The 55,981-nt window shown below is 71.3% G+C and carries 52 protein-coding genes and 3 tRNA genes (2 of these 55 only partly in view); 22 read left to right on the top strand and 33 right to left on the bottom strand.

The features are described from left to right. Positions 1-593, top strand: the final stretch of a protein-coding gene (locus tag AQJ84_RS33370) for an AMP-binding protein (protein ID WP_079022655.1). Its footprint begins 1,063 nt before the window's first position; the window shows 593 of its 1,656 coding nt (coding positions 1,064-1,656); the start codon falls outside the window, past its left edge; it ends in the stop codon at positions 591-593. On the opposite strand, the gene AQJ84_RS33365 is transcribed toward AQJ84_RS33370, so the two are convergent. The 6 genes from AQJ84_RS33365 to ehuB all read right to left on the bottom strand — a co-directional run bounded on the left by AQJ84_RS33365 (position 559) and on the right by ehuB (position 4,741). Then, positions 559-632 (bottom strand) — tRNA-Lys (locus AQJ84_RS33365). The genes AQJ84_RS33370 and AQJ84_RS33365 overlap by 35 nt on opposite strands. Before the next feature lie 79 nt (positions 633-711). After that, positions 712-1,470, bottom strand: a complete 759-nt coding sequence (locus AQJ84_RS33360; protein WP_030040364.1) for an IclR family transcriptional regulator — start codon at positions 1,468-1,470, stop codon at positions 712-714. 218 nt (positions 1,471-1,688) lie between these two features. Further along, positions 1,689-2,474: an ectoine/hydroxyectoine ABC transporter ATP-binding protein EhuA gene (gene ehuA, locus AQJ84_RS33355; RefSeq protein ID WP_053191172.1), complete on the bottom strand. Its 786-nt coding sequence runs from the start codon at positions 2,472-2,474 to the stop codon at positions 1,689-1,691. Next, on the bottom strand, positions 2,464-3,114 hold the full coding sequence (ehuD, locus tag AQJ84_RS33350) for an ectoine/hydroxyectoine ABC transporter permease subunit EhuD (protein WP_030040362.1): 651 nt from the start codon (positions 3,112-3,114) through the stop codon (positions 2,464-2,466). Before ehuD ends, ehuA begins: the two co-directional genes overlap by 11 nt. Further along, positions 3,111-3,839, bottom strand: a complete 729-nt coding sequence (ehuC, locus tag AQJ84_RS33345; RefSeq protein WP_030040361.1) for an ectoine/hydroxyectoine ABC transporter permease subunit EhuC — start codon at positions 3,837-3,839, stop codon at positions 3,111-3,113. Before ehuC ends, ehuD begins: the two co-directional genes overlap by 4 nt. Beyond that, positions 3,836-4,741, bottom strand: a complete 906-nt coding sequence (ehuB, locus tag AQJ84_RS33340; RefSeq protein WP_078631868.1) for an ectoine/hydroxyectoine ABC transporter substrate-binding protein EhuB — start codon at positions 4,739-4,741, stop codon at positions 3,836-3,838. The genes ehuC and ehuB overlap by 4 nt, the downstream gene beginning before the upstream one ends. 97 nt (positions 4,742-4,838) lie before the next feature. Between ehuB and AQJ84_RS33335 the strand changes: the two genes are divergently transcribed. Continuing rightward, the gene (locus tag AQJ84_RS33335; protein ID WP_030040359.1) at positions 4,839-5,333 is read left to right on the top strand and encodes a DUF3830 family protein; all 495 of its coding nucleotides are present in this window, start codon (positions 4,839-4,841) and stop codon (positions 5,331-5,333) included. Here the strand turns inward: AQJ84_RS33335 and AQJ84_RS33330 are convergent. Together AQJ84_RS33330 and AQJ84_RS33325 are read right to left on the bottom strand one after the other, a co-directional pair. Further along, entirely contained in the window at positions 5,314-6,717 is a 1,404-nt protein-coding gene (locus AQJ84_RS33330; RefSeq protein ID WP_030040358.1) for an amidase, read from the bottom strand. The two genes, AQJ84_RS33335 and AQJ84_RS33330, sit on opposite strands and share 20 nt — an antisense overlap. Before the next feature lie 22 nt (positions 6,718-6,739). After that, complete coding sequence (locus AQJ84_RS33325; protein WP_030040357.1) at positions 6,740-7,705, bottom strand: D-2-hydroxyacid dehydrogenase; 966 nt, start codon at positions 7,703-7,705, stop codon at positions 6,740-6,742. A gap of 184 nt (positions 7,706-7,889) precedes the next feature. Between AQJ84_RS33325 and AQJ84_RS33320 the strand changes: the two genes are divergently transcribed. The 3 genes from AQJ84_RS33320 (at position 7,890) to AQJ84_RS33310 (ending at position 10,837) form a co-directional block, all read left to right on the top strand. Continuing rightward, a complete protein-coding gene (locus AQJ84_RS33320; protein WP_030040356.1) occupies positions 7,890-8,699 on the top strand; it encodes a maleate cis-trans isomerase family protein in 810 nt (269 codons plus the stop codon). A 2-nt stretch (positions 8,700-8,701) separates the two neighbouring features. After that, a complete protein-coding gene (locus AQJ84_RS33315; protein ID WP_030040355.1) occupies positions 8,702-9,433 on the top strand; it encodes a maleate cis-trans isomerase family protein in 732 nt (243 codons plus the stop codon). A 273-nt stretch (positions 9,434-9,706) separates the two neighbouring features. Beyond that, positions 9,707-10,837, top strand: coding sequence for an LLM class flavin-dependent oxidoreductase (locus tag AQJ84_RS33310; RefSeq protein ID WP_053191174.1), 1,131 nt, complete (start codon positions 9,707-9,709; stop codon positions 10,835-10,837). A gap of 19 nt (positions 10,838-10,856) precedes the next feature. On the opposite strand, the gene AQJ84_RS33305 is transcribed toward AQJ84_RS33310, so the two are convergent. Continuing rightward, positions 10,857-12,662, bottom strand: coding sequence for a putative bifunctional diguanylate cyclase/phosphodiesterase (locus tag AQJ84_RS33305; RefSeq protein WP_053191178.1), 1,806 nt, complete (start codon positions 12,660-12,662; stop codon positions 10,857-10,859). 312 nt (positions 12,663-12,974) lie between these two features. On the opposite strand from AQJ84_RS33305, the gene AQJ84_RS33300 reads away from it, so the two are divergent. Then, entirely contained in the window at positions 12,975-14,237 is a 1,263-nt protein-coding gene (locus AQJ84_RS33300; RefSeq protein ID WP_030040350.1) for a M6 family metalloprotease domain-containing protein, read from the top strand. 52 nt (positions 14,238-14,289) lie between these two features. Here AQJ84_RS33300 and AQJ84_RS33295 read toward each other — a convergent pair. The 7 genes from AQJ84_RS33295 to AQJ84_RS33265 form a co-directional block, all read right to left on the bottom strand. Then, positions 14,290-14,363, bottom strand: a tRNA-Lys gene (locus AQJ84_RS33295). Next, positions 14,354-14,950 carry a bifunctional DNA primase/polymerase gene (locus AQJ84_RS33290; protein ID WP_059198892.1) on the bottom strand — a complete coding sequence of 199 codons (597 nt, stop codon included), beginning with the start codon at positions 14,948-14,950 and terminating at the stop codon, positions 14,354-14,356. Before AQJ84_RS33290 ends, AQJ84_RS33295 begins: the two co-directional genes overlap by 10 nt. 164 nt (positions 14,951-15,114) lie before the next feature. Beyond that, on the bottom strand, positions 15,115-15,480 hold the full coding sequence (locus AQJ84_RS33285) for a hypothetical protein (protein ID WP_030040348.1): 366 nt from the start codon (positions 15,478-15,480) through the stop codon (positions 15,115-15,117). Between the two features lie 354 nt (positions 15,481-15,834). After that, positions 15,835-17,172: an AAA domain-containing protein gene (locus AQJ84_RS33280; RefSeq protein ID WP_053191180.1), complete on the bottom strand. Its 1,338-nt coding sequence runs from the start codon at positions 17,170-17,172 to the stop codon at positions 15,835-15,837. Further along, the gene (locus AQJ84_RS33275; protein WP_053191181.1) at positions 17,169-18,761 is read right to left on the bottom strand and encodes a hypothetical protein; all 1,593 of its coding nucleotides are present in this window, start codon (positions 18,759-18,761) and stop codon (positions 17,169-17,171) included. The genes AQJ84_RS33280 and AQJ84_RS33275 overlap by 4 nt, the downstream gene beginning before the upstream one ends. Further along, the gene (locus AQJ84_RS33270) at positions 18,752-19,888 is read right to left on the bottom strand and encodes a hypothetical protein (RefSeq protein ID WP_053191184.1); all 1,137 of its coding nucleotides are present in this window, start codon (positions 19,886-19,888) and stop codon (positions 18,752-18,754) included. The genes AQJ84_RS33275 and AQJ84_RS33270 overlap by 10 nt, the downstream gene beginning before the upstream one ends. Continuing rightward, positions 19,839-20,804, bottom strand: coding sequence for a phosphatase PAP2 family protein (locus tag AQJ84_RS33265; protein WP_030040342.1), 966 nt, complete (start codon positions 20,802-20,804; stop codon positions 19,839-19,841). The genes AQJ84_RS33270 and AQJ84_RS33265 overlap by 50 nt, the downstream gene beginning before the upstream one ends. 203 nt (positions 20,805-21,007) lie before the next feature. Between AQJ84_RS33265 and AQJ84_RS33260 the strand changes: the two genes are divergently transcribed. Then, the gene (locus AQJ84_RS33260; RefSeq protein WP_030040341.1) at positions 21,008-21,601 is read left to right on the top strand and encodes a histidine phosphatase family protein; all 594 of its coding nucleotides are present in this window, start codon (positions 21,008-21,010) and stop codon (positions 21,599-21,601) included. A 30-nt stretch (positions 21,602-21,631) separates the two neighbouring features. Here AQJ84_RS33260 and AQJ84_RS33255 read toward each other — a convergent pair whose 3' ends face one another. Next, positions 21,632-23,128, bottom strand: coding sequence for a hypothetical protein (locus AQJ84_RS33255; protein ID WP_030040340.1), 1,497 nt, complete (start codon positions 23,126-23,128; stop codon positions 21,632-21,634). 296 nt (positions 23,129-23,424) lie between these two features. On the opposite strand from AQJ84_RS33255, the gene AQJ84_RS33250 reads away from it, so the two are divergent. Both AQJ84_RS33250 and AQJ84_RS33245 read left to right on the top strand, forming a co-directional pair. Then, on the top strand, positions 23,425-23,838 hold the full coding sequence (locus tag AQJ84_RS33250; RefSeq protein WP_053191221.1) for a hypothetical protein: 414 nt from the start codon (positions 23,425-23,427) through the stop codon (positions 23,836-23,838). A gap of 53 nt (positions 23,839-23,891) precedes the next feature. Next, on the top strand, positions 23,892-24,761 hold the full coding sequence (locus tag AQJ84_RS33245) for a spermidine synthase (RefSeq protein WP_053191186.1): 870 nt from the start codon (positions 23,892-23,894) through the stop codon (positions 24,759-24,761). A 1-nt stretch (position 24,762) separates the two neighbouring features. Here the strand turns inward: AQJ84_RS33245 and AQJ84_RS33240 are convergent, their stop codons facing one another. Then, positions 24,763-25,287, bottom strand: a complete 525-nt coding sequence (locus AQJ84_RS33240) for a hypothetical protein (RefSeq protein WP_030040337.1) — start codon at positions 25,285-25,287, stop codon at positions 24,763-24,765. Between the two features lie 120 nt (positions 25,288-25,407). On the opposite strand from AQJ84_RS33240, the gene AQJ84_RS33235 reads away from it, so the two are divergent. The 8 genes from AQJ84_RS33235 to AQJ84_RS33200 all read left to right on the top strand — a co-directional run bounded on the left by AQJ84_RS33235 (position 25,408) and on the right by AQJ84_RS33200 (position 35,534). Next, positions 25,408-26,112 (top strand): response regulator transcription factor, encoded by a 705-nt coding sequence (locus AQJ84_RS33235; protein ID WP_030040336.1) that lies wholly within the window; start codon positions 25,408-25,410, stop codon positions 26,110-26,112. Beyond that, positions 26,109-27,512: a sensor histidine kinase gene (locus tag AQJ84_RS33230; protein WP_030040335.1), complete on the top strand. Its 1,404-nt coding sequence runs from the start codon at positions 26,109-26,111 to the stop codon at positions 27,510-27,512. The genes AQJ84_RS33235 and AQJ84_RS33230 overlap by 4 nt, the downstream gene beginning before the upstream one ends. A gap of 298 nt (positions 27,513-27,810) precedes the next feature. Then, entirely contained in the window at positions 27,811-29,124 is a 1,314-nt protein-coding gene (locus AQJ84_RS33225; RefSeq protein ID WP_030040334.1) for an ABC transporter substrate-binding protein, read from the top strand. Beyond that, on the top strand, positions 29,121-30,098 hold the full coding sequence (locus tag AQJ84_RS33220) for a carbohydrate ABC transporter permease (RefSeq protein ID WP_053191188.1): 978 nt from the start codon (positions 29,121-29,123) through the stop codon (positions 30,096-30,098). The genes AQJ84_RS33225 and AQJ84_RS33220 overlap by 4 nt, the downstream gene beginning before the upstream one ends. Next, a complete protein-coding gene (locus tag AQJ84_RS33215) occupies positions 30,095-30,979 on the top strand; it encodes a carbohydrate ABC transporter permease (RefSeq protein ID WP_030040332.1) in 885 nt (294 codons plus the stop codon). The genes AQJ84_RS33220 and AQJ84_RS33215 overlap by 4 nt, the downstream gene beginning before the upstream one ends. 26 nt (positions 30,980-31,005) lie before the next feature. Continuing rightward, positions 31,006-32,319: a glycoside hydrolase family 36 protein gene (locus AQJ84_RS33210; protein WP_053191190.1), complete on the top strand. Its 1,314-nt coding sequence runs from the start codon at positions 31,006-31,008 to the stop codon at positions 32,317-32,319. Then, on the top strand, positions 32,316-34,319 hold the full coding sequence (locus AQJ84_RS33205) for a beta-galactosidase (protein WP_053191192.1): 2,004 nt from the start codon (positions 32,316-32,318) through the stop codon (positions 34,317-34,319). Before AQJ84_RS33210 ends, AQJ84_RS33205 begins: the two co-directional genes overlap by 4 nt. A 108-nt stretch (positions 34,320-34,427) precedes the next feature. Next, on the top strand, positions 34,428-35,534 hold the full coding sequence (locus AQJ84_RS33200; RefSeq protein ID WP_051869888.1) for a hypothetical protein: 1,107 nt from the start codon (positions 34,428-34,430) through the stop codon (positions 35,532-35,534). Between the two features lie 62 nt (positions 35,535-35,596). On the opposite strand, the gene AQJ84_RS33195 is transcribed toward AQJ84_RS33200, so the two are convergent. From AQJ84_RS33195 to AQJ84_RS33180, 4 genes are all read right to left on the bottom strand, one after another. Continuing rightward, positions 35,597-37,060, bottom strand: coding sequence for a GH1 family beta-glucosidase (locus AQJ84_RS33195; RefSeq protein WP_053191196.1), 1,464 nt, complete (start codon positions 37,058-37,060; stop codon positions 35,597-35,599). Between the two features lie 186 nt (positions 37,061-37,246). Continuing rightward, the gene (locus AQJ84_RS33190; protein ID WP_030040325.1) at positions 37,247-38,152 is read right to left on the bottom strand and encodes a carbohydrate ABC transporter permease; all 906 of its coding nucleotides are present in this window, start codon (positions 38,150-38,152) and stop codon (positions 37,247-37,249) included. Between the two features lie 12 nt (positions 38,153-38,164). Beyond that, on the bottom strand, positions 38,165-39,178 hold the full coding sequence (locus tag AQJ84_RS33185) for a carbohydrate ABC transporter permease (protein WP_030040324.1): 1,014 nt from the start codon (positions 39,176-39,178) through the stop codon (positions 38,165-38,167). A gap of 5 nt (positions 39,179-39,183) precedes the next feature. Then, positions 39,184-40,512: an ABC transporter substrate-binding protein gene (locus AQJ84_RS33180; protein WP_030040323.1), complete on the bottom strand. Its 1,329-nt coding sequence runs from the start codon at positions 40,510-40,512 to the stop codon at positions 39,184-39,186. Positions 40,513-40,866: 354 nt separating this feature from the next. Here AQJ84_RS33180 and AQJ84_RS33175 point away from each other — a divergent pair, with 354 nt between their 5' ends. Further along, on the top strand, positions 40,867-41,922 hold the full coding sequence (locus tag AQJ84_RS33175; protein WP_030040322.1) for a LacI family DNA-binding transcriptional regulator: 1,056 nt from the start codon (positions 40,867-40,869) through the stop codon (positions 41,920-41,922). 39 nt (positions 41,923-41,961) lie between these two features. Here the strand turns inward: AQJ84_RS33175 and AQJ84_RS33170 are convergent, their stop codons facing one another. From AQJ84_RS33170 to AQJ84_RS33145, 6 genes are all read right to left on the bottom strand, one after another. Then, positions 41,962-42,255, bottom strand: a complete 294-nt coding sequence (locus AQJ84_RS33170; protein ID WP_051869885.1) for a hypothetical protein — start codon at positions 42,253-42,255, stop codon at positions 41,962-41,964. A gap of 27 nt (positions 42,256-42,282) precedes the next feature. Then, on the bottom strand, positions 42,283-42,813 hold the full coding sequence (locus AQJ84_RS33165; protein WP_225889225.1) for a GNAT family N-acetyltransferase: 531 nt from the start codon (positions 42,811-42,813) through the stop codon (positions 42,283-42,285). Positions 42,814-42,877: 64 nt separating this feature from the next. Next, positions 42,878-42,950, bottom strand: a tRNA-His gene (locus AQJ84_RS33160). 86 nt (positions 42,951-43,036) lie between these two features. Further along, positions 43,037-43,639 carry an oligoribonuclease gene (orn, locus tag AQJ84_RS33155; RefSeq protein ID WP_030040319.1) on the bottom strand — a complete coding sequence of 201 codons (603 nt, stop codon included), beginning with the start codon at positions 43,637-43,639 and terminating at the stop codon, positions 43,037-43,039. Between the two features lie 103 nt (positions 43,640-43,742). Beyond that, a complete protein-coding gene (locus AQJ84_RS33150; RefSeq protein WP_053191200.1) occupies positions 43,743-44,972 on the bottom strand; it encodes a GlxA family transcriptional regulator in 1,230 nt (409 codons plus the stop codon). A 378-nt stretch (positions 44,973-45,350) separates the two neighbouring features. Further along, positions 45,351-45,662, bottom strand: coding sequence for a hypothetical protein (locus tag AQJ84_RS33145; RefSeq protein WP_030040316.1), 312 nt, complete (start codon positions 45,660-45,662; stop codon positions 45,351-45,353). A 305-nt stretch (positions 45,663-45,967) separates the two neighbouring features. On the opposite strand from AQJ84_RS33145, the gene AQJ84_RS33140 reads away from it, so the two are divergent. Together AQJ84_RS33140 and AQJ84_RS33135 are read left to right on the top strand one after the other, a co-directional pair. Next, complete coding sequence (locus AQJ84_RS33140) at positions 45,968-46,495, top strand: universal stress protein (protein ID WP_030040315.1); 528 nt, start codon at positions 45,968-45,970, stop codon at positions 46,493-46,495. A 150-nt stretch (positions 46,496-46,645) separates the two neighbouring features. Then, entirely contained in the window at positions 46,646-47,209 is a 564-nt protein-coding gene (locus AQJ84_RS33135; RefSeq protein ID WP_030040314.1) for a GPR1/FUN34/YaaH family transporter, read from the top strand. Positions 47,210-47,385: 176 nt separating this feature from the next. Here the strand turns inward: AQJ84_RS33135 and glmS are convergent, their stop codons facing one another. After that, complete coding sequence (gene glmS / locus AQJ84_RS33130) at positions 47,386-49,203, bottom strand: glutamine--fructose-6-phosphate transaminase (isomerizing) (protein ID WP_030040313.1); 1,818 nt, start codon at positions 49,201-49,203, stop codon at positions 47,386-47,388. Positions 49,204-49,216: 13 nt separating this feature from the next. Next, entirely contained in the window at positions 49,217-49,474 is a 258-nt protein-coding gene (locus AQJ84_RS33125; protein ID WP_030040312.1) for a hypothetical protein, read from the bottom strand. Between the two features lie 186 nt (positions 49,475-49,660). Here AQJ84_RS33125 and AQJ84_RS33120 point away from each other — a divergent pair, with 186 nt between their 5' ends. Next, positions 49,661-51,223, top strand: coding sequence for a purple acid phosphatase family protein (locus AQJ84_RS33120; RefSeq protein WP_198536309.1), 1,563 nt, complete (start codon positions 49,661-49,663; stop codon positions 51,221-51,223). A gap of 65 nt (positions 51,224-51,288) precedes the next feature. Here AQJ84_RS33120 and AQJ84_RS33115 read toward each other — a convergent pair whose 3' ends face one another. Beyond that, positions 51,289-52,170 (bottom strand): DUF4429 domain-containing protein, encoded by an 882-nt coding sequence (locus tag AQJ84_RS33115; RefSeq protein ID WP_053191204.1) that lies wholly within the window; start codon positions 52,168-52,170, stop codon positions 51,289-51,291. 71 nt (positions 52,171-52,241) lie between these two features. On the opposite strand from AQJ84_RS33115, the gene AQJ84_RS33110 reads away from it, so the two are divergent. Next, positions 52,242-53,831 (top strand): beta-N-acetylhexosaminidase, encoded by a 1,590-nt coding sequence (locus tag AQJ84_RS33110; protein ID WP_030040310.1) that lies wholly within the window; start codon positions 52,242-52,244, stop codon positions 53,829-53,831. A gap of 69 nt (positions 53,832-53,900) precedes the next feature. On the opposite strand, the gene AQJ84_RS33105 is transcribed toward AQJ84_RS33110, so the two are convergent. Then, entirely contained in the window at positions 53,901-55,670 is a 1,770-nt protein-coding gene (locus AQJ84_RS33105; RefSeq protein ID WP_053191206.1) for an IucA/IucC family protein, read from the bottom strand. After that, positions 55,667-55,981, bottom strand: partial view of a GNAT family N-acetyltransferase gene (locus AQJ84_RS33100; RefSeq protein ID WP_030040307.1) — the 3' portion only. 213 nt of this gene lie beyond the right edge of the window; only the last 315 of its 528 coding nucleotides appear in the window; its start codon lies off the right edge, out of view — the gene reads right to left on this strand; it ends in the stop codon at positions 55,667-55,669. The genes AQJ84_RS33105 and AQJ84_RS33100 overlap by 4 nt, the downstream gene beginning before the upstream one ends.

Here is a 55,981-nt window from a genome sequence, read left to right as displayed (position 1 = left end):
TCGGCGAGCTGGTGAACCGCGGCGCCAGCCCCTTCGAGGGGTACTGGCGCAACCCGGCGGCCGAGGCGGAGCGGCGGCGCGACGACGGGTACTGGACCGGTGACCTCTTCTACCGTGACGCCGACGGCTACCTCTACTTCGCCGGCCGCACCGACGACCGGCTGCGCGTCGACAGCGAGAACCTGGCCGCCGCGATGATCGAGAACATCCTCGCCCGGTACGAGGGCGCGGACGCCGTCGCCGTGTACGCGGTGCCCGACCCGGTGACCGGCGACCAGGTGATGGCGGCGATCGCCGGTGACTTCCAGCCGCGGGCCTTCGCCGCGTTCCTGCTCGCCCAGCCGGACCTGGGGACGAAGATGGCGCCCCGGTTCGTGCGGGTGGTGGAGCGGATGCCGGTCACGGCCACGAACAAGATCCACCGGGCGCTGCTCAGGAGGGAGGGGGTCCGGTGCGCCGACCCGGTGTGGTGGCGGCCGCCCGGGGAGCAGGCGTACCGGAGGCTGACCACGGCGGACGCCGAAGGGCCCCTCGTGTCCACGAGGAGCCCTTCATCTGTGCGCCGCCAGGGACTCGAACCCCGGACCCGCTGATTAAGAGTCAGCTGCTCTAACCAACTGAGCTAGCGGCGCATGACTCTCGCCGTCCACCTCTCGGCGGCCGACGACAGAGAAAATAGTACCCGGTCTCCGGGGGTGCCTCCGACCACCCTCAGATCGCCAGGGACAGCAGGAGGGGCGCCGCTCCCCGGTTCAGCCGGTCGGCCGCCTGGCGCAGCCGGTGGGCGTGCTCGACCGGGAGCGACAGGGCCAGGCAGCCCACCGAGGATCCGGCGGTGATCGGTACGGCCGCGCAGACCGTGCCGACGGCGTACTCCTGGAGGTCGAGGTGGGGGACCGTGGGCGGCTGGGTCTCCAGACGGGAGAGCAGCAGCTTGTCGCTGGTGATGGTGCGCGAGGTGAGGCGTGCCATCTTGTGGCGGGAGAGGTGGTCGCGCCGGCCGTTGTGGTCGAGCTGACCGAGCAGGCTCTTGCCGAGCGCGGTCGCGTGGGCCGAGTAGCGGAAGTCGACCCACTCGTTGACCGAGGGGGTCCCGGGGCCGTCGGCGTACTGGGCGATGGTGACCTCGCCGTCCACGTACCGGCTGATGTAGACGGCGGCGCCGATCGAGTCGCGCAGCCGGTCCAGCGTGTGCTGGAGCCTCTCGCGCAGGGCCTGGTCGCGCTCCTGTGAGGAGCCCAGGCGGGTGAGGGCGGCGCCGGTGACATAGGCACCGTCGGCGACCTGCTCGACATAGCCCTCCCGACGCAGCATCAGCAGGAGCGTGGTCAGTCGCTCCGGGCTGAGGCCGGTCAGGCGGGCGAGACGGGTGTCGGTGACTCCGGTGGTGTGCCGCGACACGGTCTCCAGGACGCGCAGGGCGTCCTGGGCCGAGTGGTACGGCGCGGCCGGCTCGTGCATCAGCGCCACGGTGTTCCCCCTGCGCTCGCTCGGAAGCTCTACTGGGCCGTAATCCGGACAGCGAATCCCCTCCACGATAGCGGGCAAGAGGCCTGTAATGAGCGGCTGTTGACGAGATTACGTCGGTCCGGCACCCCTCTCAGCAGGGACTCCGGCACGCTGGCATATGCCAGCGTCATGACCCGCCGCCCGGACCTCGGACATTGAACTTCGGTCACTTCCCGCTGTCACAGAACCGCGCTGAGAAATTCTCGCGTCCGGTCCTGCTCCGGCTCGCTGAACATCTGCTCCGGCGGCCCCGACTCGATGACCCGGCCGGAGTCGAACATCAGGACCTGGTCGGAGATGTCGCGGGCGAAGTTCATCTCGTGGGTCACACAGAGCATCGTGATGTCGGTGCTGCGGGCGATGTCCCGCAGCACGTCCAGGACGCCGGCCACCAGCTCCGGGTCGAGCGCGGACGTCACCTCGTCCAGCAGCAGCACCTGCGGCCGCATCGCCAGCGCCCGGGCGATCGCCACCCGCTGCTGCTGGCCGCCGGACAGCTGGGTCGGCCGGGCGTCGCACTTGTCGGCGAGCCCCACCAGGTCCAGCAGGTCGCGGGCCCGCTCCTCGGCCTCGTCCTTGGACATCCCGAGCACGGTGACGGGAGCCTCGGTGATGTTCTTGAGGACCGTCATGTTCGGGAACAGGTTGAACTGCTGGAACACCATCCCGATCTTCTTGCGGATCTCGCGGACCTGCTTCTCCGGCGCCGGGAACAGCTGCTGTCCGTCGACGGTGATCGTGCCCTCGTCGGGCTTGGTCAGCGTCATCAGCAGCCGCAGGATCGTGGTCTTGCCCGATCCGGACGGCCCGATGAGGGTGACGTGCTTGCCCGCCTGGACGGAGAAGTCGAGGTGGTCGAGGACGGTGTTGTCCCCGAACCGCTTGGTGACCTGCTCCAGACGGATCAGCTCGCCGGGGTGCTTCTCGGGGTTGGTCTCGGGGTTCTTGACGGTGTCAGTGGACAAGACGTCGCTCCAGGGCTCGCAGCAGCAGTGAGGCCAGGTAGGAAATGAGGATGAAGGCCACGCCGATCACGGTCAGCGGCTCGGTGAACTGGAAGTGCTGCTGGGAGAAGAGCCGCGCCTGGCCGAGCATCTCCAGCACGGTGATCACCATCAGCATCGGCGTGTCCTTGAGCATCGCGATGACGTAGTTGCCGAGCGCCGGCACGACCCGGCGGATCGCCTGCGGCAGGATCACCACCCGCCAGGTCCGGGCCACCGGCAGGTTGAGCGCGGTGGCCGCCTCCCACTGACCGGCCGGCACGGCCTCGATGCCGGCCCGGTAGACCTGCATCGTGTACGTCGAGTAGTGCAGCCCGATGCCGATCACGCCGGTGGTCAGCGCCGACAGGGTCAGGCCCCACTCCGGCAGCACGTAGAAGAGGAAGAACAGCTGCACCAGCAGCGGGGTGTTGCGCACGAACTCCGTGACCACGCCGACCGGCCAGCGCACCCAGCGCGACGGCGTGCGCATCAGCAGCGCCCATACCAGTCCGAGCGCGAACGAGATCAACGAGCCGAGGACCAGGGCCTGCAGGGTGACGAGCAGGCCGTCCCAGAAGTACGGCATGAAGCCGTCCACGGCATTCCAGTCCCACTTCACGAGGCACCTCCGCCGCCGCCGACACCGGTCCGTTGGGGTCGCGTGAGCTCGTCCTTGACGGACACCCCGCGCGCGGGCGCCTTGCCGACGCCCGCCTTCAGCTTCTTCTCCAGCCCCCGCATCACACGGGTGAGCAGGAAGGCGATCGCGAAGTAGATCAGCAGCAGATACGTGTAGATCTCCGTGCTCTCCTGCAACGCCAGGCGCACCAGGTTGCCGCTGAACGCCAGGTCGCCCATGCCCATCACCGACACCAGCGCGGTGCCCTTGAGCAGCTCGATCAGCAGGTTGGAGAACGGCGGGATCATCTCCGGCACCGCCTGCGGCAGCAGGATCAGCCGCATCCGCTGCCACGGCGTGAAGCTCAGCGCGATCCCGCCCTCCTGCTGGGCCGGGTCGACGGCCTTGAGGGCGCCGCGCACGATCTCGGAGCCGTACGCCCCGTAGGTCAGCCCCAGCGCGAGGGTGCCGGCCCACATCGGGACCAGCTGCCAGCCGAAGGCGATCGGCAGCACGAAGAACACCCAGAAGATCATGACCAGCGCGGAGGTGCCGCGGAACACCTCGGTGTAGAGGCCCGCAAGGAAGCGGACGATCCACAGCCGGTGGGTGCGGGCGACGCCGGCGACGAAGGCCACGGCCGCGGCGAGCAGCGAGCTGAACACGAGGAGCTGGACGGTGGTCCATATCCCCTTGAGTACGAGTTCCCAGAGTCCCGAGGTCATCCGCCGCACAACTCCTTCGCCGTGAGGTCGGTCATCTCGGCCTCGGTGAACCCGAAGGGCTTGAGGATGCGGAACAACTCCCCGCTCTTCTTCAGCTTCCGCAGCTCGACGTTGAACGCGTCGCGCAGGTTGGTCTCGGTGAGCCGGAAGGCGAAGGCGCCCCCGTCCACGTGCGGCTTGCCGTCCACGAGCGGCGCGAAGGCCTTGGTGGCCTCGGCCTTGGCGGACTTCTTCACCACCTCCCGGGTGGTGAGCGCCGTGCCGGCGAAGACGTCGACACGGCCCGCCTCCACGGCGTTCAGCCCGGCGACCTGGTCCGGCACGATGAGGATGTCGCCCTCGTCGTACCCCGCGTCCACGGCGTACTGGATCTCCGCGTACCCGGTCCCGGTGGCGAACCTGGCCTTCTTCTCGACGACGTCCTTGTAGTCGTGCAGCCCCTTCGGGTTGCCCTTGCGCACGATGAAGGAATCGAGCATCTGGTAGTCGGGGTCGGAGAAGATGACCTGTTCGCAGCGCTCGGGATTGACGTACATCCCGGCGGCGACGACGTCGAACTGCTGCGAGTTCAGCCCCGGGATGAGCGACCCGAACTCGGTCGGCACGGGCTGGACCCGGTCGACCCCGAGCCGCTTGAAGATCACCTTGGCGAGTTCCGGCGCCTCGCCGGTCATGTCGCCGTTCTTGTCGATGTACCCGAAGGGGATCTCGCCGGCTATTCCCAGCCGTACGACGCCCTGCGCCTTCAGCCGGTCGAGGAGATCACCGCCCTTGGTGGTGGACGCGGTGGCCACGCGCGAGCACCCGGCGGCGCCCAGCGCGCCGAGCGCCGCTACCCCCGCGAGCAGCGACCGGCGTGTGGTCCCGGACGTGTGTGAACCATGTTCCAGTGGTGGAGCCATGGCGGCGCGGCTACCCGAGACCAAGCAGGTTATGCAGACCGGTTTCGGCCCCGATCCGCGACGACGCCCTCTTGACCGGCGGGGGACCATGGAACGCATGGCTGATCGCTACATCGAAGTCTCGCTGGTCAAGCGCGGAATCACCGGCACGGCCAAACTCCTCGACGACCGTGCGCCGATCACCTGCGCGGCCGTCTGGGACGCCCTGCCCCTGGCCGGTGACGTCTACCACGCCAAATACGCACGCAACGAGATCTATGCCCTCTTCCCGCCCTTCGCGACATCGGAACCACCCCTGGAAAACACGACAGTCACCCCCATTCCGGGAGATCTCTGCTATTTCTCCTTCGCCGGGTCGGAACTGGGCACGCAGTCCTACGGCTACGACCGTGAGGTGCGGCCGGGCACGACCGTCGTGGACCTGGCGCTGTTCTACGAACGCAACAACCTGCTGCTCAACGGGGATGTGGGGTGGGTGCCGGGCATCGTCTGGGGCCAGATCGTGGAGGGTTTGGAGGAACTGGCCCAGGGGTGCAACGACCTGTGGCGGTCGGGCGCGCTCGGGGAGTCGCTCAGCTTCCGGAGGGTGTGACCCCGGCCTCGTACAGCGTGTGCGCGGCCCGCAGCACCAGATCGTCCCGGTGCCGGGCCGCCACCAACTGCACGCCCACCGGCAGCCCGTCGGCGTCCACGCCCACCGGCACGGAGGCCGCCGGCTGCTGGGTCATGTTGAAGGGGTAGGTGAACGGCGTCCAGCCGGTCCAGCGGCGGTGGGACGAGCCCTTCGGGACCTCCGCGCCCGCCTCGAAGGCGGTGAGCGGCAGGGTCGGGGTGACCAGGAGGTCGTAGGAGTCGTGGAAACGGCCCATGCGGCGGCCCAGTTCCATCCGGACGTCGACCGCGGCCAGATAGTCGAGGGCGGTGAGACGGGCGCCCTCGGCGCAGATCTCCCGTAGCCCGGGGTCGAGCAACTCCAGCTGCCGGGGGCCCAGATGCTGGGTCACGCGGGCCGCGCCGCTGAACCACAGGGTGTGGAAGGCGTCCACCGGGTCGGTGAAGTCCGGGTCCGCCTCCGTGACGTACGCGCCGAGTTCGGCGAGACGCTCCACCGCCCGCCGGACCACCGCCGCGACCGCGGGCCGGACGGCGACCTGGCCGCCGAAGGAGGGGGAGTAGGCCACGCGCAGGCCGCGCACCCCACCCGCCAGGCCCGCCGTGAAGGAGCCGGGCGGCGGCGAGAGGGCCGACCAGTCGCGGGAGTCGGGGGTGGCGATGACGTCCAGGAGCAGGGCCGCGTCCGCCGCGTCCCGGGTCATGGGGCCCACGTGGGCGAGGGTGCCGAAGGCACTGGCGGGGTAGAGCGGGACCCGGCCGTAGGTCGGCTTCAGGGCGAAGATCCCGCAGAACGCCGCCGGGATCCGGACGCTGCCGCCACCGTCCGTGCCCAGCGCCAGCGGACCCGCGCCCAGCGCCACGGCCGCCGCCGCGCCGCCACTGGAGCCGCCGGCGGTGCGGGTCGGGTCGTGCGGGTTGCGGGTCACGCCGTTCAGCGGGGAGTCCGTGACGCCCTTCCAGCCGAACTCCGGGGTCGTCGTCTTGCCGAGGAAGACGGCACCGTGCTCGCGGAGGCGGGCGACCGAAGGGGCGTCCTCGTCCCAGCGGCCCTGCTCCGTGATCGTCCTGGAGCCCTTGAGGGTCGGCGCCCCGCGCAGCAGCAGGATGTCCTTCACCGTGACCGGCACGCCGTCCACCAGACCGGCCGGCTCGCCGCGCCGCCACCGCTCGGCCGACGCCCGCGCCTGCGCGAGCGCCTCGTCCGCGGTGAGCCGGACGAACGCGTTCACCTCCGGCTGGATCCGCTCGGCCCGTTCCAGGGCCGCCCGGGTCGCGTCGACGGGGCTGAACTCGCCCTTGCGGTAACCGTCGAGGAGCCGTACGGCACTCAGTCCGGTGAGATCGGTGTCCAGGTCCGTCATGCACCCTCCAGCCGTGGGGAGTTCAGCGTCCGGGGACGTAGCCCCGCTTCTTGTCGACCACGTTCGTGAGCGGTCTGCCCGCCTCCCAGCGCTCGTACAACTCCACGAACTGTGCGCCGAGTTCATCCCGCCAGCCGATCGTGTCGCCGCTCATGTGCGGGGACACGATCAGGTTCGGGACCTGCCACAACGGGCTGTCGGGGGTGAGCGGTTCGTGCTCGAAGACATCCAGGGCCGCGCCCGCGATCCACCGCTTGGACAACGCCTCGGCCAGCGCGTCCTCGACCACCAGCTGTCCCCGGCCGACGTTGACGAACCGCGCCGAGGGCTGCATCACGCCGAACCGCCGGGCGTCGAACATGCCCTGCGTCTGCTCCGTCAGCGGCGCCGCCGCGATCACCCAGTCGGCGCGGGCCAACAGCCGGTCGAGGTCCTCGGGGCCGTGGATGCCGGTGCGCGGGGTGCGTCCGACCAGGGCCGTGGTGATGCCGAGCGCCTTGAGGGTGGCGACGACGGCCCGCCCGATGGGCCCGGAACCCACGACGCACGCGCGCGTGCCGGCCACCCGCTGCGACTCGCGGTGCCGCCAGGTCCGCTCCCGCTGGAGGTCCCAGGTCCGGGGCAGGTCCTTGGCCATTGCCAGCACCAGCGCGGCGACGTACTCGGCGATCGGCTGGTCGAAGACGCCCCGCGCGTTGGTCACCACCGTGTCGGACGCGGCCAGTTCGGGGCACATCAGATGGTCCACGCCCGCGCTCGCCGTGTGCACCCACCGGGGCCTGGGGCCGGCGCCGGGCCAGGCGGCACGCACCGCGTGCGAGGCGAAGTCCCAGACCAGCAGCACGTCGGCCGACGGCAGCCGCTCGGCCAGCGTCGAGGCGTCCGCGTGCTCGATCCGGGCCCGGCCGGTCAGCCTGCCGAGTCGGGGCGGTGGATCGGCGTCGAGAACCAGCAGGGTCGGAGTGTGGCCGGAAACGGATGCGGTCATTCGAAGCCGTTTTCTGGACGGCGAGGGCCGTCCGACATGGGCGGACATGAACGGGTGACCGGTGCGTGACCTGGGCGTCACGAGGGCGGATTGACCACGCTCGCACCCGAACCTACCTTCGTCAACACGGGCGTGTGTACGGTCCGTTCTCCTCCCGCTTCTTACAGTGAGGCCGGTGCTGGCCATGGACGTTACCTTTCTGGGTGGCCCTCGCCCCCAGCGCGGCGTCGGTGTCGTCGCCCCCTTCGACTTCGCCCTCGACCGCGAACTGTGGCGCTGGGTGCCCGACGAGGTGTCCCTCCATCTGACCCGGACGCCGTACGTCCCCGTCGAGGTCAGTCTCGACCTCGCCCGGCTGGTCAGCGAGCACGAGACCCTGCACGACGCGGTGCGCACCCTCACCGCCATCGCCCCCGAGGTCGTCGCCTACGCCTGCACCTCCGGCAGCTTCGTCGGCGGGATCGTCGGCGAGCGCGCGATGTGCGGCGCGATGACCCGTGCGGGCGCGCTGCCCTCGGTGACCACGTCCGGCGCGCTCCTGGAGGCGCTGGCCGAGCTGGACGTACGACGGGTGGCGCTGGTGACGCCCTACACGGTGTCCGTCACCCGGGCCCTCGAGGAGTACGTGGCGGAGGCCGGCGTCGCCGTCACCGGGTGCGCGTACATGGGCCTGACCCGGCACATCTGGAAGGTGCCGTACCGGGACGTGGCCGACATGGCGCGCCGCGCGGTGGGCGTCGCGGCCGAGGCGCTGTTCATCAGCTGCACCAACCTGCCGACGTACGACGTGATCCCCCAACTGGAGGCGGAACTGCGCATCCCGGTGATCTCGGCCAACCAGGTCACGATGTGGGCGGCCCTGCGCCGAATGGGTACCCGAGCCGTGGGACCGTACCAGGCGCTGATCGATCCGGCGGCGCGGACCGGTCCCGTGGTGCCGGAACTTCCGGACATGCCGAAACTGCCGGACGAAGGACAGCAGCAGGAAGGCTGAACATGACAGCGCTGGGATTCCTCTACCCGGGCCACTCCGCCGAGGACGACTATCCACGCATCGAGCAGCTCCTCGGGAGCGACATCCGGCTGGACCTGGTGCACACCGACATCGGCGAGGACGCCCACCGGGTCGACGCCCTGCTCGAAATGGGCTCGGCGCGACGGCTCGCGGCCGGCGTCGAGCAACTGCGCATGGCGGGCGCCGAGTCGGTGGTGTGGGCGTGCACCAGCGGCAGCTTCGTGTTCGGCTGGGAGGGCGCCCACGACCAGGTGCGCGCCCTCGCCCACACCGCGGGCATGCCGGCCTCCTCCACGTCCTTCGCCTTCGTGCACGCGGCGCGGGAGATCGGGGCGGGCCGGGTCGCGGTGGGCGCGACCTACCCCGACGACGTGGCGTCGCTGTTCGCGGAGTTCCTCCGGGCGGGTGGCCTGGAGGTGACCGGGGTGCGCGGCTCCGGCATCATCACGGCGGCGGAGGTCGGCACGTGGGGCGAGGCCGAGGTGTTCGCGCTGGCCCGCGCGGCCGACTCCGAGGACGCCGACGCGGTCCTGCTCCCCGACACGGCCCTGCACACCGCGGCCCACATCCCGTCCCTGGAGAAGGAACTCGGCAAACCCGTGCTGACGGCCAACCAGGTCACGGTGTGGGAGGCGCTGCGGCTGGCGGACCGCCGCGTGAACGCGACGACGCTGGGGGCGCTGTTCACCAGGGAGCCCATCGTGCAGGCCTGACTCCCGCCCCGTCCCAGGGGGCTCCGCCCCCTGGACCCCGGCCTGCGCCCCCCGGCACCCGACTCGGCCGGACAAAGGCCCTAGCCCTGGTGGGGCGCCTTTCGTGATTCCGAGCCAGGTGGTGGGTTCGGCACAGGCCTCGGGCTCGGGGGTCTGAGGGCGGAGCCCCCGGCAGGGCGCGGGCCCCACGCCGCCGCCGAGAGGAATAAACGGGGACAGCCTCCTGTTAACGCTGCGCAAGACAGCGCACGGCAACAACAGGAGGCACCCACCGTGACCGCAACGGCAGACGAGACCCGGGGAACAGCGCACGGCACCGCCCCCACCCCCCTCTCCGTACTGGACCTGGTCACCGTCGGCGCGGGCCGCACGGCCACCGACGCCCTCCGCACCAGCGTCGCCATAGCCCGCCTCGCGGAGACCCGCGGCTACCACCGCTACTGGGTCGCCGAGCACCACTCCATGCCGGGCGTGGCGTCCTCCTCGCCGGCCGTGATCCTGGCCCACCTCGCCGCCCACACCACCCGCATCCGCCTCGGCTCGGGCGGCGTGATGCTCCCCAACCACGCCCCGCTGGTGATCGCGGAACAGTTCGGCACCCTGGAGGCCATGGCCCCCGGCCGCGTGGACCTCGGCCTCGGCCGCGCCCCCGGCACGGACGGCGCCACCGCGGCCGCCCTGCGCCGCACGGACCTCCCCCACTCTCAACTTCGTTCGAGCGGGGGGACCCCCATCCACTCAGGCGCCGACGACTTCCCCCAGCAGCTCGCCGAGCTGATCCGCTTCCTGGACGACGACTTCCCGGACGGTCACCCCTACCGCCGTATCCACGCCGTACCCGGCCCGGTCCAGGCCACGTCCCCCGGCGGCGTCCAGGACCCGCACCGCCCGCCCGTCTGGCTGCTCGGCTCCTCCGGTTTCAGTGCCCGCCTGGCCGGCTCCCTCGGCCTGCCCTTCGCCTTCGCGCACCACTTCTCGGCGCAGAACACCGTCCCCGCCCTGGACCTGTACCGGGAGTCCTTCCGGCCGTCCGCCGTCCTGGACGAGCCGTACGCCCTCATCGGCGTCTCCGCCCTCGCCACCGACGACGAGAAGGAGGCCCGCCGGCAGGTCAGGGCGGCCGCGCTGAACATGGTCAGGCTCCGCACCGGCCGCCCCGGCCTGGTGCCCACCCCGGAGGAGGCGGAGGCCTACGACTTCAGCCCGATGGAGCGCGAGTTCGTCGACTCCTGGAACGCCAACGTCATCCACGGCACCGCCGACGAGGTCCGCTCCGGCCTCGACGACCTGCACAAGCGCACCGGCGCCGACGAGCTGATGATCACGGGCAACGCCCACAGCGGAGACGTACGCCTGCGCTCGTACGAGCTCATCGCGGACGCCTACGGCCTGCCGACCGCCTGAGTCGCGGACGCCGGCGGAGTCACACCCGTACGTCCAGCAACCCGGAGATACGATCCGGCGGCACCGGCCGCGAGTACAGCCACCCCTGACCGGTGTCGCAGCCGATCCGCCGCAGCCGGGACGCCTGCGCCGAGGTCTCCACGCACTCGGCGGTGACCGTCAGGCCGAGCCGGTGGGCGAGCTGGATCATCGCCTCCACGACGACCTCGTCGGCCGGGTTCGGGGGGACGCCCTCGCCCTCGTACTGGAAGCCCCGTACGAACGACCCGTCCAGCTTCAGCACCGACACCGGCAGCCGGCTCAGATAGGCGAGGTTCGAGTAGCCGGTGCCGAAGTCGTCGATCGCGATGCCCACGCCCATGTCGCTGAGGGCCTGGAGGGCCTGGAGCGGGCGGCCCGCCGAACCCATCACGGCCGACTCCGTCAGCTCCAACTGGAGCAGGTGCGGGGCCAGGCCCGTCTCCGCGAGGATCTTCGCCACGTCCGCCACCAGGTCGGAATCCCAGACCTGACGGACCGCCACGTTCACGCTCACGAAGATCGGCGGCTCGTGGGGGTGATCGAGCTGCCACTGCCGCGCCTGGCGGCAGGCCGTGGCCAGCACCCAGCGGCCGAGCTGCACGATAGATCCGTCCTCCTCGGCCAGTCCGATGAACCGATTCGGCGTCAGCATGCCGAACTGCGGGTGGTTCCAGCGGACCAGGGCCTCGACGCCCCGCAGCCGGCCGTCCTCCATGCACACCAGCGGCTGGTACTCCAGCACGAACTCGTCGCGCTCGATGGCCGGGCGCAGGGTGGAGGCGAGGGCCTGGCGGGTCATGCGGTGGGCGTTGCGCTCCGGGTCGAAGAGGGTCCAGCGGGCCTTGCCGTCCGCCTTCGCCCAGTACAGCGTGGTGTCGGCGGCCTGCATCAGGCCGGTCGCCGAGGTGCCCGCCGCCTGCCGCTCCACCACGCCGATGGACGCCGACACCGACAGCCGCCGGCCGGCCAGGTCGAACGGCGCCTGGACCGCCTCCAGAACGGCCTCGGCGAGGTCGGCGAGCTGCTCGGTGCCGGTGGAGTCCTCGACGAGCAGGGCGAACTCGTCACCGCCGAGCCGGGCGACCAGCGGCACACTCACCCGGCCGTGGCCCGCCTCGTCCGCGCAGCGGGTGAGGCGTTCGGCGACGGCCGCCAGCAGCCGGTCGCCGACACGATGGCCGAGAGTGTCGTTGACGGCCTTGAAACCGTCCAGGTCGAGGTAGCACAGCCCGATCCGGCCGGTGCCGCTCTGCTCGTAGGACTCCGCCTCCAGCGCGGCCGAGAGGCGCTCGAAGAACAGGGTGCGGTTGGGCAGCCGGGTCACCGGGTCGTGCATCTGCAAGTGCCGAAGCCGCGCCTGGAGTTCACGGCGGGCACTGATGTCGGCGACCGACAGCAGGATGCCGGGCTCGTTGCCCGCCAGGGGCGCGACGGTGACCTGCACCCACAGGGCGTGGCCGTCGGGGTGCTTGAGCCGGCGCGTGCAGCGCAGTCTCGCCTGGCGGCCGCGCAGCACCTCGCGGTAGGCGTGCCAGGTACGGGCGTCCGAGGCCAGGTCCACCAGGTCGGCGGCGACCTGGCCGGTCAGCGTCTCGGAGCCGGCGCCGAGCAGGGCGCCGAACATGTCGTTGGCTCCGACGACCATGCCCTCGCGGTCGACGACCGCCATCGCCAGCGGCGCGGCGGTGAACACCGAACGATAACTCGGACGTTCAGTACCCGGAGACGTGCGAACACTACTCTCTGTGACGGCGGACCCGTCGGGGTCTGCCGCGGTCGTCGGCCCTTCGGACGTTCCGCTCACCGCTTGCTCCCGCAGTGCACTCGATCGCTGTCCGGCAGGAAAGTGTGCCGATCATAGAGGCTGGCCCCAAGCCCTTCCAGCCGGTGTCCAGTGTCCCGGAACAACCGACCCTTCTGACAGATCGTTTCTGCGCGCGTCTGGAAGGGTCCTTCAGGCGCCTGACCAGTTGTGACGTTCCGTGAGCGATTCGGGGGTGTCGACCCTCACGAATCCTCGGCCTTCTCACTCGTCTGGTGCAGGCAAACGAGGCGTAGTACGACAAACACACACAGGCTGGGTGCGGTGTCCCGTGAACCGCACCCGGAGGTCCCTGTGCCGTGTCCGCTCTCGCGCTCCCGACTGCGCAGCACGGCGGCCGTCCTCACCACGTTGTCGGCGCTCGCCGCGACCTCGCTGGGCAGCGGGCCCTCGGTCGCCGAACCGTTCGCGGCGGCGCCGTGCGCCCTCCAGCGCACCGAGGCCCACCACTCGGAGGGCCTGGACACGTGGAACGCCGCCTATCCGAAACCGGCCCGCTCGCTGGACGCGGTGATGGTGTTCCTGTCCTTCCCGGACTCGGTCCCGCTGACCACGCCCGCCGAGCTGACCGCCGACCACTTCCCGGCCACCAGTCGCTTCTTCGCGCGCGCCTCCTACGGCAGGTTCTCGCTGCGCCCGCACGCGCTGCGGCACTGGATCCGGATGCCACGGCCGTCGCCGTCGTACGTCATACAGCGCGACTGGAGTCCCGAGCACCGTGCCGCCTACCTGCGAGACGCCCTCGCGGCGGCCGACGCGCAGGTCGACTTCTCGCGCTACGACATCGTCTACTTCGTGGCCGACCCGGACGCGCCCGGCGTGGACTCCGACGCGACGAAGGTCGTCAACCTGGACGCCCCGCTGCGGGCGGACGGCACGAACATCCGGCGGGTCGTCACGGTGTTCGAGCAGCACCCGCCGGACCGGCTGGTGCTGGCCCACGAGACCGGGCACGTCTTCGACCTGCCGGACCTCTACCAGCGCCCGGCCGACGGCAAGGGCGACTGGGACACCTACGTCGGCGACTGGGACCTGATGGGCAGCCAGTTCGCACTGGCGCCCGACCTGTTCGGCTGGCACAAGTGGAAGCTGGGCTGGCTTCAGTCGAGGCAGGTGGCGTGCGTACGGGAGGCCGGGCCGACCCGGCTGACCCTCGAGCCGCTCGGCGCGGGCCCGGGTAGCCCGGCCGTCGGGGCCGCGGGGGCGCCGGCCTTCGGGGTGGGCGGCGGTACCAAGCTCGCGGTGGTGCGCACCGGGGCCGACAGCGCTCTGGCCTTCGAGGCTCGCGGGCCGGTCGGCAACGACGTCGGGGTCTGCCGGCCCGGCATCCTCGTCTACCGGGTGCGCAGCGGTGCCGCGTCCGGCGGCGGGCCCGTCGAGGTGGTCGACGCCCACCCGGACAGCGAGGCCTGCTGGGAGTCCTCCGTCTACCCGCCGCTCGCGGACGCGCCGGTCGGTGTCGGCGAGAGCTTCACGGTGCCGGGCGACGGCGTGCGGGTGGAGGTGGAGGGGCGGACCGCCTCGGGAGCCTGGACGGTGAAGATCACGACCGGCTAGCCGAGGGTACGCGAAAGGCCCCTCGCTTGCGCGAGGGGCCTTTTCGTGTCTGTGCGCCGCCAGGGACTCGAACCCCGGACCCGCTGATTAAGAGTCAGCTGCTCTAACCAACTGAGCTAGCGGCGCCTGCTGACGTCGTAGACCTTAGCATCCTGATCGGCGGGAGGAAAAATCGATATCCGCACGGCCGCGCGGGCCGCCCGCACGGCCGCCCAGAGCAGGATCTCGGCCCCCGGCAGCCAGGGGCGACGGGTGTCCGGGGCGACCAGCCAGCGGGCGCCGGACGAGCTGGGGGCGCCGCTCATCGGGGCGGGAACGGTCACCGCGTCGCCGACGCCGTGGCACAGCAGCGGCGGGATGGCCCCGGTGCGGCCGAACTCCTCCCAGTGCAGCAGCGACGGCAGCCGAGGTGCCGTGCCGGGCGCGGCGAACAGCAGCATCCGGCCCCGGAACGCCGCGACCGGTCCGGAGCCGGGGCCCTCGTCCCACAGGCGGTCGAGCATCCGGCGGCCGAAGACCGCGGGGGCGCTGACGATGTCGAAGGCGGTGCCGCAGGGCAGGACGACCGGGGCGTCCGGCCGCTCCTCCCAGAGCGCGAGGGTGCTGCGCGGATACGTTCCTGCCGTGGCGAGCCAGGCCGCGCCTTCCGAGGTGACACCGGAGACGTCGAAGTGGGGGGCGTGGGCCGGGGTCTCTTCGCGTGTGCTGCTCATGGCATCTACGTCTACGGGCCGTGAGTGTGCCGTTTCCCAGAGTTGCCGGAACTCGGGACGAGCGAGGATGGGACGGGGTATCTTGCCCGCCTGGCATATGCCGGGTAGTGAATGCGGGGGGAATGCGCCTCGAGTGCGCCGGGACGCCCCGGACGTCGCCCCCGTCACACCGGGTCGGTGTGTCCCGGTACCTCGGCTCCTCGCAGCAGATCCCGGCCGAACTCGACCATCTTCTTCGCGTAGTCCTCGGTCCACTCGGCCCGGGCGGCGATGTCCGACGCCGTCAACCGGTCGAAACGGCGCGGGTCGGCCAGCTGGGCCGCCGCGATCGCCTGGAACTCCACGGCACGGTCGGCCGCCGCGCGGAACGCCTGTGTCAGCTCGGTGGCACGGTCCAGCAGGGCGCGGGGGTCGTCCATCGACTCCAGATCGAAGAAGTGCTCCGGGTCGTCGGCGACCTGCGCGGGCTCGAAGAGCAGGGGCGCGGGGCGTAGCCGCGATTCGTTCCGACGCGGCGTGGGCTCCGCCATGTCTTGTCCTCCTCGTACGTACGTCACGGATGACCCGCAGGTGCGCGGGCCACCGTCCATTCTCCCGCGCCCGCGCAAGAGGGCAGGGCGCCCAGAGAGGTTTCCCTGGTCACCCCGGCCGCATCAAGCCCGGCGAGGCGCCGCCACTCCGTCCGGCAGGGGTGGCGGCGATGGTGTGGTCGGCGGCCTCGGGTGGGTCAGGGGCGGTGGGGGATCCGGTGTTCGGCGAGGTGTGCCAGGACCCGTGGTTCGCCTCCCAGCCGTCCGGGCTGTGTTCGTGGGCCGCCTCCGGCGGCGTGCCGGACTCCGTCCGGCAGGGGTGGGCGGGTGGTGGCGGTGGTGTGGTCGGGTGGGTCAGGGGCGGTGGGGGACCCGGTGTTCGGCGAGGTGTGCCAGGACCGCGTGGTTCGCCTCCCAGCCGTCCGGGAACTTCACGAGGGTTCCCAGCTGGACCGGTTCCGTGGACGGGTAGTCGTCGAGCAGGTCGGCGACGCCCTCGCGGCACACCACGATGCAGGCGTGCCGGTGGCGGGAGGCCAGCACGCACAGGCGGCCGGTCTCCAGGTGGAAGGCGGTGGCGTCGGGGCGGCCGGAGAGGGGGTGGAGGACGACCGTGACGTCGTACTCACGGCCCTGGAGGCGGTTCGCGGTGTCGACGGTCACCTCCGTGACGCCCAGCTCGGTCAGGGCCGCGCGGACCGCCGCCGCCTGGTCCCGGTGGGCCGTGCCGACGGCGATCCGGTCGGCGGTGAGCGGCGTGGGGTCGGGGGAGCGCTCCGACGTGGCCGCCCCGCCCCGGTCGAGCAGGCGCCGTACGACCGCCGCGACGGCCCGCACCGCCTCGGGATCCGTCCGCGGGGTGTGCCGCGCGGGCAGCTCCAGCAGCCCCCAGCCGGACTCGGCCGCCTCGTCGATCACCCGGTCCGCCCCGGAACCGTCCGCCGGTACGGCGAAGGCGAGCCGCCGGTCGTCGTGTCCCGTGCCGCTGCGGAACGGCGTGTACGGGTAGAACGCGTCGGAGACCAGGGGCGCGGCCGACGCCGGGAGTCGCCAGGACACCGGCAGCCGGTGCTGCGGCAGCTCCGGGTTGTGCGCGAGCAGGGTTGTCACCGCGGAGGACGACGGGTCGTACGACAGGCCCGCCCACTGCTCGCTGCCCACGATCGCGAACGGGTCGAGCTGCCCCGGGTCGCCCACGAACAGTGCCCGCTCGAACAGGCCGGCCACGGCGAGCAGCGCGTCCGAGCGCATCTGGTAGGCCTCGTCGACGATGGCGTGCCGCCACGGTTCGTCGACCTTGACGTGACCCCATTTGGCGGCCGTCGAGATCACCACCGCCAGCCCGGTGAGATCGCCTGCCTTCGCCGACTTCCGGACGTTCGGCAGGTCGTCGAGCGCCTTGTCGTACGGGTCGGCGTCACTGCTGTGCAGGCGGCCGACCGGCAGGTCCGGACTCTTCTCGGCGAGCCGGACGACGAGGTCGTCCACCTGCGCGTTGGTCTGCGCGACCACCATCAACGGGCGCCCCGCGTCCGCCAGTTCCAGCGCCGCGCGCACCACGAGCGTCGACTTGCCGGCGCCGGGAGGGGAGTCGACGACGACGCCGCGCGCCGAGCCGTGCAGGGTGTCGTGCAGGATCGCCCCGGTCGCGCGGGCGGCTTCCGCACCGGGGTCGAATGCCTGGGTCGTCACAGGAGGTCCTCCGCGGTCACGGGGTCGGGTTCGGGAGCCGCCGCCTCGCCGGGCGGGCCGCCGTGCGTCCACGGCGTGTCCTCCGGGTCGGGCAGCTTCGCGCCGCCGCGCTGCTCGTGCTCGAAGAGCGTGAAGCAGACCGGGTCGCCCTTCTCCGGTACCGAGCCCACCTCCGGCTCCTTGCCGCGGCCCATCTTGTCGACGATCCGCAGGACCACCAGCGCGCCCTCGTCCTCGTACCCCACGAACTCGGCGGCCTGCGGCCTGCCGCCCAGGGAGCGGTACACCCTGGCCCGCTCGCCCAGGTACGGCCGGTCGTCCGTGCGCACGGTGACCAGGGGGCGGGGGCTGGGCCGCTTGCCCTCGCTGTACGCCATGACGACGTCCGTGACCTCGCCCGCGAACGCCTCACCGGACAGTCGCCGGCCCGCCATCACCAGCGGATCGTCGAGGGCTTCCTGGGCCTCCAGGCGGGCCTGCTCGCGTTCGCGCGCGGCGAGCTTGTTCGCGGCGGTCACCGCGTCGTCGCGGCGCGGCTGCGGGGGCTCGCCGGCCAGCACGCGGTCGCGGTGGGCGGTGAAGGACCAGCGGTCGCGGGTCCACCGCTCCTCGACGTGCGCGCCCTCGGGCAGTGCCCGCAGCAGGTCAAGGCCGCGCCACACCGCGTCCCAGGTGGGGCGGGTACGGCTCTCGACCAGCGCCCGGATCTCCCGCTCGGCGGCGGTGAGCGCACCGAGCCGGTCGTCGGCCTCCAGGCCGTCCTCGGCGGCGGCCAGGGCGGTGCGCGCGCGGTCGTAGCGCTCGATGGCGGGGGCCAGCAGCCTGTTGTCGAAGGCCGGGTCGGTGGCGGGACCGGCCGGCGGGCAGAGCAGCTGGCCCTCGGCGTCCCGGTCCAGTTCGGCCCGGAGCGCGGCCTCGGCGCCGGTCACGCCCTCCGGCGGGTCGATCCAGGCGAGCAGAGCGCCCAGGTGCTGGTCCTCCAGGGTGGACTGGCCACTCGCCCAGTGCCGGGCCAGCAGGTCCGTCACCGCGGGCAGCAGGGAGGCGCCCGGCACGCGGGCCCGCTCGGCGAAGTGGGTGAGCCACCGGCCGAGCAGCGGCAGCCGGGGCGGCGCGGGATAGGGCGTCTCCGGGTCCTGTTCGGCCGTACGCCTGAAGCGCATGGAGCGGCCCAGCAGCCGCAGGAACTCCACGCCGGCGCGGCTCGGCACGATCAGCTGCGGCGCGTCCGCGCACAGCTCGACCTCGACCTTGACCCGCTTGCCGGTCTCCGGGTCGGTCTCCGTGCGCTCGGCGGCCTCGACGGACTCGGCGTACCCGTCGAGGTACGGCAGGACGACGTCCGCCAGCTCGGACAGGAACGCGAACCTGAGGTCGCGGTCGCGTGGCTGCGCCACGACCAGCAGGTGCGGGGCGTCCCGGTCGGTGCCCACCAGCGCGCCGAGCGGGGCGCCGGCCTCACCGGCGGTGGTGAGCGGCACGAGGACGAGCGGCCGGTCGGACAGCCGCCGGTGCCGGACGGTGGCGGCGGGCTGGGCGCGGCCGCTGCTGACGGCTTCGAGCCGGGCGAGGGTGGAGATCAGCGACACGTGGCTCCTCCCTCGACTGCGCCGCCCAGCGCCTCCGCCCTCAGCTCGGCCGCCCTTCTGAGCGCCGCCACCGCCGGATCCGCGGGATCGCCGGCCTCGCCGCGGGCCGCCGCCAGGACGTCCTCGACCGTGGTCAGGCCGCCGAGTTCGGCGCGTGCCGAGCGGCCGAGGGAGGTCACCGCGCCGTCCGCGCGGGAACGGTCGCGGCAGTGGAAGGCCAGTTCACAGGCGGACAGGCACTCGGGCGCGTAGGTCGCCGGGACCGACTCGACGGCCGCGGTGAGCTCGGCGGCGGGCAGGTCGGGGGAGAAGCAGGTGCCCTCGGGGAGGGCGTCGGCGATGTCCTGGACGCGGGTGAGCCGGGCCAGCTGGCGGGCGGTCACCGCGCGCTGCTTGCGGATGTCGACGGCGGACGCGGTGGCCAGGTTGGAGAAGTCCTTCGGGCAGACCAGGAGGACGTGGTGGCGCACCGCGGGGGCCGGGTCCAGACGCGCCGCCAGCTCCTCCAGCGCCAGCACGTAGACCGCGGCCTGGCGAGCGGCGGCGCCGACCTTCGCCGGGTCCGCCGAACCGTCCAGCATCGGGAAGGACTTGATCTCCACGACCGTCCAGCTGCCGTCCGGATGCACCACCACCGCGTCCGGCTCCAGGAAGGCCGGCGAACCGGCGACGTCCAGGGCCAGCATCGGATGGTCGAGGAGGGTCCAGCCGCCGGTCGCGGTGGCGTCGCGCAGGGCGTGGGTGGTGCGTGCCGTGCGGCCCTCGGGGCCGATCGCGGTCAGCTCGGGGAGCTCGGCGTCCGACGGAGGCTCGGCCCGCCGGTCCAGCTTCTCGTGCACCAGCCGCAGCAGTTCCGCGCCGCCGTCCGCCTTGACCCGCGCCTCGAACGCGTTGCCCCGGGTGAGGGCGAACTGCGACTGGCCGAAGGCGGCGGGCGAGCCCAGCGCGCCCGCCAGCGCCGCCTTGTTCACCCCGGCGCCGTCGAGAAGGGCCCGTCGTCTGCAGCCGGGATTGGCGGCGAGTGCCGCCAAAGCGCGCGCGTCCAGCGCCTTGGCCGGGACCTCGGGGCCGCGCAGCTCAGCGAGCCGCTGCCGGAGCTTCTTCTCCCGCGTCCTTGGGAGAGGCACTCGGCTCGGCTCCGCCTGCGAACTGTGACTCGCGCTGCCGTGGAATGTGCTCACTCGCGGAAGTCTGGCATCCGCCACTGACAATTGAGGCAGGTGCGCCCTGGGAGTTCGCCGCGACGCCCGCGACCGGGGCCCCGAACCGCTCCCGCAGCCGCTCCGCGGCCCGCTGCGCGTACCGCGTGACGTACGGCGTGAGCAGCAGCCCCACGCCCATCACGGCCGCACCGGCGACCGCGTCGAGGAAGTAGTGGTTCGCGGTGCCCATCACCACGATCGTGGTCACCAGCGGGTAGACGACCGCCGCGACCTTCGCGGTACGCGTGCGGCCGTACTTCCACAGCATCACACCGCACCACAGCGCCCAGCCGACGTGCAGGCTCGGCATGGCCGCGTACTGGTTCGTCATGCCGCCCATACCCCGGGGGGCGCTCGCCTCGCCGCCCCACCAGCCGTACGAGCTGTACTGGGCCATCGTGTCCACGAAGCCGTGGCCGGAGGAGAGCAGCCGGGGCGGGCAGGTCGGCAGCAGGGTGAAGCCGATCAGGCCTATGAAGGTCGACGTCATCAGCCAGGTGCGGGCCACGCGGTAGTGCACCGTGCGGGACCTGAACAGCCAGACCAGGATGACCGGGGTGACCAGGTAGTGCAGCGACGCGTACCAGAAGTCGGCCGGGACGCCGATCCACGCCTCGCGGGTGAAGAGCCGGTTGAGGGGGTGCTCCGCGTTGATGTACAGGAACTTCTCGACGCGCAGGATCGTCAGACCGTGGTCTACGGCGCTCGACACGTCGCCCCGGGCGAGGAGCCGGCCGGCGGAGTAGCAGGCGTACACCAGGAGGATCAGCGGCAGTTCGGTCCACCAGCGCAGCCGGGGACGCGGGCCCGCCTCGATGCCTGGTGTCTCGGTCTGCGGCATCCGATCGCCCTCCCCCTTCGTCTCCGCGGCTTCCGGGGGTCTTCCCGGCCGTGCCACTTTACGGCTGTCCGCGCGCTCGTGTGTCACGCCCCCGGCCCTCAAAGACGCGGAGATCGCCCGTTGGGTTGCCCCAGGCGGGCACTGATCCAGGGTGCGCGATGATGGAGGGGTTCTGCCTCTGATTTGTTCCGGAAGGGTTTCACATGGCACCGCGCATCCTGCTGGCCCGGCACGGACAGACCGAGTGGTCGCTGTCCGGCAAGCACACCGGCAGGACCGACGTACCGCTCCTCGAAGAGGGCCGGCGCGGCGCCAAACTGCTCGGCGAGCGCCTGCACCGGGCGCCGTTCGACGGCCTCGCCGGGGTCGAGGTGCGCACCAGTCCGCTGGCACGCGCGCGTGAGACGTGCGAACTCGCCGGCTTCGGTGAGCGGGCGGGCACCTGGGACACGCTCATGGAGTGGGACTACGGCGCCTACGAGGGCATGACCCCGCGGGAGATCCAGGACGTCCGGCCCGGGTGGCTCATCTGGCGCGACGGCGTACCCGAGGGCGAGAGCCTGGCCGAGGTCGCCGCGCGCGCGGACGAGGTGGTGGCCTGGGCCCGAGCCCAGGACGGGGACGTGCTGGTCTTCGCGCACGGGCACATCCTGCGCTCCATAGGCGCACGCTGGCTGGGGCTGCCGCTGGACTTCGCGGCGCGGATCCGGCTGAACCCGACGTCCCTGTCGGTCCTCGGCTGGGCCTACGGCGAACCGGCCATCGAGTCCTGGAACGACCTGGGGCACCTTTCCTGACACCTGTCCCGGCAGCCGCCCGCGCGGCACTCAGGGGGTGCGCGGCAGGCTCGCGTGCCGTTCCAGGAACGCCGAGACCCCCGAGGCCCGCCGGTGCGGCAGCAGGACCCGTGCCGTGCCCGCCAGCATCGTCTGGATCCTGGACGACTGGACCTCGTCCAGCAGGTCCAGCACCCGCATCCCCGCCGACGCGGCCTCGTCGGGGCGCCCCCCGCGCGCGAGGTCGTCCGCCAGCTCCGCCGTGTACAGGGCGATGTTCCGGGTGAAGTGCGGGTCCTGCAGCCGGGCCGCCCGCCGTGCGTGCCGGGCCGCGCGCCGCCAGTCCCCGAGCGTCGACCAGCACTGCGCCTCCAGCCCCTCCAGCTCGGCCTCCCCGTAGAAGCTCATCCACTCGGGGTCGGCGTCCGAGCGGCCTCGCTCGAAGAGCGCCTGCGCCCGGGCGAGCGCCTGCTCGCAGCCGGTGCGGTCGGCGAGTCCGGCCCAGCCGCCCGCCTCGCGCAGCGCGAGCAGCGACATCAGGCGGTCGGAGCCCAGAGGGCGGGCGACGCGTTGCGCGGCCTGCGCGGCACGTACCGCCTCGCGCGGCCGGCCCGCGTCCCGGGCGAGGAACGCCGTGTTGCAGAAGGCGTGCGCCTCCAGGCCCGCGTCCCCGGTCACCCGGGCGGTCGCCAGCGCCTCCGCGTAGTGCGAGCGGGCGTCGTCGAAGCGGCCCGAGTCGTGGGCCAGCCAGCCCACCGAGATGGCCAGTTCCCCGGCGCCCGAGTGGAGCCGGTCGGCGGTCGTCTGCCGGGTCGTGGCGGCGTCGAGCAGGGCGTAGGCGGCGCGCAGGGGGGCCGCCGCGCGCTGGTAGAGGCCGTCCGCGCCGTGCCGGTCGTCGAGCAGCCGGATCCTGCGGACGGCCTCTTCCAGGGCGCCCGCCTCGCTCGTCCCGACGCGTCGGACGGGGCGCTGCCCGGCCGAGGCGTCGAAGGCGAGCGCGAAAGGACCGAGCGAGGCGGCGGCCATCGTGGCGCCCCCGCCGGTCATGAATGCGCGACGCAGCACGTCGCTCTCCTCGTGGTTGTCGTGCGTCTCGTACGGGTTCCGCGTGTCGTACGGGTCCCGTGGGTCATCCGGGTCGTGCGTGTCGTACGGGCTGTGCGTGTCATACGGCTCGCACGCCCCCCGCTTCTCACCCGCGGCGTGCGGCGGGCTCGTCGCGCACGAGGGGGGCGCGCCCTCGGGTGCGGGCGCCCGGCGTCCTCGTACGGACGAGCGGGACGCGAACCCGAGGTCGGTGAGCGTGCGGCCGGGGAACATGTGCAGGAACACCCGCTCGTACGCGTAGTTGGGACAGCGGATCTCGCCCGCCTCGACCCGGCCGACATAGCGTGCGTCGCAGCTGACCCGCTCGCCGATCTCGCGGGCTGCCCGCCGGACCGCCGCGGCGAACTCGGCCGGCGAGCGCTGGCCGCGCAACTGCCGGAACGCGAGGTTCGGTCGGGGTGGTCTGGGGGACTGGGACGGGGTCATCGTGGACGACGCCATGGCCGGGTCCTCTCGTGCGAACCGTCGAACCATGCCGGAAGCAGGGTGGATTCGCGGGGAGTTGTCCGTGTCCCGCCCTGTTTCCGGCGGGCTAGAACGTACCCGCTGTGTCGGACCCGCCACGCGGTGTTTGGCTACAAACCGGATATCTCATCCGGGATCCGCCATGAACTGCCATCCTTTGCGGCTGACTTCCGCCGTAGCCGTTGACACGGGGCCGCGTTGAACCCTGCGGACCGGGAGCCGCCCGACTCCCGACCCGTTCGTTGGAGGAGGGTTCCGTGGTGGAGGCCGGGATGGAGACCAGACACAGCGCCGACCTTTGTACGCCGCGCACCTCGAGTGCGCCCTCGTGCCCGGACGCCGCGTGCGACGTGGTCACGGTGCCGACCCGGCAGGGGCTCGAGGCCGTCGACATCCTGCGGCGCGGGGCGGGCGACGACGCGGTCGGGCCCGTCCTGCACGACGACGGCTGCGACACGCTCGGGTTCGTGGTCCCGCCGGGGACCGCGGCCGGCTGGGACATGCCGGGCAGCACCTGCACGGAGACGGACGGACGGGGCCTGCGGCTGAGCCCCGAGCCGCCGGCCGGGGGGTCGGACTGGCTGCTGCCGCCGGGGGAGGCGGATCTGGCGACCGATCCGGCCGTGCTGCGGGCGGCGCTGGGGGAGGCGGCGCGCCTGATCGAGGCGGCGGACAACTGCCGGTGAGGCCGGGCCGGGCTCGTTGAGCCCGCCGTTCCGCGGCGCCTGATAATGGCGTCATGGGAAAGTCCAGGAACCCCCGGCGCGGCAGCGCGGCCGCGGCGGCCGTCGTCGAGGCCGTCGACGGCGGGCTCGCCGAGCTCATACCCGACCGGGACCGGGCGCGGGCCTGGACGCTGCTCGTCGACGGGGCGCCGCAGTCGCACGTCGACCTGGACGATCCCGCCTATCTGTCCTTCGAGTACCAGCGGCGGCTCGGGCACGTCATCGACCTGGCCGCGCCGCCCGGCAAGCCCCTGCACGCCGTGCACCTCGGTGGGGGCGCGCTGACCCTCGCCCGTTACGTCGCCGCCACCCGCCCCCGTTCCACCCAGCAGGTCGTGGAGCGGGACGCGGCCCTCGTCCAACTGGTCCGCCGGCAACTGCCGTTGGACCCGGGTGCCCGGATCCGGGTGCGTTCCGTCGACGCCCGCGAGGGTCTGGCCAAGGTGCCCGACGGCTGGGCCGACCTCGTCATCGCCGACGTGTTCAGCGGGGCCCGCACCCCGGCCCACCTCACCTCGACCGAGTTCCTCGACGAGGTACGCCGGGCGCTGAAGCCTGGTGGTCTGTACGCGGCCAACCTCGCCGACGGGCCGCCGCTGGCCCACCTGCGCGGCCAGATCGCCACCGCCGCGGCCCGCTTCCCGGAACTCGCCCTGGTCGCGGACCCGACCGTGCTGCGCGGCAAGCGCTTCGGCAACGCGGTCCTCGTCGCCTGCGACCGTCCGCTCCCGCTCGCCGAACTCACCCGCCGCGCCGCCTCCGACCCGCACCCCGGCCGGGTCGAACACGGCAGGGGGCTCACCGACTTCACCGGCGGTGCGCTGCCGGTGGCCGACGCGGCGGCCGTGGCCTCCCCGGCGCCTCCCCCGTCGGTCTTCAGGTGACTCAGTAGGTGCCGATCTCCACCCGCGGCGGCCCGTCGTGCCAGGTACAGAACACCGAGACCCGGTCCGTGCCCGAGGCGAACTCCACCCGGATCCACGACTCCGTCTTCCACACCTGCATCGACCAGCCCGTGCCCGGCGTCGCCGACACCAGGGTCGCGGACGTCTCGCCGAGGTCGAAGACCGCCCGGCCGCCGTCGGTGTCGTAGCTCTTGACCTGCCCCGAAGCGGAGGGCGAGGGACTGGGGTCCGAGGTCCTCGCGGGAGTGCCGGAAGCGGGCTTCGGGGACCTGTCGTCCGGACTCGGCGACGGGCTCACGGGCCGGGGCGAGAGGGACTCCCGGGCCGTCGACGACGCCAGCGGCTTCGACTCCTGCGTGGTCGCGTCGGCCGTCGTGACGGGCAGGGCGCGCGGCGGGTCGTACGCCGTTCCCTCCATCACCGTGTGGACGCCCCACCACGACAGCGTGGCCGCCGCGCCGGTGGCGAGCATCCAGGCCAGTACGTGTACGAGTCCTCTGCGCATCGCGGCCATACTGCCTCACGGGTCCCACCGGTGTCGCCCGGTCCCGGGCCGCTTGTCCACAGGTGGGAGTTGTCCACAGGCGCCGGATGGGCCCTCGCCGCATGGCGTAGGTTGCGGCGCATGGCAAGTGTGCTCGTGGTCGAGGACGACCAGTTCGTACGCTCGGCGCTCATCCGGCACCTGACCGACGCCGCCCACACGGTGCGCAGTGTCGGCACGGCGCTGGAGGCGCTGCGCGAGGTCGCCCATTTCCGTTTCGACGTGGTGATCCTGGACCTCGGTCTGCCCGACCTCGACGGCTCCGAGGCCCTCAAGATGCTGCGCGGCATCACCGACGTCCCGGTGATCATCGCCACCGCCCGGGACGACGAGACGGAGATCGTCCGGCTGCTGAACGCGGGTGCGGACGACTACCTGACCAAGCCGTTCTCCGTCGAGCACCTCTCGGCCCGGATGGCGGCCGTCCTACGGCGGTCCCGCACCGCCGGGGGCGACGGGCCGCCGGAGTGCGTGCTGCGCGTCGGCGGCCTGAGAGTCGACCCGCTGCGCCGCCAGGCCGAGCTGGACGGCGTCCGGCTGGACCTCACCCGGCGTGAGTTCGACCTGCTCGCCTTTCTGGCCGGGCGGCCCGGCGTGGTCGTCCCCCGCAAGGAACTGCTCGCCGAGGTGTGGCAGCAGTCGTACGGCGACGACCAGACCATCGACGTCCATCTGTCGTGGCTGCGCCGCAAGCTCGGCGAGACGGCCGCGAGCCCGCGCTATCTGCACACCCTGCGTGGGGTCGGCGTGAAGCTCGAACCACCGGGACCGGAGCCGGCGCGATGAGATGGGCCCTGGTGAAGGTCTCGCTGGCGGTCACCACCATGGTCGTGGTCGCCTTCGCGATCCCGCTCGGCCTCGTCATCAGGGAGATGGCCCGCGACCGCGCCTTCTCCAACGCCGAACGGCAGGCCGCGGCCGTCGCCCCCGCCCTGTCCATCACCACCGACCGCGACCAGCTGGAGCGGGTCGTCGCCTCGGCGGGGTCGGACGCGGGCATGGCTGTGCACATACCGGCGTCCGACGGCGCGGGTGCCGTCGACCTCGGGCGACAGCGCGCCGCCGACCGGGACGTCGCGACCGTGCGGAAGCTGGGCCGGGCCTCCACCAGCGAGGTACCCGGCGGCTCCACGCTGCTCCAGCCGGTCGCGTTGAGCTCCGGCGAGATCGCGGTCGTCGAGGTGTACGTCCCCGAGTCCGAGGTCGGCAACGGCGTCGCCATGGCCTGGGCGGTGCTGGCCGGCGTCGGTGTCGCACTCGTCGTCGGCTCGGTGGCCGTCGCGGACCGGCTGGGGGTCCGGATGGTGCGGCCCGCCCAGCGCCTGGTCGAGGGCGCGCACGAACTGGGGGAGGGCAAGCTGGGCGCGAGGGTGCCGGAGGAAGGGCCGAACGAACTGCGACTGGCGGCCGTCGCGTTCAACTCCATGGCCGACCAGGTCGTGCAACTCCTCGCCAACGAGCGGGAGCTGGCCGCCGACCTGTCCCACCGGCTGCGGACCCCGCTGACCGTCCTGCGGCTGAACGCGGCCTCACTCGGCGACGGGCCGGCCGCCGAGCAGACCCGGGCCGCGGTCGCCCAGCTGGAGCGCGAGGTCGACACCATCATCCGTACCGCCCGGGACGCCAAACCGCAGACCGCGGCGGCGGGGCCCGGCGCCGGGTGCGACGCGGCCGAGGTCGTGCGGGAGCGCATGGGGTTCTGGTCGGCGCTGGCGGAGGACGAGGGGCGCAAGTGGCGGGTGGCCGGTGCCGACCGGCCACTGCGCATCCCCGTGGCCCGCACGGATCTGGCCGCCGCCCTGGACGCTCTGCTCGGCAACGTCTTCCGGCACACCGCGCAGGGCACGGCCTTCGCCGTCGACCTGCACAACGGCGAGGACGCGGTGATCGTGCTGGTGTCCGACGCGGGCCCGGGCATACCCGACCCCGAGGCGGCGATGGCGCGCGGCCGGGGTTCGGGGAGCGCGGGTTCGACCGGGCTCGGGCTCGACATCGTGCGCCGGCTCGCGGAGGCGACGGGCGGGGACGTGCGGATCGGCTCGTCCGTGCTCGGCGGGACCGAGGTGCGGATCTGGATCCAGCTGGACGGCCGGGAGCCGGAACGCAGGGGACACCGGGGGACCGTACGACGCCGCCGGCCCGGCCGGCTGGTCTCGGCCTTCAACCGGTCCAGATCGCTTCCATGAGCGCGTCCCGAGATCACCGGCCCTGTGGCGGGGCCGAGAACCAGGCGGACGCGACCCGCGGCTCGATCCTCCAGGAGAGGCGCGCGCTCCCGTAGGCGTGCGCCGCCTACAGCTGATCCCAGGGGCCGGGAGGGGAGTGGTGTCGATTACGTTTCGACAAACCGGGCCGAAAGCTATTGACGTATGACCTGACATACCGCTGTCATTGCGCCATCGTGTTCGGTCAAGTTGATTTCTGGTTGATTACGACCGGCCTTCAAGCCCTCCGAGACCGAACCCTCCCCGTCAGGAGCCGTTCATGCACGACCTCTCTCCCTCCGGTCTCTCCTTCCCCTCTCCCAGCCGCCGCAGCGTGCTGCGCGGCGTGGGCGGCGCGGCCCTCCTCGGCGCCGGCATACCCCTGCTGAGCGCCTGCGGCGGCAGCGGATCGGCCGCCGACCCGAAGACGGTCACCCTCGGCTCCAAGGCGTCCGACGCCGTGCCGAAGAAGGCGTTCGCCGACATCTACGCGGCCTACAAGAAGAAGTCCGGCATCACGGTCGACGTGAACACCAAGGACTCGAACACCTTCCAGGAGCAGATCAACTCCTACCTCCAGGGCACGCCGGACGACGTGTTCACCTGGTTCGCGGGCTACCGGATGCAGTTCTTCGCGGCCAAGGGTCTCGCCACCCCCATCGACGACGTGTGGCAGACGATCTCGGGCAACTTCCCCGAGGCCATGCAGAAGCTCAGCAAGGGCGAGGACGGCAAGTACTACTTCGTGCCGCTGTACACGTACCCGTGGGCGGTCTTCTACCGCAAGAGCGTCTTCAAGCAGTACGGCTACGAGGTCCCCACCACCTGGGACGACTTCCTCGCGCTCTGTAAGCAGATGCAGAAGGACAAGCTGGTCCCGATCGCCTTCGGCGACAAGGACGCCTGGCCCGCGCTCGGCACCTTCGACCAGATCAACTTCCGGCAGAACGGCTACGACTTCCACGTCGAGCTGATGGCGGGCAAGGCCTCCTGGACCGACGCCAAGGTGCGCAAGGTCTTCGACCTGTGGACCGAGATCCTTCCGTACCACCAGGAGGGCGCCGTCGGCCGCACCTGGCAGGACGCCGCGCAGACCCTGGTGTCGAAGAAGGCCGGCATGTACCTGCTGGGCACCTTCGTGGGCCAGCAGTTCACCAACGCGGCCGACCTCGAGGACCTCGACTTCTTCGCCTTCCCGGAGATCGACCCGCAGTTCGGCCAGGACACCGTCGAGGCGCCCACCGACGGCTTCATGATGAGCAAGAGCCCGAAGAACAAGGCCGAAGCCGTCAAGCTCCTGAAGTACCTGGGCACGCCGGAGGCCGAGGAGATCTACCTCAAGGCCGACCCGAGCGTGGTGGCCGCCTCCACCAAGGCCGACACCTCCGCGTACACCCCCCTTCAGAAGAAGGCGTACGAGATGATCGCCGGGGCCAAGAGCCTCACGCAGTTCATGGACCGCGACAGCCGCCCGGACTTCACCTCCACGGTGATGCAGCCCGCGCTGCAGAAGTTCATCCGCGACCCCAAGGGCGTCGACAGTCTGCTGACGTCGATCGAGCGCCAGAAGAAGACGATCTTCGCCTCGTCATGACCACCGAAACCACCAAGGAGATCCCGGAGGCGGCCGCCGTGCCGCCTCCGGGCGCTGCCCCCGCCAAGAAGGTGCCCCAAGGGCACCGCCGCCTGCTCACCCGCCGCGACCGGTTCACCCTGGCGCTGATGGCGGGTCTGCCGACGCTCCTGCACATCGCCCTGGTGTGGGTGACGGCCTTCGCCTCGATCGCGCTGGCCTTCACCACCTGGGACGGCATCGGCTTCGACTCGATCAAGTGGGTCGGACTCCAGAACTTCAAGGAGCTGTTCGAGCAGAACCCGCAGTTCTGGCCCGCCGTCGAGCACAACGTCATCTGGTTCGTCGTCCTGATCGCGATCCCCACACCGCTCGGCCTGTTCCTGGCCGTGCAGCTGGACAAGAAGATCCGCTTCAGCCGCGTCTACCAGACGGCGTTCTTCCTGCCCGTCGTCATGTCGATGGCCGTGATCGGCTTCGTCTGGCAGCTCATCTACAACCCCGACACCGGTCTGATCAACAGCCTCATCGGGGCCAACGAGCCGGGCAAGTACATCGACTGGATCGGCGACCCGGACCTCAACCTGTGGGCGATCCTCATCGCCGCGTCCTGGCGCCACACCGGCTACATGATGATCCTCTACCTGGCCGGCCTGAAGGGCGTCGACCCCTCGCTGCGCGAGGCGTCCGCGCTGGACGGGGCGAACGAGTGGCAGACGTTCAAGAACGTCATCTTCCCGACGCTGCGCCCCACCAACACCGTCGTCCTCGTCGTCACCATCATCGAGGCCCTGCGCGCCTTCGACCTGGTCTTCGTCTTCAACAAGGGCGCCGAGGGCACCGAACTGCTCTCGATCCTGGTCACCAACAACATCATCGGCGAGTCCAGCCGCATCGGATACGGCTCCGCGATCGCGGTCGTCCTGCTGCTGATCTCCCTCGTCGTGATCATCCCGTACCTGGTGGCCACCTTCCGCAAGGAGCGGCGCGCATGAGCACCACCGTCACGACCAAGGTCCGCACGCCCCTGCGCCCCGCCCGGATCCTGCTGCACCTCTTCCTCGCGGGCGCCGCGCTGGCCTGGCTCGGGCCGCTGCTGTGGGCGCTGTACTCGGCCATGCGGCCCTACGCGGAGACCAGCGAGAAGGGCTACGTCTCGTGGCCCGACAAGCTGAGCCTCGACAACTTCACCAACGCGTTCACGCAGTCGGACATGGGGCACTACTTCGTCAACACGATGATCATCGCCGTGCCGGCGGTGCTGGTGACGCTGTTCCTGTCGTCGATGGTGGCCTTCTACGTCAGCCGCTTCGACTTCCGCATCAACCTGTTCCTGCTGCTGGTCTTCACCGCCGGCAACCTGCTCCCGCAGCAGGTCATCATCACCCCGCTGTACCGCCTGTACCTGCTCGTCGACCTGCCCGGCATCACCATGTCCGGCAAGCTGTACGACTCCGCGCTCGGCCTGGTCCTCATCCACGTCGCCTTCCAGTCCGGCTTCTGCGCGTTCGTGCTGAGCAACTACATGCGCTCGCTGCCGCACGAGCTGACCGAGGCCGCGCTGGTGGACGGCGCCTCGGTGTGGCGCATGTACTGGCAGATCGTGCTGCCGCTGTGCCGCCCGGCGATGGCGGCCCTGGCCACGTTGTTGTCCATCTGGATCTACAACGACTTCTTCTGGGCCCTCGTCCTGATCTCCACCGGCGAGAACATGCCGATCACCTCCGCCCTGAACAACCTCACCGGGGCGTACTTCACCGACCCCAACCTGGTCGCCGCCGGCGCCCTGCTCACCGCGATCCCCACGCTGATCGTGTACTTCGTGCTCCAGCGGCAGTTCGTCAGCGGCCTGACCCTGGGCGCCAACAAGGGCTGACCGCCCTATCCCGAAAGAGAACCACCGTGCCTCACTCCTTCACGCCGGTCGCCACCGTGACCGTGGACCCGCGCAGGGCCCGCGTCCACGAGGAGGGCTGGCAGTCCTGGAGCCCCAGCGGCGCCTACGCGCTCGACGCGACGCCGTACCGCCCGACGAACGACAACTGGGCGACGGTCTGCTACCGGCCGGGTGTCACCGCGCCCGAGGGCACCTTCCAGGGCGAGGGCCTGCTGGCGCTCGACCCGGGCGACGGCTCGCCGGTCCGGCTGTGGGCGGCGGCGGACCCGACGCGTGAAGTGCCGTCGATCCGCCTGGTCGCGGCGGGCGGATCGGCGGAGGTGAGCGCCGACGGCCCGGTGAAGGAGTGGACGGGCACCCACATCCAGTCGGTGCTGGCGGACTGGGCCTCCGGTCTCGGCATCGAGGCCCCCCGCCCGGCCCCGACCGTCTGGTGTTCCTGGTACGAGTACTTCACCGCCGTCACCGAGGACGACATCCACGAGAACCTCCGCGCGATGGACACCCTCGACCTGCCCGTCGACGTCGTCCAGATCGACGACGGCTACCAGAAGGCCCTCGGCGACTGGCTCACGCTCTCCGGCCGCTTCCGCTCCCGCGCCGGCATCGCCGACGCCATCCGCGCCCGCGGCCGCCGGGCCGGCATCTGGACGGCCCCCTTCCTCGTCGACCCGGCGAGCGACCTGGCCGCCGACCACCCCGACTGGCTGGTCCGGGACGACGACGGCGGCTTCGCGCACGCGGGCCGCAACTGGGGGCACGACCTCTGCGTCCTCGACACCACCCACCCGGCCGCGGCGGAGTACCTGACGTCCGTCTTCACGACCCTGCGCGCCGAGGGCTACGACTACTTCAAGGTCGACTTCCTGTACGCGGGCGCGCTGCAGGGCGTACGGCACGCACCCGTCGACGCCCTGGAGGCCTACCGCTCGGGGATCGAGCTGATCCGCGAGGCCATCGGCCCGGACGCCTACCTGCTGGGCTGCGGCGCACCGATCCTCCCCTCCATCGGCCTGTTCGACGCGATGCGGGTCAGCCCCGACACGGCACCGCACCGCCGCCCCGAGGCCGACGATTACAGCCAGCCCGGCCAGGACCCGGCCGAGTTCACCGGTGCCGGCCGCCAGTGGCAGCACGGGCGCCTGTGGATCAACGACCCCGACTGTCTGATGGCCCGCCCCGCGGTGGAGACCCGGGAGCGGTGGGCGGCGCACGTGGAGGCGACCGGCGGCCTGATGGCCTCCAGCGACCGGCTGCTGTCGCTGGACCAGTGGGGCGTGGAGACCACCCGCCGGCTGCTGTCGGGAGTCGCCCGATGAGCCGCCTGGACGTGCCGGGCATCGCCTACGGCGGCGACTACAACCCCGAGCAGTGGCCCGAGGAGGTCTGGGCCGAGGACGTACGCCTGATGCGCGAGGCCGGCGTCAACATGGTCAGCGTCAACATCTTCTCCTGGGCACTGCTCGAACCGAGTGAGGGCGTGTACGACTTCTCGCGCCTGGACCGGATCCTCGCCCTGCTCCACGAGCACGGCATCGCCGCCGACCTGGCCACACCGACGGCGGCCCCGCCGGCCTGGTTCTTCCGCGCGCATCCCGAGGCCCTGCCGGTGGACCGGGACGGCCGCCGACTGTCGTACGGCAGCCGCCAGACGTTCTGCCCGAGCAGCCCCGCCTACCGCGAGGCCGCCCTGCGGATCACCGGCGAACTGGCCGCGCGGTACGCCGACCACCCGGCCGTGGTGATGTGGCACATCCACAACGAGTACGGCTGCCACAACGCGGAGTGCCACTGCGACACCAGCGCCGAGGCGTTCCGGCGCTGGCTGCGGGCGCGGTACTCGGACGACCTGGCGGCCCTCAACCACGCCTGGGGCACCACCTTCTGGAGCCAGTGGTACTACGACTGGGACGAGATCATCCCGCCCCGGGCCACCGGTGCCGTACCCAACCCGACCCATCAGCTGGACTGGCGGCGCTTTTGCAGCGACGAACTGCTGTCGTTGTACAAGGCGGAGCGTGAGGTGCTGCGGGAGGCCGCGCCCTCGGTGCCCGCCACCACCAACTTCATGGTGATGTACAACTTCGACGCGCTGGACTACTGGCGCTGGGCCCCCGAGCTGGACGTCGTCTCCAACGACCACTACCTGCGCTCCACCGACCCCGAGTCGCAGATCGACATCGCGCTCAGCGGCGACCTGGTGCGCTCGCTGGCGGGCGGCCGTCCCTGGCTGCTGATGGAGCACTCGACGGGCGCGGTCAACTGGCAGCCCGTCAACCGGGCCAAGACGGCGGGGGAGCTGCGCCGCAACGCCCTCGCCCACGTGGCGCACGGCGCCGACGGCATCGCCTACTTCCAGTGGCGGGCCGCCAAAGCGGGCGCCGAGCAGTGGCACTCGGCGATGCTTCCGCACGCTGGCACGGACAGCCGGATCTGGCGGGACGTGGTGGCACTCGGCGCCGACCTGAAGGCGCTGGCGGAGGTCCGCGGCAGCACCGGCACCGCGTCCGTGGCCGTCGTCTGGGACTGGAACGCCCGCTGGGCCCTGGAACTCCCCTCCCAGCCGAGCGAGGAGGTCCGCTACCTGGACCTGGTCCGCTCCTGGTACGAGCCGCTGTGGCGGGCCGGCGTCGCCGTGGACTTCGTCCGCCCGGACGCCGACCTCTCCCCGTACCGCCTGGTGCTGGCCCCGAGCCTCTACCTGGTCGACGACGAGGGCGCGGCGAACCTGACGTCCTTCGCGGAGCGGGGCGGCACCCTGGCCGTCGGCTTCCACAGCGGGGCCGTGGACGCCAACTGCCATGTGCGGCTCGGGGGTTACCCCGGCGCGTTCCGCGAGGCGCTCGGCGTCCGCACGGACGAGGTGTTCCCGCTGCTGCCGGGCGAGACGGTGGGCCTGAGCGAAGGCGGTAAGGCGGGGCTGTGGTCGGAGCGGGTCGCTCTCGCGGGCGCGGAGGCGGTGACCTCGTACACGTCGGGCCCGCTGGCCGGTGTCCCGGCGGTCACCCGTCACACCCACGGCACGGGAACGGCCTGGTACGTGGCGACCCTGCCGGATCCGTCGACGCTGGCGGCCCTGCTGGACCGTATCCGCCGGGAGGCGGGGGTCGAGCCGGTGCGGGTGACGCCCGAGGGGGTGGAGGCGGTGCTGCGACGCGGCGAGAACGCCGACTACCTGTTCCTGATCAACCACGGCGATTACGACGCCGAGGTCGAAGTGGCCCCGGACGCCACGGAGTTGCTGACGGGCAAGCGGATCGGAGGCGGCCGGGTGACGGTGGCGCCGGGGGACGTCGTCGTCGTGCGCGAAGCGCGCTGAGCACTCCATGACACCGTAGGGGCGGCCCGGTCGGCCTTCTTGCTGGCCGACCGGGCCGCTCCTACTCTGATCGTCGGGCGCCTCGCCCGTCGACCAGGGGGAGCGACAGTGGGCAGAGAACCGTCCGGTGAGGACATGCTCGAAGCGGTCGAGGCGCACGTCGTCCGGCGCGGCGTCACCACCCGTCTGACCGCGCCCGGCACCGCGGACCTCACCTGGCAGCCCCTGCTCGACTTCCGCGTCGTCCGCTGCGTCGAGACCCGCGGCGAGCGCCCGATGCGGAGACCGGGCGGCCCGGGCGAGGTCGCCGACCGGCCCACGTACACCGACGTCCGCACCCACCGCGTCCACCCGCCGGCCGACCCGGGACGGCACGAGGTCCACCTGCTGGTGCGCCGCGGGTCGCTCGACGAGGTCCCGTGCGACGGCTGCCGCGACGGCAGCAACGAGTGCGGGGCGTGCGACGGACGCGGCCGGCGCGACTGCCCCCGCTTCGTCGACTGCTCCGGCTGCCAGGGCGGCCCCGACTCCTGCTGGGAGTGCGAGGGCACCGGCCGCCCCCGCACCCGCCGGGCCACCAGGCCCCGGCACCCCTACGCCACCACCCTCGGGGAGCGGCCCGCGCGGACCACCTGCAAGCGCTGCCGGATCCCGGACGTGGCCTGCCCCAAGTGCCGAGGCCGACGCCAACTCGACTGCCCCGCCTGCGACAAGGCGGGGTACGTGGAGTGCGAGCAGTGCGCGGGCACCCGACGGGTCACCCACCAGGAGTGCGAGGGCACCGGCCGCTTCACCGAGTGGACGGAGGGGTGGGTGCACCACACCCCCCACCACGACAAGGAGAGACGGCTCGGCAGGCTGGACCTGCGGCGCCCGACCGGCGGCCTCGGCGCGTGGCGCACGGCCGAACTGACCAGCGCCACCGACAAGCTGCCGGACGACCTCGACGACGCCCACCGGGAGCTGATCACGCCCCGCCTCGCGGTGCGGGAGGGCGAGGTGGCCCGCCGCGTGACCCTCCGCCACCTCCCCCTGGCCCACGTCAGGGTCCACGCCGACCCGCACCGCGACTACTACGCCTTCCCCTCCCACACCGGCATCGAGGTCGTCGCCCGGCCCACCGGGGAACGCGTCCGCCATTTCGCCGCGATCACCGCGGCCGTGGTGGTGCTGGTGACCTTCGCTGTGGTGCTGGTGGTGGCCGCGGCGCGGTGACACGTGCCGGGGCGCGGCACCCCCCTCCGGTGCCGCGCCCCGTCCCCCGGACCCCCGCGGTGTCAGTCCGTCGCCGCCAGCGGGGGCGCGTCCGCCCAGGTCACCGCCGGGAGCGTGCCCGTGCGGGCGGCCTGGGAGTACCAGTGGGCGCTGGACTTGGGGGTGCGGGCCAGCGTCGAGTAGTCGACGTAGACCGCGCCGAAGCGCTTGCCGTAGCCGTAGGCCCACTCGAAGTTGTCCAGGAGGGACCACAGGTAGTAGCCCCGGACGTCCGCGCCGTCCGAGATGGCGCGGCGGACCGCCGCCAGGTGGCCGTGCAGGTAGGAGATCCGCTCGGGGTCGTGGACCCGGCCGTCCGGGTCGGGCTTGTCGTCGTAGGCCGCGCCGTTCTCGGTGATGTACAGAGGCAGGCCGGGGGCCTCGCGCGTGTAGCGCATGATCAGGTCGTGCAGGCCCGTCGGGTCGATGGTCCAGCCCATCTCGGTGCGCTCGCCCGGCGTCTGGTGGAAGGCGACGTCGTCCGCGCCCGGCCAGGGGGAGAAGGAGCTCGCGCCGTGGCCGTCGGCACGCGCGCCGTCCGCCTGCGCGTCGGCCGCCGACACCAGCGTCGGCGTGTAGTAGTTCAGGCCCAGCGCGTCGAGCGGCTGGTTGATCGCCGCCAGATCGCCGTCCTGGACGTAGGACCAGTCCGTGATCAGCTCCGTCGCGGCGTACAGCGACTCCGGGTACACGCCGTGCAGCATCGGTCCGTGGAAGACGCCGTTGGCCAGGTCGTCGATCTTCCGGGCCGCCGCCAGGTCCGCCGGGTCCTGCGAAAAGGGCCTGACGACCGAGGAGTTGAGGCTCACCGCGACCGAGTTACGGGCCGGCATCGCGGCGCGCAGAGCGGTGGCGCCCAGACCGTGCGCCAGGTTGAGGTGGTGCGCGGCCTTGAGGGAGGCGGCCGCCTCGGTACGGCCGGGCGCGTGCACCCCGGAGCCGTAGCCCAGAAACGCGCTGCACCACGGCTCGTTGAGCGTGATCCACTGCTCCACCCGGTCGCCGAGCGCCTCGCCGACGATCTGCGCGTACTCGGCGAAGCGGTACGCCGTGTCGCGCTCGGGCCAGCCGCCCGCGTCCTCCAGCTCCTGCGGCAGGTCCCAGTGGTAGAGGGTGACGGCCGGCTTGATGCCCTGCGCGAGCAGCTCGTCGACCAGTCGCCGGTAGAAGTCCAGGCCGACCTGCACCGCCGGGCCCCGGCCCGTCGGCTGCACCCGGGACCAGGAGATCGAGAAGCGGTACGCGCTCAGGCCGAGGTCCGCCATCAGCGCCACGTCGTCGCGGTAGCGGTTGTAGTGGTCGACAGCGATGTCACCGTGCTCACCACCGGCGGTCTTGCCCGGCGTATGACTGAAGGTGTCCCAGATGGAGGGCGTACGGCCGCCCTCCCGCACCGCCCCCTCGATCTGGTACGCGGAGGTCGCGGCACCCCAGAGGAAGGCGGGGGGAAAGGTCACCGGGGTCTCCGGCGTTTCGGACTCAGGCATGGAAGCGCTCCCATAAGAGGTCGTGGTGGACCGACAGAGAAGGGGATGGGGGGAGGGGAGGAAGGAGAGGAAGGAGGGGGAGAGAGGAGAGGAAAGGAAAGGAAGGGGAGACGGCGCAGGGCAGGGGCCGACAGGGGCCGGGGCGACGGTGACCCGGCCCCCGGAAGAACCAGGGGCTGCGGGCACTCAGCCCTTCACGGCGCCCTGCATGATGCCGCCCACGATCTGCTTGCCGAAGATGGCGAAGACCAGCAGCAGCGGCAGCGTGCCCAGCAGCGCGCCCGCCATGATCAGGGACTGGTCGGGGGTGTAGCCGCGGCCCAGGGCCGCGACCGCGACCTGCACGGTCGGGTTGCCCGTCTGGGTCAGGACCAGGAAGGGCCACAGGAAGTCGTTCCAGGTCTGCACGAACACCAGCATGCCGAGCACGGCCATCGCCGGCCGGGCCGCCGGGAACACCACGTGCCACACCACACGCCAGCTGCTCGCCCCGTCGACCCGGGCGGCCTCGATGATCTCGTCCGGCAGCGCCTGGATCAGGTACTGCCGCATGAAGAACACACCGAACGCGCTCACCAGGGACGGGAAGATCACTGCCTGCAGCTGGTCGGTCCAGTCCAGCTTGGCGACCATCATGTACAGCGGGATCACGCTGAGCTGCGGCGGCACCATCATCGTGCCGATCACGATCAGCATCATCGCACCGCGGCCCCTGAACCGCAGTTTGGCGAAGGCGAACCCGGCGATCGTCGACAGGAAGACGACGGTCGCCGCCGAAACCCCGGCGACCACCGTGGTGTTGAAGAACGCCTCGCCCAGATTGGCGTCCGTCCAGGCCAGTTCGATCTTGTCGAAGAGGCCGCCGCCGAACCAGAACGGCGGCGGGGTCTGCGCCAGGCGGTTGTTGTCGCGCGAGGCGGCGATCGCCGACCACACCAGCGGGAACAGTGAGACGATCGTGAACAGGATGAGGATCGCGTACGCGATCGGGCCGCCGTGCAGCTGCCCGCCGGCCCGCGCGGCCTTGGGCAGGCGCGGGCGCCTGGACTTGTCAGCGGGTTTCGCGTCGGTGGGCGTCACCGTAGTCGTCACGGCCGGAACTCCTTAACTACTGGCGCGCAGCCGGCGCGAGATGACGTAGTTGATGACGCCGATGACGATCAGCATCAGGAACATCGTCCAGGCGATGGCCGAGGCACGGCCGAGGTGCTGGGCGACCCAGCCCTGCTCGTACAGGTACAGGCCGAGCGTCTGGAACTGGTGTTCCGCGCCGCCGGAGGTGCCCTTGTTGGCGTCGAACAGCAGCGGCTCCCCGAAGACCTGGCTCGCCCCGATCGTCGACACCACGCACGTGAACAGGATCGTCGGGCGCAGCGCGGGCACCGTCACATGGATGAACTGCTGCCAGCGGCTGGCCCCGTCCAGGGCCGCCGACTCGTACAGGTCGTGCGGGATCGCCTGCATCGCGGCGAGGTAGATCAGCGCGTTGTAGCCGGTCCAGCGCCAGATGATGATCGACGACACGGCGATCTGCGAGGGCCACTTGTCGTTCTGCCAGTCGACCGGATCGATGCCGACGGCGTCGAGCGTCCAGTTGATCATGCCGTAGTCGCGGCCGAAGAGCATGACGAACACCAGCGAGGCGGCGGCGATCGAGGTCGCGTACGGCGCGAGCATCGCGACCCGGAAGAAGGTCGAGGCCCGCAGCTTGTAGTTGAGGATGTGGGCGATGCCCATCGCCATCAACAGCTGCGGAACGGTGGAGATGACGCCGATGGTCAGGGTGTTCTTCGCCGCGTTCCAGAAGAACTCGTCGTCGAAGATCCGGGTGTAGTTGCGCAGCCCCACCCAGTTCATGTCGGTCGGCGCCGTCAGCTCCACCTGGTGCAGCGAGGCCCAGCCGGTGTAGAGCAACGGGAACAGCCCGAACGCGACGAACAGCAGGAAGAACGGGGAGACGAAGGCGTACGGACTCCAGCGGATGTCCCGCTGCCAGCGCCGGGACAGCCGGGCCCGCTTCTGCAGCGCCGCGGCGGAAGCGTCGTCCCCGGGCGGGCGGCCCGGGGCCGCGCCCCCCTCCTTCACGGGGGGCGCGGCGGTGTCGTGACGGGTGGTCATGCGGGTCACTGGTCCAGCTTGTTGTCGATGGACTTGACCGCGGAGTCCCAGGCCTCCTGCGCCGACTTGCCCTTCGTCACCAGGATGACGCCGTTGTCCGACAGACCCTGCTGGATGATCTGGTCCTTCGGGCCGATCACCTGGACCGGGGCGGACTTGGCGGCTGTGGCGAAGACCGTGCCGATCGGCTGGTCACCGGTCATCTCGTTCACCGCGCCGGTGACTTCGGGTGAGGTGTAGGCGGCCGGGGCGCTCGGGAAGCTGCCCTGCACCTTGAACAGCTTCGCCTGCTGCTCCGGCGCGGTCAGCCAGGCCACGAACTTCTGGGCCTCCTCCACGTTCTTGCCGCTCTTGGGCACGGTCAGGAAGGAGCCGCCCCAGTTACCGCTCTTGGGCGCGGTGGCGACGGCCCACTTGCCCTTCGCCTCCGGCTTCGAGTTGTCCTTCAGCGTGCCGAGCATCCACGGCGGGCAGGAGATGGTGGCGAACTTGTTGTTGGCGATCGTCGAGTTCCAGGCGGGCTGGAACTGCGTCTGCGACTGGACCAGCCCCTTCTCGGCGGCCTCCGCGGTCAGGTCGAAGGCGGCCTTGACGGCCGGGTTCGTCTTGTAGATGACCTCGCCGGAGGCGTCGTAGAACTTCTCCTTCTCACTGCCGATGATCCCGTTGAGCAGACCGCCGGGGGAGTCCATGAAGACGGTGCCCTTGGGCGCCTTCGCCTTGTACCGCTCGCCGACGGTGATGAGCTTGGACCAGTCACCGGCCCACAGCTCGCTGACCTTCGCGGGGTCCGTGGGCAGACCGGCCTGCTTGAAGAGGTCGGTGCGGTAGCAGATCGCCATGGGGCCCACGTCGGTACCGAGGCCGATCGTCTGGCCGTCCTTGGTCGTGGCCTGCTCCCACTTCCAGTCGAGCCACTTGCTCTTGTCCACTCCCGAGACCTTGGAGAAGTCCGAGAGCTTGTCGGCCTGGGTGTTGACGATCTCCGCGATGTTGGCGACTTCGACGGCCTGGACGTCCAGCAGACCGCTGTTGGTGGTGAGGTGGTTCAGCAGCGGCGGGTAGTAGTTCTCGTTGCGCTGGATGACGTTGTCGGCGATCTTTATCTTGGGGTTGAGCTTCTCGTACTCGGCGTAGAGGCCGGCTTCCTTGAAGCCCATGGTGCCGAAGAGCCCCAGGGTGATCGTGGTCTTGCCGCCACTGTCGCCCGAAGGCGAATCGTCGCTGCCGCCACCGCCGTCGTCGGCACAGCCGGCCAGCAGCCCGGCGCCCAGCGACGCTACAGCCGCGAGGACAACCGCCCTGTTGCGGGCGGTTCGGGTACGTGCTCGCATTACGTCCTCCTGTTGCCCTGACGTGCCGACCCCCCGGCCAACTGCGTTGTTGGGCCCGTCAGTTCTAGCTGCGGCTCGGGCGGGGAACGTGCGGGATATGTATGTGTCAGGTACCGTGGGAGCGCTCCCACCGGTGATGTGTTGAAGGTTCGTCGGTCGGAGCGGGGGTGTCAAGGGACTGGGAGCGGAGAGATGCGTTCAGTTATCGGGCTGTTAACTGGAACCCGGGGATCGCGATCCGGCCACCCCCGGGCGCCTTCCTGCGGAAATCCCGGAGCCCACCACGGACGCGGCTCCCCCCGGCGGGACTGTTAGATTCCAGGCCAACGCAAGGTCGACGGGAGGGCGAAGCCCATGGCAAGCCACGGAGCGCGGAGCCGGAGCGGTGGCCGACCCACCCTCGAAGAGGTGGCCGCCCGTGCCGGGGTCGGCCGCGGCACGGTCTCCCGGGTGATCAACGGCTCGCCCCGGGTCAGTGACGCCACCCGCGCCGCGGTGGAGGCGGCCGTCGCCGAGCTGGGCTACGTGCCCAACACGGCCGCCCGGGCGCTGGCCGCCAACCGCACCGACGCGATCGCCCTCGTCGTCCCCGAGCCCGAGACCCGCTTCTTCGCCGAGCCGTACTTCTCCGACATGCTCAAGGGCGTCGGGGCCGAGCTCTCCGAGACCGAGATGCAGCTGCTGCTGATCTTCGCGGGCAGTGACCGGGAGCGGCGGAGGCTGGCGCAGTACCTGGCGGCCCACCGGGTCGACGGCGTCCTGCTGGTCTCGGTGCACGCCGACGACCCGCTGCCCGACCTGCTCTCCCAGCTGGAGATCCCGGCCGTGATCAGCGGTCCGAGATCGGCCGCCGAGACCCTTCCCTCGGTCGACTCCGACAACTACGGCGGGGGCCGCTCGGCCGTCGAGCACCTGCTGTCCCGCGGTTGTCGCACGATCGCCCACATCACGGGCCGCCTGGACGTCTACGGTGCCCAGCGCCGTGTCGACGGCTACCGCGACGCCCTGCTCGCGGCGGGCCACGAGGTGGACGAGCAGCTGATCCAGCCGGGCGACTTCACCGAGGAGGGCGGCCGGCGGGCGATGACCGAACTGCTGGCCCGCCGCCCCGACCTGGACGCGGTCTTCGCGGGCTCGGACGTGATGGCGGCGGGCGCCCGCCAGGTGCTGCGCGAGGAGGGCCTCCGTATCCCCGACGACGTGGCGCTCGTCGGCTACGACGACTCGGCCATCGCCCGCCACATGGACCCGCCCATGACGAGCGTCCGCCAGCCCATCGAGGAGATGGGCCGCAGGATGATCGACCTGCTGCTGACGGAGATCGCGGACCGCCGCCCGGCGGTCACCCGGGAGCTGGAGCGCAGGCAGGTCGTTCTGGCGACGGAGCTGGTGACGCGGACGTCGTCCTGACGGGCGCCGGGGTCCGCCGCGCCGGCGGGCCGACGGGACTCACCGGTGCCAGCCCCGGCGCTGTCGCGGCCCCGGCCGCTCGGTGCGGTGGGTGATCAGCCAGGCCACCCCCAGCAGCACCGCGCCCGTCAGCCAGAAGAAGATCACCAGCCAGGCCCCCGTGGTGCTGCCCGGCTCGTTGGCCTCCCGGCACAGCTCCCCGCCACACGACCCGTCCCCCTCGGCCGCCGCGTCGAGCGCCACCACCAGCCACAGCAGCATTCCGAGGTTGAACGCGATGATCAGCCACGTCAGCACGCGCCACCGATGACGGGTGTGCTGCCCGGACCGCATCACGAGCCTCCCAACCTCACGAACGGCTCATAAGCCGACAATACGCCCCGCTGGGCCGGGGAGGACCAGCCGCCAGCGCTGCTCGCCGTCCTGTTCCTCGTCGGTTGGGGCGAGGCCGGCTGCCGCGGCGACCGCCGCCGAGGCGAGATGGCCGGGGTGGATGTGGGCGACGATCGTGCCCACGGACCTTCCGAGTTCGGCGACCAGGGCGCGAGCCGCCTCCGACGCGAACCCCCGGCCCTGCCACGGGGTGCCGACCACCCAGGCGATCTCGGCGGTGTGCCGCCGGGTGACGGTCGCCTGGACCGTGCCGACGAGACGTTCCTCCTCGCGCGGCCGCAGCACCCAGTTGCACCAGGAGACGTCCGGATCGGGCGATCCGGCCACGAGCCGTCGGTAGCGGGTGCGAAGGGCGGCGGGGGAGTGCGGCGCGCCGCCGACGAAGGTGTGCAGGGCCGGGTCGGAGAGTACGGCGGCCATCTCCTCGGCGTGCTCGACGCGCAGCGGGAGGAGGTCGAGGCGTGGGGTGCGGATCGGTTCCGCGACGAGTGGCTGCACGGCGGGCTCCCGGAAACACATCAGCCGGTGACCTTGTCTCCAAGGCCACCGGCTGATGAATCAGGGTGAGTGACGGGACTCGAACCCGCGGCATCCTGGACCACAACCAGGTGCTCTACCAGCTGAGCTACACCCACCATGTCGGCTGTTCGGATTTCCCCGACCGGCCGAGAAAAAGTGTACAGGGTCCGAAGGGGTGCTCGCGCCAGGCTTTCGGAGAGGGCTACTGCGCAGGCAGGGCGTGCTTCGCGGCGATCGCCTTCGCGGTGTCCGAGTCGGGACCGGGCTGCGGTACGAAGAGGGCCTCGCGGTAGTAGCGCAGTTCCACGATGGACTCACGGATGTCGGCGAGGGCGCGGTGGTTGCCGTTCTTCTCCGGGCTGTTGAAGTAGGCACGCGGGTACCAACGGCGGGCCAGCTCCTTGATGCTGGACACGTCGACGATCCGGTAGTGGAGGTAGTCCTCGAGGGTCGGCATGTCCCTCAGCAGGAAGCCGCGGTCCGTGCCGACGGAGTTGCCGCACAGCGGGGCCTTGCCGGGTTCCTTCACGTGCTCGCGTACGTACGCCAGGACCTGCTCCTCGGCGTCCGCGAGCGTCGTGCCGCCGGACAGCTCCGTGAGCAGTCCGGACGCGGTGTGCATCTGACGCACCACCTCCGGCATCGTCTCCAGTGCCCGGTCCGGCGGACGGATGACGATGTCCACACCGTCGCCGAGGATGTTCAGCTCGGAGTCGGTGACGAGGGCGGCCACTTCGATGAGCGCGTCGTCCGACAGCGAGAGGCCGGTCATCTCGCAGTCGATCCACACCATACGATCGTTCATGCGACCACCCTAAGGCTGGCGTCCGCTTCCGGAGCCCCCGGCGTCCGGGTCGGCGGGGGCGGCGGGATGGAGAACCACCCGCGCCCGCCCCCACCTGACGGCGTCACATCCCGCTGCGCTGTCCCGGCAGACTCGCCCGGCCGCCCGCGTACGCCTCGCGGCCGTGGTCCGAGGCCGGGCCGAGGGACGCGGACGTCCCGACCGGGCTCGGGGTGCGGCGGGTCTGGAGCGGGACGGGGCCGCTTTCGGGGTGCAGCGGTGAGGGCGCGCTCGGCGGGCCGAGGGGTCCCTCGGGGTCGGGCTGGCGCTCGGCCTGCGGGCGCCGCGCGCGGTAGGCCGCACGGTACGCGGCCGGCGACGAGCCCAGCTGGCGGCGGAAGTGCCCGCGCAGCGCCACCGGCGACCGGAAGCCGCAGCGGCCCGCGACCTCGTCCACCGAGTAGTCCGACGTCTCCAGCAGCCGCTGCGCCTGCAGCACGCGCTGGGTGATCAGCCACTGCAGCGGCGCGCTGCCCGTGAGGGAGCGGAACCGGCGGTCGAAGGTGCGGCGGCTCATGTACGCGCGGGCGGCCAGCGTCTCCACGTCGAACTGTTCGTGGAGGTGCTCCAGCGCCCAGGCGACGACCTCGGCGAGCGGGTCGGCGCCGATCTCCTCGGGTAAAGACCGATCGAGATAGCGCTCCTGGCCGCCGCTCCGGCGCGGGGGGACCACCAGGCGGCGGGCCAGCGCGCCGGCTGCCTCGTTGCCGTGGTCCGTCCGCACGATGTGCAGACACAGGTCGATCCCTGCGGCCGTACCCGCCGACGTCAGTACGTCACCGTCGTCGACGAACAGCTCGCGGGGATCCACGTGCACCGACGGATAGCGCTTGGCCAGCGTCGGTGCGTACATCCAGTGGGTGGTCGCGGGGCGGCCGTCCAGCAGGCCCGCCGCCGCCAGCACGAAGGCGCCGGTGCACAGCCCGACTATGCGGGCGCCCTCCTCGTGTGCCCGGCGCAACGCGTCGAGCGCGTCCTCCGGTGGCGGGGAGGTGATCGAACGCCAGGCGGGCACGACGACGGTGCCTGCCCGGGAGATCGCCTCCAGGCCGTGTGGCGCGGTGAGTTCCAGGCCCCCTGTGGTCCGCAGCGGTCCTTCTTCGCCGCCGCACACCAGCAATCGGTAGCGCGGCACGCCGGCGTCCTGGCGGTCGATCCCGAACACCGACAGCGGTATGGAACTCTCGAAGATGGGGCCGCCGCTGAACAGCAGCACCGCGACGATCTCCTTGCGGCGTCGCCCGGAAAGTTTCCGGGCCGCGGCTTCCGGCGCGGCAGTGGAGTCGTGGCTCATACTGCTAAGCCCCCCTCGGTGGTCGCGGCTCCTCGGTTGTGTCGCTCCTGCACGTTTCCCCTCGGTCCTGCACGAGTCCCCCGCCGTAAGACAGTCAAGATCGAATCTACTGCGTCCCGTGGTGCCGACGTGACCAGTTGGTCACCCGGCACATTGTCGACTTGGCAACTTGGCGTGAAGCATTCGATCACGAAGCGTTGCACTCGTGGGGCGTGCAGGGAAGTGCGCCTTGTCGCAGTGGCCAAACCGCGTAGGGTGCGCGGGGTCCCCCAGGCACTGTTTGTGCAGGTGGAACGGGGGTTGAGGGGTGGTCGGGACAAGGGATGCGTGGTGGCCGGAAGTTGGCTGAAAAGAGTCGGGCGCGTGCGCGGAAACCGGTCAGCCGACCGGTGTATTTCCCCCACTGTGACGTCCGCCTCGGTGCGCCCCGGAACCGGTCCGGTGACGGCGCCCGCGGTGCGGGGCCCGCTCCTCGTCGAGCAGGCGGGCCGCGCACCGCTCCGACTGGCGCAGGAGGATACGGCAGACCGCGGTCACCGCCGCGAGACCGAGGGCGGTGCCGGCGGCGCCGGCCAGTGAGGTGCCGTACCAGAGCAGGACCACGGGGACGAGGACACAGCTGAAGACCGCCCAGCGGACGACGTCGGTGGCGGAGTCCTGGGTCTCGGAGGGGGTTCTCGGTCCGGGCATGCGTGCTCCCTGGGGGCGTGACTCGCGGGGTTCAACGCGTGTTCGATCCATCGGTCACTGTGCGTCCACTGTGCGGCGGCTTTCTGTGAACCCCGTGCAAACCGCCTGTACAGCGCAGCAACCATTGCGTTACGGGCGTCCCCTCGTGCATGCTCCCTGGAATCCCCACGCACCGTGGGCGCGAACTGGGCTAAGGAGGCGTGCCGCCGTACCCTTGGGGGTATGGGGTTGGGAAGATGATTCCCGGACAGCTCCGCAGCTCTCTGTCGGCCCACCCATAAAAGGATCACAACGCCGAGACAGCCATGGCCGGTCACGAATTCTTCGAACCCGCGGACCGCAAGCGGCCCGTCGCCGACCCCACGGCGGCCGAGCCCCTGGCGGCGGAAGAGCCACGCCACTCCTGCGACCCCGCCTTCAAGCACGGCGTCGTGGTCGGCTTCGACGGCTCCACGTCCAGTGAGCGCGCCCTCGCGTACGCCATCGGCATGGCCCATCGCTCCGGGTCGGGCCTGATCATCGTCCACGTCGCCAACCGGCTGCCCACGACCGTCTGGGCGGGCTGCGAGCCGCCCGTCTTCGTCGATGTGCCGGACCACCGCACCGAGGTGCTCGGACTCGAGCTCGCCTGCGCCGAGTACCTCGCCGAGGTGCCCTGGATCCTCGTCGAGCGCGGCGGCGACATCTGTCACGAACTCGAAGAGGTCGGGCGGGAGTACGAGGCGGACGCGATCGTCGTCGGCTCCACCCACGGCCTCGTCGGACGCCTCTTCGGCTCCGTCGCCGGCCGGCTCGCCAAGCGGGCCAAGCGGCCGGTCGTTGTCATTCCGTAACTCGCCGTTCTCCCAGGTGAGATACGCCGTGGGAACAGGCCCCCTCCTTTGTGCGGCGCATAAATCTACTGACGCGTAGAGGTGTTTGTGCCCTTGTGAAGGGCATATATCGCTCACCGCACAACTGCACATGCATGAAGGGAGCCCGCCGTGGACAACGACGTCTCCGCGGGAAGCACCACCACGATCGTCGGCCGACTCGCCCTGGGTGTCACCCTGTTGGCCGTGGGCCTCGGACACACCGGCCTGATCGACGGCGTGACGGCCGCTGACGCCGTGTCAATCGCCCAGTACGTGGGCGGAGTAGCCCTCTTCGTCGCCGGACTCATCGCGTTCCGCGACCGCGACACCGTCTCCGGTACGGCCTTCACGGCGCTCGGTGCGCTCTGGTTCACCTGGGCCGTGTCGGCCGGCGACCAGGTCACCGCCAACGCGGCCGGACTGTTCCTGCTGCTGTTCGCCCTCGTGGTGCTGACTCTCACCGTCGCCGCCGGTGACCAACTGGCCAAGGGGACCTACGGGTTGTTCTTCGCCTCCCTGGTCCTCCTCGCCGTCGCGCACTTCACCGACAGCGGCAGCCTCGCCGAGGTCGGCGGCTGGTTCGGCGTGGCGGCGGGAGCGGTCGCCTGGTACGCGGCGACCGCGGCCCTGGCCCACTGGCCGACGGCGGTTCCTCGACGGGCTGCCCGCCGGGGCGTGACGGCCACCGGGTAATCGGCAGCCGACGCCGGGGTATTGGGCGGCCCCGGCGTTCAGAGCGGACCCCCCGTGTCAGGTGGCGACACGTGGGGGTCCGTCCTCTTGTCCGGCCTCCGCGGGTACGTGGGGACGGGGCCCGCCTACGCGGCGGAGCCGCACGTCGAGTACGGCCCCGACGCCTCGGTGGGTCCCTACTCCACCGTCACCGACTTGGCGAGGTTACGGGGCTTGTCGATGTCCCTGCCCAGGTGCAACGCCGTGTGGTAGGCGAGGAGTTGGAGGGGAATGCCCATCAGGATCGGGTCCAGTTCGTCCTCGTTCTTCGGGACGACGATCGTCTGGTCGGCCTTCTCCTGCTCCCGGTGGGCGACCGCGAGGATCTTGCCGCTGCGGGCCTTGATCTCCTCCAGGGCGGCGCGGTTCTTCTCCAGCAGGTCGTCGTCGGGGACGATCGCGACCGTCGGGAGGGCGGGCTCGATCAGGGCCAGCGGGCCGTGCTTGAGCTCGGAGGCCGGGTAGGCCTCGGCGTGGATGTAGGAGACCTCCTTGAGCTTGAGGGAGGCCTCACGGGCCACCGGGTAGCCCCGGACGCGGCCGATGAAGAGCATCGAGCGGGCCTCGGCGTACTGCTCGGCCAGCTTCTTGATCTCGTCCTCGTGCTCCAGCATCTCCGCGATCTGCGCGGGCAGCCTGCGCAGACCGTCGATGATCCGCTTGCCGTCCCGGACGGAGAGGTCACGGGTGCGCCCGAGGTGGAGCGCGAGGAGGGCGAAGGCGACCGTGGTGTTCGTGAAGCACTTGGTGGACACCACGCAGACCTCGGGCCCGGCGTGCACGTAGATGCCGCCGTCCGCCTCGCGGGCGATCGCCGAGCCGACCACGTTCACCACGCCGAGGACCCGCGCGCCCTTGCGCTTCAGCTCCTGGACGGCCGCCAGCACGTCGTACGTCTCGCCGGACTGGGAGACGGCGACGTAGAGGGTGTCGGGGTCCACGACCGCGTTGCGGTAACGGAACTCCGACGCCGGCTCGGCGTCCGCGGGGATGCGGGCCAGCTCCTCGATCATCTGGGCGCCGATCATGCCCGCGTGGTACGAGGTGCCGCAGCCGAGGATCTTCACCCGGCGGATCTGGCGGGCCTCGCGGGCGTCCAGGTTGAGGCCGCCGAGGTGCACGGTGGAGAAGCGGTCGTCGATGCGGCCGCGCAGCACGCGGTCCACGGCGTCGGCCTGCTCGTGGATCTCCTTGTGCATGTAGGTGTCGTGGCCGCCCATGTCGTAGGAGGCGGCCTCCCACTCCACGGTGGTCGGCTCGGCCGTCGTGCGGGTGCCCTCGGTGGTGTAGGTGCGGAAGTCGTCGGCCTTGAGGGTGGCCATCTCGCCGTCGTCGAGGGTGACGATCTGGCGGGTGTGGGCGACCAGGGCGGCGATGTCCGAGGCGACGAACATCTCCTTCTCGCCGATGCCCAGGACGACCGGGGAGCCGTTACGGGCGACGACGATGCGGTCGTTGAAGTCGGCGTGCATGACGGCGATGCCGTACGTGCCCTCGATGACGCGGAGCGTCTCGCGGACCTTGTCCTCCAGTTTGACGGCCTGCGAGCGGGCGATCAGGTGGACGAGGACCTCGGTGTCGGTGTCGGAGAGGAACTCGACACCGTCCGCCTCCAGCTTGCGACGCAGGTCGGAGGCGTTGTCGATGATGCCGTTGTGGACGACGGCGACCTTGCCCTCGGCGTCGAGGTGCGGGTGGGCGTTCACGTCGGAGGGGGCGCCGTGGGTGGCCCAGCGGGTGTGGGCGATGCCGGTCGTGCCCTTGAAGCGGGCGGGCACCTTGGCCTCCAGGTCGCGGACCCGGCCCTTGGCCTTGACCATCTTCAGGCCGGCCGACTTCGGGGAGGTGACGACGATGCCCGCCGAGTCGTAGCCGCGGTACTCCAGGCGCTGCAGGCCCTCCAGAAGGAGAGGGGCGACGTCACGCTTCCCGATGTATCCGACGATCCCACACATATATACGTATTCCTCAGCCGTAGACGATGCGGCGCAGCTGCCGGAGCGTGAGCTCCGGCGGTGCCACCGCCCGGTATTTCAGATCCGCCTCGATCCGTTCGAAGATCTCCGCGTTCACCAGGCCCTGGGCCTGGAGTTCGCGGTGGCGGCGACGGACGTAGTCCTCGGTCGTCTCGTCGAAGTAGGCGAGCACGTCCTGGATCACCCGCAGTGCCTCGCCCCGGCTCAGGGGTGAGGACCGCGTCAGATGATCAACAAGTTCGTCGTGCACCCGGTAGATCCTGGGGTACCGGCGGCCGTTTCGCAAGAAAGCTGCCCGATATCGGGCAGGTGGCTGTGGTGAGTCCTTGGGCGAACATTGAATCTCTCATGAGTGCCTGTTCGTGCGCCGTCCATCCGGCGTCCCGGAACCCGTCGCCTGAGGGGACGAGTTTCAGACGCCATGGACATTCCTCGCATGGGAGTACCGCAGCGGCTCGCCGAGCGCATGAGCATGGCCGAGCAGCACGAGTACCTGCGCGCCAGATTCTCGCGGCGCACGATGATCAGGGGCGGCGCCGTCACACTGGGCGCCGTCGCGGGTGGCGCGTTCGTACCGGGCGCCACCGCACAGGCGGCCGTACCGACGCGGACCGCCCCTCGCACCGAGACCGTCGACGGCGCCCTCGTGGCCCCCTTCGGCCGTCACCTCGCCTTCGGCACCGACCCGCGCACCGAGATCACCGTCTCCTGGCAGGTCCCGGTCGCGGTGCGCAGGCCCTTCATCCGGATCGGCGCCCACCCCTGGGACCTGTCCCGCAGGATCGACGCCGAGGTGCGCACGCTGTACACCCCGGCCGGCGTCGGTGCCAGCGCCGACCACACGCAGTACTACGTGCACGCCAGGCTGACCCACCTCAAGCCCGGCAGGACCTACTACTACGGCGTCGGCCACCAGGGCTTCGACCCGGCCGAGCCGCATCTGCTCGGCACCCTGGGCACCTTCACCACCGCCCCCGCCCACAAGACGCCGTTCACCTTCACCGCCTTCGGCGACGAGGGCGTCGGCTACCACGGCCTCGCCAACAACAGCCTCCTGCTCGGCCAGAACCCGGCCTTCCACCTGCACGCCGGCGACATCGCCTACGCCGACCCCTCCGGCTCCGGCAAGACCTCCGACACCGGGTTCGACTCGCGGGTGTGGGACCAGTTCCTCGCGCAGACCGAGTCGGTCGCCAAGTCCGTCCCGTGGATGCCCGCCTACGGCAACCACGACATGGAGGCCTGGTACGCGCCGCACGGCTACGGCGGCGAGGAGGCCCGCTGGACGCTTCCCGACAACGGGCCCGACAAGCACAACCTGCCGGGCGTCTACTCCTTCGTCTACGGCAACACCGCCGTCATCTCGCTCGACGCCAACGACGTCTCCTTCGAGATCCCGGCCAACCTCGGCCTCTCGGGCGGCACCCAGACCAAGTGGCTGGAGGCCCAGCTCAAGAAGTACCGCGCCGCGAAGGACGTCGACTTCGTCGTCGTCTTCTTCCACCACTGCGCCTACTGCACCTCCACCTCGCACGCCTCGGAGGGCGGCGTGCGCCAGGAGTGGGTGCCGCTGTTCGAGAAGTACACCGTGGACCTGGTCATCAACGGCCACAACCACCAGTACGAGCGCACCGACGTCATCAAGGCGGGCGCGGTCACCAAGACGCTCCCGATCGGCGGCACGGCCTACCCCGAGACCGAGGGCGTGGTCTACGTGACGGCGGGCGCGGCGGGCCGCAGCCTGTACTCCTTCACCGCCCCGCTGTCGTACGAGGGCCACGTGAGCGACGTCGAGTCCGTCGCCTCGTTCGTCAACACCAAGGACGGCAGGCAGAACGAGACCGTCACCTGGTCGCGGGTGCGCTATCTCGACTACTCGTTCCTGCGGGTGGACGTCACCCCGGCCGCCAAGGGCCGTACCGCCACGCTGACGGTGCGGGGCATCGCCGAGACCGGCGAGCAGGTCGACCACTTCACGGTGGCGCGCAGGGCGAAGTAGGGCCCGGGTGTGCCCGGAAGGCAGGGCGCACCGATAGCGGGCGGGCGGTTCTCGGCCCCGGACGGTCACATCCGCTTGAGAACCGCCTGCTTGGCCAGGGTGAACTCCTCGTCGGTGAGCACGCCGGAGCGGTGCAGCTCGCCGAGCTCGCGCAGCCGTCGCAGCAGGGCGTCGTGGCCGTCCTCGGCGGTGGCCGCGGGCACGGCGAGCGCCTTGGCCTCCGGCGGCGATACGTCCCTGGCGGCGGCCGCCGGGTGCGGGAGCCGGGCCTGGACGGCCGCCGCGACCAGGGCCATCAGCGGGTCCTTCTTGAAGCCCCACAGTTCCACGGCGTTGGGGTCGTACTTGGGCGGGACCTTGGTCGGCGCGTTCTTCACGGTGAAGCGCAGACAGCCGTTCTCCAGGCCGGCCGCCGGGTGCCACTCCACGGCGGTGAGGTCGGTGAGGGCGAGCGTCCGGGTGCCGGCGGCGGCCTTGGCGTCCTCGGTCTTCCAGTTCCACTCCAGTCGGACCATCTCGCCGTCGAAGCTCGCGGTGCCGTCGCCCGCCGCGACGGACAGCGGCACGGCCGGGCCCGGCAGCAGATAGCTGTCGACCGGGTCGGCCGGGACCCGGTCCAGGAGCAGCGCGTTGCGGACCTCGTCGACGAAGTACTCGGCGACGCCGTAGCGGTCGGAGTCCACGATCAGCTGGTACGGGTCGTGCGGCTCGGCGAGCCGGCCGCCCGTCGCGTGCAGCAGTGGGTCGGAGCCGTCCCGCAGGCGCAGCCGCAGACGGCCGCTCTTCTTGCCCTGTTCGAACGAGATGCCCGCCAACGCGCCCAGCGGGACGACGAGTTCACCGAGTGTCCTGCGGAGCAGTCCGACGTTCTTGTCCCGTCCCGGGGTCAGCCGCAGGGCGTCGCCGTCGAAGACCCAAGTGCCGTCCTTCTGGAGGATTTCCGCCATGAGGGGATTGTTTCACTGGTTCTGCGGGAGAGTTGGTCCATACCAGTCCGGGCTCCAGGAAGGGACCGTCCGTGAGACAGCACCACAGATCGACCCGCCTCCTCGGTTCGCTGCTGCTCGTCGCGGCGGCGGGCGTCCTCGGCGTCGGCGCGGCACCGCCCGCCGCCGCACGGCACGCGACCCCGCTCGACCGGATCGTCCCGGCCCCCGCGTCGGTCACCCCCGGCGGATCGCCGTACCGCCTCACCCGCGACACGCACATCCGCGTCGACGACTCGCGCGAGGCCCGCCGTGTCGGCGCCTACCTGGCGGACGTCCTGCGCCCGTCGACCGGCTACCGCCTGCCCGTCACCACGCACGGCAGGGGCGGCATCCGACTGCGGCTGGCGAAAGGGCCGTTCGGGGCCGAGGGGTACCGTCTCGACAGCGACGGCAGGGGCGTCACCATCACCGCCGCCGCACCCGCCGGGCTCTTCCACGGCGTCCAGACGCTGCGCCAGCTCCTCCCGGCGGCCGTCGAGAAGGACACCGTCCAGCCCGGCCCGTGGCTGGTCGCGGGCGGCACGATCAGGGACACCCCGCGCTACGGCTGGCGCGGCGCGATGCTCGACGTCTCCCGGCACTTCCTCACCGTCGACCAGGTCAAGCGCTACATCGACCAGTTGGCCCTCTACAAGCTCAACAAGCTGCATCTGCACCTCAGCGACGACCAGGGCTGGCGCATCGCCGTCGACGCCTGGCCGCGCCTGGCCACCCACGGCGGCTCCACCCAGGTCGGCGGCGGCCCGGGCGGCCACTACACCAAGGCCGACTACCAGGAGATCGTCCGCCACGCGGCCTCGCGCCATCTGGAGGTCGTCCCTGAGCTGGACATGCCGGGCCACACGAACGCCGCGCTGTCCTCCTACGCCGCACTCAACTGCGACGGCGTCGCACCCCCGCTCTACACCGGCACCGAGGTCGGCTTCAGCTCGCTGTGCGTGAACAAGGAGATCACCTACGACTTCGTGGACGACGTCGTGCGCGAGCTCGCCGCGCTCACCCCGGGCCGCTACCTCCACATCGGCGGCGACGAGGCGCACTCCACCAGCCACGAGGACTACGTCACGTTCATGGACCGGGTGCAGCCGATCGTCGCCGAGTACGGCAAGACGGTCGTCGGCTGGCACCAGTTGACCGGCGCGACCCCGGCCAAGGGGGCCCTCGCCCAGTACTGGGGGCTCGACTCCACCGGCGCGGCCGAGAAGGCGCAGGTCGCCGAGGCCGCACAGAACGGCACCGGGCTCATCCTGTCGCCCGCCGACCGGATCTACCTCGACATGAAGTACGACGCGAACACCCCGCTGGGGCTGTCCTGGGCGGGCTACGTCGACGTGCGGCGGTCCTACGACTGGGATCCCGGCGCCTACCTCCCGGGAGCGCCCCCCGAGGCCGTGCGGGGTGTCGAGGCGCCGCTGTGGACGGAGACCATCGAGAACTCCGCCCACGTCGAGTACATGGCCTTCCCGCGCCTCGCGGGCGCCGCCGAGCTCGGCTGGTCACCGGCGGCCACGCACGGCTGGGACGGCTACAGGGTGCGGCTCGCGGCACAGGGACCACGCTGGGACGCGCTGGGGATCGGCTACCACCGGGCGCCGGAAGTCCCCTGGCCCGCACGGTAGTCCGAGAACACTGACGGGCACCCCGAAGGACCGTACTCCGGGGTGCCCGTCGGCCTGCGGGGGCGGTGGCTACAGGCCCGCGATCGGGTTCTCCAGGTTGCCGATCAGCTGGAGTGCGCCGGCCGGGTCCGCGAGGTCGACCATCTGCCGGTTGTTGCGCAGCTGGAGTCGGTTGAGGCAGGACAACGCGAACTCGGGGGCGAACATGTCGTACTGCTTGAACTTGTCGGCGAGTTCGGGCACGGAGTGCTGGTAGTCGCGGGTGACCTCGGCGACCGTGCGCCAGAAGTCGTCCTCCTCCAGGATCCCCTCCTCGGCGAGGTTGGCCGCGAGGAAGCGGAAGAAGCAGTCGAAGACGTCCGTGAAGATCGACAGCAGCTTCTTGTCGTCGGGGACCTCCACGCGCAGCCGCTCGACCGTCGGCGGCAGTACCGCCTCCGGGTCCATCACGGCGATCTCCTCGGCGATGTCCTTGTAGATCGCGCGCTGGACCACGCCGTCCTTCAGGACCAGGATGACGTTCTCGCCGTGCGGCATGAACACCAGGTCGTAGGCGTAGAAGCTGTGCAGCAGCGGGGTGAGGTACGCCGTCAGGTAGCGGCGCAGCCACTCCGTGGGGGTGAGCCCGGACTGCTGGATCAGCGCGCCCGCGAAGGAGGCGCCCTCGTGGTCCACGTGGACCAGGGAGGCCATGGTCGCCAGGGACTCGCCGTCCCGGAGGGAGGAGACCGGGCTCTCCCGCCAGAGCGCGGCGAGCATCTTGCGGTAGGGCGAGTAGCGGTCGGTCGCCGCCTCGTACTCCAGGTGCCGGTAGCCGACTGCGGCCCGCTCCCGGATGATCGTCAGGCCCGTCGACCTCAGGACCGGGTCGCCCTCGATGAGCTGGGCCAGCCAGTCGTTGATCGCGGGGGTCGCCTCCATGTACGCGGCCGACAGACCGCGCATGAAGCCCATGTTGAGGACGGACAGGGCCGTCTTCACGTAGTGCTTCTCGGGGTGCGAGCTGTTGAAGAAGGTCCGGATGGACTGCTGGGCCAGGTACTCGTCGTCGCCCTCGCCCAGGCAGACGAGGTGACCGCGGGCGACCTCGGCGGCGAAGGTGACGGCGAGCTTGTTCCACCACTGCCAGGGGTGCACGGGGATGAGCAGGTAGTCGGCGGGGTCCAGGCCCCGGTCGGTGAGCTGCTTGTCGAAACGCTCGACCGTCGGCGCGCCCAGTTCGTCCCGGACGAAGGACTCGTACTCGATGCCGACACCCGCGGTGAACGCCGCCCGCGAGCGGTGCGCGGCCAGCCACACCAGGCGGACCGGGCTCGCGGTCTCGGGGGCGTACGCCAGGTACTCGTGGATGCCGAAGCCGAGCCGTCCGTTGTTGGCGACGAAGCAGGGGTGGCCCTCGGTCATGCCGGTCTCGATCGCCTGGAAGCCGCTCCTGGCGAGCTCGGCGACCGGGGTCTGCGGCTTGGTGAGCTTGTAGCAGGTGCCGGAGAGGGTGGAGGAGATCTCCTCCAGGTAGACCGGCAGGATCTCCTCGCTCAGGCCCAGCGTCTTCCGCAGCTCGATGAAGAAGTCCAGGGCGGCGAGGGGGACTTCCCTGCCGTCCCGGGTGCGCGTGATCGAGTCGGCGTCCACCTGCCAGTGGTCGAGGGCGCGGCGGGTGGCGGTGAAGCGGTAGCCGCCCAGGCCGTCGTCGCTGCGGACGACGTACTCGTCACCGTCCTTCTCGGGCGCGAGCAGGCGCTCGTGCGCGAACTCGGCCAGCGCCTTGCGGATCAGCTGGCGGTTGGCCTTCTCCCAGCGCTCGGGGGAGAGGTGGGCCACGGCGTCGGCGAGGGTCATGCCGCCACCCCCGCCGCGAGGAACTGTTCCCGGGTGCAGAAGCTCAGCAACGCCTTCTTCTCCGGCTTCTGTATCTCGCGCTCGGGCACGAACCCGACCACTGCGTTCAGGGCGTGGACGGCCTTGTTGGACACGTCCGGTTCGACGACGACGCGTGCCACCGCCGGGTCCTCGAAGAGGTGGGCCATCACGGCCGTGATGACCGAGCGGGTGAACCCGTGCACGGGCCGGTCGGTCGCGGGGGTCAGGAAGTGCATGCCGACGTCACCGGGCCGCGGCTCGTAGAGGCCGACCAGCTCGCGGTGGGCGGG

Origin of the sequence: Streptomyces resistomycificus, from assembly GCF_001514265.1 — a bacterium.
Classification (GTDB): domain Bacteria; phylum Actinomycetota; class Actinomycetes; order Streptomycetales; family Streptomycetaceae; genus Streptomyces; species Streptomyces resistomycificus.
The sequence above is the reverse complement of the archived record's forward strand: the minus strand, read 5'-3'. Positions and strand labels throughout refer to the sequence as shown.

What these genes read in the sequence shown, in the direction of transcription:
- ehuC (WP_030040361.1), bottom strand. Translation starts at nt 3,839, where the DNA reads ATGACCTCGGGACTCTGGGAACTCGTACTCAAGGGGATATGGACCACC.
- ehuB (WP_078631868.1), bottom strand. Translation starts at nt 4,741, where the DNA reads ATGGCTCCACCACTGGAACATGGTTCACACACGTCCGGGACCACACGC.
- AQJ84_RS33335 (WP_030040359.1), top strand. Translation starts at nt 4,839, where the DNA reads ATGGCTGATCGCTACATCGAAGTCTCGCTGGTCAAGCGCGGAATCACC.
- AQJ84_RS33330 (WP_030040358.1), bottom strand. Translation starts at nt 6,717, where the DNA reads ATGACGGACCTGGACACCGATCTCACCGGACTGAGTGCCGTACGGCTC.
- AQJ84_RS33325 (WP_030040357.1), bottom strand. Translation starts at nt 7,705, where the DNA reads ATGACCGCATCCGTTTCCGGCCACACTCCGACCCTGCTGGTTCTCGAC.
- AQJ84_RS33320 (WP_030040356.1), top strand. Translation starts at nt 7,890, where the DNA reads ATGGACGTTACCTTTCTGGGTGGCCCTCGCCCCCAGCGCGGCGTCGGT.
- AQJ84_RS33315 (WP_030040355.1), top strand. Translation starts at nt 8,702, where the DNA reads ATGACAGCGCTGGGATTCCTCTACCCGGGCCACTCCGCCGAGGACGAC.
- AQJ84_RS33290 (WP_059198892.1), bottom strand. Translation starts at nt 14,950, where the DNA reads ATGAGCAGCACACGCGAAGAGACCCCGGCCCACGCCCCCCACTTCGAC.
- AQJ84_RS33285 (WP_030040348.1), bottom strand. Translation starts at nt 15,480, where the DNA reads ATGGCGGAGCCCACGCCGCGTCGGAACGAATCGCGGCTACGCCCCGCG.
- AQJ84_RS33265 (WP_030040342.1), bottom strand. Translation starts at nt 20,804, where the DNA reads ATGCCGCAGACCGAGACACCAGGCATCGAGGCGGGCCCGCGTCCCCGG.
- AQJ84_RS33260 (WP_030040341.1), top strand. Translation starts at nt 21,008, where the DNA reads ATGGCACCGCGCATCCTGCTGGCCCGGCACGGACAGACCGAGTGGTCG.
- AQJ84_RS33255 (WP_030040340.1), bottom strand. Translation starts at nt 23,128, where the DNA reads ATGGCGTCGTCCACGATGACCCCGTCCCAGTCCCCCAGACCACCCCGA.
- AQJ84_RS33250 (WP_053191221.1), top strand. Translation starts at nt 23,425, where the DNA reads ATGGAGACCAGACACAGCGCCGACCTTTGTACGCCGCGCACCTCGAGT.
- AQJ84_RS33245 (WP_053191186.1), top strand. Translation starts at nt 23,892, where the DNA reads ATGGGAAAGTCCAGGAACCCCCGGCGCGGCAGCGCGGCCGCGGCGGCC.
- AQJ84_RS33240 (WP_030040337.1), bottom strand. Translation starts at nt 25,287, where the DNA reads ATGCGCAGAGGACTCGTACACGTACTGGCCTGGATGCTCGCCACCGGC.
- AQJ84_RS33235 (WP_030040336.1), top strand. Translation starts at nt 25,408, where the DNA reads ATGGCAAGTGTGCTCGTGGTCGAGGACGACCAGTTCGTACGCTCGGCG.
- AQJ84_RS33230 (WP_030040335.1), top strand. Translation starts at nt 26,109, where the DNA reads ATGAGATGGGCCCTGGTGAAGGTCTCGCTGGCGGTCACCACCATGGTC.
- AQJ84_RS33225 (WP_030040334.1), top strand. Translation starts at nt 27,811, where the DNA reads ATGCACGACCTCTCTCCCTCCGGTCTCTCCTTCCCCTCTCCCAGCCGC.
- AQJ84_RS33220 (WP_053191188.1), top strand. Translation starts at nt 29,121, where the DNA reads ATGACCACCGAAACCACCAAGGAGATCCCGGAGGCGGCCGCCGTGCCG.
- AQJ84_RS33215 (WP_030040332.1), top strand. Translation starts at nt 30,095, where the DNA reads ATGAGCACCACCGTCACGACCAAGGTCCGCACGCCCCTGCGCCCCGCC.
- AQJ84_RS33205 (WP_053191192.1), top strand. Translation starts at nt 32,316, where the DNA reads ATGAGCCGCCTGGACGTGCCGGGCATCGCCTACGGCGGCGACTACAAC.
- AQJ84_RS33195 (WP_053191196.1), bottom strand. Translation starts at nt 37,060, where the DNA reads ATGCCTGAGTCCGAAACGCCGGAGACCCCGGTGACCTTTCCCCCCGCC.
- AQJ84_RS33185 (WP_030040324.1), bottom strand. Translation starts at nt 39,178, where the DNA reads ATGACCACCCGTCACGACACCGCCGCGCCCCCCGTGAAGGAGGGGGGC.
- AQJ84_RS33180 (WP_030040323.1), bottom strand. Translation starts at nt 40,512, where the DNA reads ATGCGAGCACGTACCCGAACCGCCCGCAACAGGGCGGTTGTCCTCGCG.
- AQJ84_RS33175 (WP_030040322.1), top strand. Translation starts at nt 40,867, where the DNA reads ATGGCAAGCCACGGAGCGCGGAGCCGGAGCGGTGGCCGACCCACCCTC.
- AQJ84_RS33170 (WP_051869885.1), bottom strand. Translation starts at nt 42,255, where the DNA reads ATGCGGTCCGGGCAGCACACCCGTCATCGGTGGCGCGTGCTGACGTGG.
- orn (WP_030040319.1), bottom strand. Translation starts at nt 43,639, where the DNA reads ATGAACGATCGTATGGTGTGGATCGACTGCGAGATGACCGGCCTCTCG.
- AQJ84_RS33150 (WP_053191200.1), bottom strand. Translation starts at nt 44,972, where the DNA reads ATGAGCCACGACTCCACTGCCGCGCCGGAAGCCGCGGCCCGGAAACTT.
- AQJ84_RS33145 (WP_030040316.1), bottom strand. Translation starts at nt 45,662, where the DNA reads ATGCCCGGACCGAGAACCCCCTCCGAGACCCAGGACTCCGCCACCGAC.
- AQJ84_RS33140 (WP_030040315.1), top strand. Translation starts at nt 45,968, where the DNA reads ATGGCCGGTCACGAATTCTTCGAACCCGCGGACCGCAAGCGGCCCGTC.
- glmS (WP_030040313.1), bottom strand. Translation starts at nt 49,203, where the DNA reads ATGTGTGGGATCGTCGGATACATCGGGAAGCGTGACGTCGCCCCTCTC.
- AQJ84_RS33120 (WP_198536309.1), top strand. Translation starts at nt 49,661, where the DNA reads ATGGGAGTACCGCAGCGGCTCGCCGAGCGCATGAGCATGGCCGAGCAG.
- AQJ84_RS33115 (WP_053191204.1), bottom strand. Translation starts at nt 52,170, where the DNA reads ATGGCGGAAATCCTCCAGAAGGACGGCACTTGGGTCTTCGACGGCGAC.
- AQJ84_RS33105 (WP_053191206.1), bottom strand. Translation starts at nt 55,670, where the DNA reads ATGACCCTCGCCGACGCCGTGGCCCACCTCTCCCCCGAGCGCTGGGAG.